Origin of the sequence: Agrobacterium rosae, assembly GCF_002915175.1 — a bacterium.
Lineage (GTDB): Bacteria > Pseudomonadota > Alphaproteobacteria > Rhizobiales > Rhizobiaceae > Agrobacterium > Agrobacterium rosae.
Window position 1 is genome coordinate 516,944 of record NZ_NXEJ01000002.1, and the last position, 56,394, is coordinate 573,337.

Annotated in this window: 54 protein-coding genes (2 of these 54 only partly in view); 28 read left to right on the forward strand and 26 right to left on the reverse strand. The window is 57.0% G+C overall.

Features of this window, described 5'->3' with window-relative positions; all coding sequences use genetic code 11:
- A protein-coding gene (locus CPJ18_RS05240; protein ID WP_103657264.1) for a choline ABC transporter substrate-binding protein crosses the window boundary here: on the reverse strand, positions 1-819 show its 5' portion. It extends 141 nt beyond the left edge of the window; only the first 819 of its 960 coding nucleotides appear in the window; it begins with the start codon at positions 817-819; its stop codon lies off the left edge, out of view.
- A gap of 231 nt (positions 820-1,050) precedes the next feature.
- Here CPJ18_RS05240 and CPJ18_RS05245 point away from each other — a divergent pair, with 231 nt between their 5' ends.
- The 3 genes from CPJ18_RS05245 to CPJ18_RS05255 all read left to right on the forward strand — a co-directional run bounded on the left by CPJ18_RS05245 (position 1,051) and on the right by CPJ18_RS05255 (position 4,234).
- Positions 1,051-1,629, forward strand: a complete 579-nt coding sequence (locus CPJ18_RS05245; RefSeq protein ID WP_103657388.1) for a thymidine kinase — start codon at positions 1,051-1,053, stop codon at positions 1,627-1,629.
- Positions 1,630-1,815: 186 nt separating this feature from the next.
- Complete coding sequence (locus tag CPJ18_RS05250) at positions 1,816-2,838, forward strand: hypothetical protein (RefSeq protein ID WP_103657265.1); 1,023 nt, start codon at positions 1,816-1,818, stop codon at positions 2,836-2,838.
- A 223-nt stretch (positions 2,839-3,061) separates the two neighbouring features.
- Positions 3,062-4,234: a DUF2333 family protein gene (locus CPJ18_RS05255; protein ID WP_103657266.1), complete on the forward strand. Its 1,173-nt coding sequence runs from the start codon at positions 3,062-3,064 to the stop codon at positions 4,232-4,234.
- A 30-nt stretch (positions 4,235-4,264) separates the two neighbouring features.
- Here CPJ18_RS05255 and CPJ18_RS05260 read toward each other — a convergent pair whose 3' ends face one another.
- Positions 4,265-4,981: a helix-turn-helix transcriptional regulator gene (locus tag CPJ18_RS05260; protein ID WP_103657267.1), complete on the reverse strand. Its 717-nt coding sequence runs from the start codon at positions 4,979-4,981 to the stop codon at positions 4,265-4,267.
- Positions 4,982-5,524: 543 nt separating this feature from the next.
- Between CPJ18_RS05260 and CPJ18_RS05265 the strand changes: the two genes are divergently transcribed.
- On the forward strand, positions 5,525-7,765 hold the full coding sequence (locus CPJ18_RS05265) for a TonB-dependent hemoglobin/transferrin/lactoferrin family receptor (RefSeq protein ID WP_103657268.1): 2,241 nt from the start codon (positions 5,525-5,527) through the stop codon (positions 7,763-7,765).
- Positions 7,766-7,822: 57 nt separating this feature from the next.
- Here CPJ18_RS05265 and CPJ18_RS05270 read toward each other — a convergent pair whose 3' ends face one another.
- A complete protein-coding gene (locus CPJ18_RS05270) occupies positions 7,823-8,683 on the reverse strand; it encodes an extensin-like domain-containing protein (protein WP_103657389.1) in 861 nt (286 codons plus the stop codon).
- Positions 8,684-8,949: 266 nt separating this feature from the next.
- Between CPJ18_RS05270 and CPJ18_RS05275 the strand changes: the two genes are divergently transcribed.
- The 6 genes from CPJ18_RS05275 (at position 8,950) to queF (ending at position 14,882) form a co-directional block, all read left to right on the forward strand.
- Positions 8,950-11,139 (forward strand): anthranilate synthase, encoded by a 2,190-nt coding sequence (locus tag CPJ18_RS05275; RefSeq protein ID WP_103657269.1) that lies wholly within the window; start codon positions 8,950-8,952, stop codon positions 11,137-11,139.
- Between the two features lie 69 nt (positions 11,140-11,208).
- Positions 11,209-11,913: a TIGR02117 family protein gene (locus CPJ18_RS05280; protein WP_245445332.1), complete on the forward strand. Its 705-nt coding sequence runs from the start codon at positions 11,209-11,211 to the stop codon at positions 11,911-11,913.
- Positions 11,914-11,986: 73 nt separating this feature from the next.
- Positions 11,987-12,625: a LysE family translocator gene (locus tag CPJ18_RS05285; protein ID WP_103657270.1), complete on the forward strand. Its 639-nt coding sequence runs from the start codon at positions 11,987-11,989 to the stop codon at positions 12,623-12,625.
- 186 nt (positions 12,626-12,811) lie between these two features.
- Positions 12,812-13,387 (forward strand): glyoxalase superfamily protein, encoded by a 576-nt coding sequence (locus tag CPJ18_RS05290; protein WP_103657271.1) that lies wholly within the window; start codon positions 12,812-12,814, stop codon positions 13,385-13,387.
- 109 nt (positions 13,388-13,496) lie between these two features.
- A complete protein-coding gene (locus CPJ18_RS05295; protein WP_103657272.1) occupies positions 13,497-14,414 on the forward strand; it encodes a cation diffusion facilitator family transporter in 918 nt (305 codons plus the stop codon).
- A 3-nt stretch (positions 14,415-14,417) separates the two neighbouring features.
- The gene (queF, locus tag CPJ18_RS05300) at positions 14,418-14,882 is read left to right on the forward strand and encodes a preQ(1) synthase (protein WP_077117729.1); all 465 of its coding nucleotides are present in this window, start codon (positions 14,418-14,420) and stop codon (positions 14,880-14,882) included.
- A 19-nt stretch (positions 14,883-14,901) separates the two neighbouring features.
- On the opposite strand, the gene CPJ18_RS05305 is transcribed toward queF, so the two are convergent.
- Both CPJ18_RS05305 and CPJ18_RS05310 read right to left on the reverse strand, forming a co-directional pair.
- Positions 14,902-15,657: a DUF2076 domain-containing protein gene (locus CPJ18_RS05305; RefSeq protein ID WP_103657273.1), complete on the reverse strand. Its 756-nt coding sequence runs from the start codon at positions 15,655-15,657 to the stop codon at positions 14,902-14,904.
- A gap of 108 nt (positions 15,658-15,765) precedes the next feature.
- Entirely contained in the window at positions 15,766-16,356 is a 591-nt protein-coding gene (locus CPJ18_RS05310; protein WP_103657274.1) for a HupE/UreJ family protein, read from the reverse strand.
- 220 nt (positions 16,357-16,576) lie between these two features.
- Between CPJ18_RS05310 and CPJ18_RS05315 the strand changes: the two genes are divergently transcribed.
- Complete coding sequence (locus CPJ18_RS05315) at positions 16,577-17,158, forward strand: ATP-dependent Clp protease proteolytic subunit (protein WP_077117723.1); 582 nt, start codon at positions 16,577-16,579, stop codon at positions 17,156-17,158.
- Positions 17,159-17,215: 57 nt separating this feature from the next.
- Here the strand turns inward: CPJ18_RS05315 and CPJ18_RS05320 are convergent, their stop codons facing one another.
- The gene (locus CPJ18_RS05320) at positions 17,216-18,775 is read right to left on the reverse strand and encodes a B12-binding domain-containing radical SAM protein (protein WP_103657275.1); all 1,560 of its coding nucleotides are present in this window, start codon (positions 18,773-18,775) and stop codon (positions 17,216-17,218) included.
- Positions 18,776-18,946: 171 nt separating this feature from the next.
- Positions 18,947-20,008 (reverse strand): SDR family oxidoreductase, encoded by a 1,062-nt coding sequence (locus CPJ18_RS05325; protein WP_103657276.1) that lies wholly within the window; start codon positions 20,006-20,008, stop codon positions 18,947-18,949.
- 98 nt (positions 20,009-20,106) lie between these two features.
- Here CPJ18_RS05325 and CPJ18_RS05330 point away from each other — a divergent pair, with 98 nt between their 5' ends.
- The gene (locus tag CPJ18_RS05330; protein WP_077106466.1) at positions 20,107-20,484 is read left to right on the forward strand and encodes a winged helix-turn-helix transcriptional regulator; all 378 of its coding nucleotides are present in this window, start codon (positions 20,107-20,109) and stop codon (positions 20,482-20,484) included.
- Here CPJ18_RS05330 and CPJ18_RS05335 read toward each other — a convergent pair.
- Positions 20,481-21,155: a spermidine synthase gene (locus CPJ18_RS05335; RefSeq protein ID WP_103657277.1), complete on the reverse strand. Its 675-nt coding sequence runs from the start codon at positions 21,153-21,155 to the stop codon at positions 20,481-20,483. The two genes, CPJ18_RS05330 and CPJ18_RS05335, sit on opposite strands and share 4 nt — an antisense overlap.
- A gap of 181 nt (positions 21,156-21,336) precedes the next feature.
- Between CPJ18_RS05335 and CPJ18_RS05340 the strand changes: the two genes are divergently transcribed.
- Complete coding sequence (locus CPJ18_RS05340; protein ID WP_103657391.1) at positions 21,337-22,524, forward strand: benzoate/H(+) symporter BenE family transporter; 1,188 nt, start codon at positions 21,337-21,339, stop codon at positions 22,522-22,524.
- A gap of 481 nt (positions 22,525-23,005) precedes the next feature.
- Positions 23,006-24,721 (forward strand): 2-isopropylmalate synthase, encoded by a 1,716-nt coding sequence (gene leuA / locus CPJ18_RS05345; RefSeq protein ID WP_103657278.1) that lies wholly within the window; start codon positions 23,006-23,008, stop codon positions 24,719-24,721.
- A 174-nt stretch (positions 24,722-24,895) separates the two neighbouring features.
- Here leuA and CPJ18_RS05350 read toward each other — a convergent pair whose 3' ends face one another.
- Positions 24,896-25,861 (reverse strand): metallophosphoesterase family protein, encoded by a 966-nt coding sequence (locus tag CPJ18_RS05350; protein ID WP_103584602.1) that lies wholly within the window; start codon positions 25,859-25,861, stop codon positions 24,896-24,898.
- A gap of 228 nt (positions 25,862-26,089) precedes the next feature.
- Here CPJ18_RS05350 and CPJ18_RS05355 point away from each other — a divergent pair, with 228 nt between their 5' ends.
- Complete coding sequence (locus CPJ18_RS05355) at positions 26,090-26,488, forward strand: NUDIX domain-containing protein (RefSeq protein ID WP_103657392.1); 399 nt, start codon at positions 26,090-26,092, stop codon at positions 26,486-26,488.
- Between the two features lie 2 nt (positions 26,489-26,490).
- Here CPJ18_RS05355 and CPJ18_RS05360 read toward each other — a convergent pair whose 3' ends face one another.
- Positions 26,491-27,483, reverse strand: a complete 993-nt coding sequence (locus CPJ18_RS05360; protein ID WP_103657279.1) for a glutathione S-transferase family protein — start codon at positions 27,481-27,483, stop codon at positions 26,491-26,493.
- 289 nt (positions 27,484-27,772) lie between these two features.
- Between CPJ18_RS05360 and CPJ18_RS05365 the strand changes: the two genes are divergently transcribed.
- On the forward strand, positions 27,773-28,336 hold the full coding sequence (locus tag CPJ18_RS05365; RefSeq protein ID WP_103657280.1) for a GNAT family N-acetyltransferase: 564 nt from the start codon (positions 27,773-27,775) through the stop codon (positions 28,334-28,336).
- A gap of 92 nt (positions 28,337-28,428) precedes the next feature.
- Here the strand turns inward: CPJ18_RS05365 and CPJ18_RS05370 are convergent, their stop codons facing one another.
- The 6 genes from CPJ18_RS05370 to CPJ18_RS05395 are packed head-to-tail and all read right to left on the reverse strand — an operon-like array spanning position 28,429 to position 36,585.
- Positions 28,429-29,286: an MBL fold metallo-hydrolase gene (locus CPJ18_RS05370; protein WP_103657281.1), complete on the reverse strand. Its 858-nt coding sequence runs from the start codon at positions 29,284-29,286 to the stop codon at positions 28,429-28,431.
- Positions 29,287-29,310: 24 nt separating this feature from the next.
- Positions 29,311-29,730 (reverse strand): GNAT family N-acetyltransferase, encoded by a 420-nt coding sequence (locus CPJ18_RS05375; RefSeq protein ID WP_103657282.1) that lies wholly within the window; start codon positions 29,728-29,730, stop codon positions 29,311-29,313.
- Positions 29,730-31,811 carry a hypothetical protein gene (locus tag CPJ18_RS05380; protein ID WP_103657283.1) on the reverse strand — a complete coding sequence of 694 codons (2,082 nt, stop codon included), beginning with the start codon at positions 31,809-31,811 and terminating at the stop codon, positions 29,730-29,732. Before CPJ18_RS05380 ends, CPJ18_RS05375 begins: the two co-directional genes overlap by 1 nt.
- A 1-nt stretch (position 31,812) precedes the next feature.
- Positions 31,813-34,626: a DUF4159 domain-containing protein gene (locus CPJ18_RS05385; RefSeq protein WP_103657284.1), complete on the reverse strand. Its 2,814-nt coding sequence runs from the start codon at positions 34,624-34,626 to the stop codon at positions 31,813-31,815.
- Positions 34,623-35,543, reverse strand: a complete 921-nt coding sequence (locus CPJ18_RS05390) for a DUF58 domain-containing protein (protein ID WP_103657285.1) — start codon at positions 35,541-35,543, stop codon at positions 34,623-34,625. The genes CPJ18_RS05385 and CPJ18_RS05390 overlap by 4 nt, the downstream gene beginning before the upstream one ends.
- Positions 35,544-35,574: 31 nt before the next feature.
- Positions 35,575-36,585: an AAA family ATPase gene (locus tag CPJ18_RS05395; RefSeq protein ID WP_077106457.1), complete on the reverse strand. Its 1,011-nt coding sequence runs from the start codon at positions 36,583-36,585 to the stop codon at positions 35,575-35,577.
- Positions 36,586-36,764: 179 nt separating this feature from the next.
- On the opposite strand from CPJ18_RS05395, the gene CPJ18_RS05400 reads away from it, so the two are divergent.
- The 3 genes from CPJ18_RS05400 to CPJ18_RS05415 all read left to right on the forward strand — a co-directional run bounded on the left by CPJ18_RS05400 (position 36,765) and on the right by CPJ18_RS05415 (position 39,451).
- Complete coding sequence (locus tag CPJ18_RS05400; protein ID WP_103657286.1) at positions 36,765-37,388, forward strand: DUF1285 domain-containing protein; 624 nt, start codon at positions 36,765-36,767, stop codon at positions 37,386-37,388.
- A 168-nt stretch (positions 37,389-37,556) separates the two neighbouring features.
- Entirely contained in the window at positions 37,557-38,192 is a 636-nt protein-coding gene (locus tag CPJ18_RS05410) for an NUDIX hydrolase (protein WP_103657288.1), read from the forward strand.
- A complete protein-coding gene (locus tag CPJ18_RS05415; protein ID WP_103657289.1) occupies positions 38,189-39,451 on the forward strand; it encodes a CCA tRNA nucleotidyltransferase in 1,263 nt (420 codons plus the stop codon). The genes CPJ18_RS05410 and CPJ18_RS05415 overlap by 4 nt, the downstream gene beginning before the upstream one ends.
- Here CPJ18_RS05415 and CPJ18_RS05420 read toward each other — a convergent pair.
- The 3 genes from CPJ18_RS05420 to hemF all read right to left on the reverse strand — a co-directional run bounded on the left by CPJ18_RS05420 (position 39,442) and on the right by hemF (position 41,026).
- Positions 39,442-39,630, reverse strand: a complete 189-nt coding sequence (locus tag CPJ18_RS05420; RefSeq protein WP_077106454.1) for a DUF1059 domain-containing protein — start codon at positions 39,628-39,630, stop codon at positions 39,442-39,444. The two genes, CPJ18_RS05415 and CPJ18_RS05420, sit on opposite strands and share 10 nt — an antisense overlap.
- Positions 39,631-39,731: 101 nt before the next feature.
- Positions 39,732-39,992 carry a hypothetical protein gene (locus CPJ18_RS05425; protein WP_077106453.1) on the reverse strand — a complete coding sequence of 87 codons (261 nt, stop codon included), beginning with the start codon at positions 39,990-39,992 and terminating at the stop codon, positions 39,732-39,734.
- A 122-nt stretch (positions 39,993-40,114) separates the two neighbouring features.
- Positions 40,115-41,026, reverse strand: coding sequence for an oxygen-dependent coproporphyrinogen oxidase (hemF, locus tag CPJ18_RS05430; protein WP_077117684.1), 912 nt, complete (start codon positions 41,024-41,026; stop codon positions 40,115-40,117).
- A 153-nt stretch (positions 41,027-41,179) separates the two neighbouring features.
- Between hemF and CPJ18_RS05435 the strand changes: the two genes are divergently transcribed.
- Both CPJ18_RS05435 and CPJ18_RS05440 read left to right on the forward strand, forming a co-directional pair.
- Positions 41,180-41,464 (forward strand): CopG family ribbon-helix-helix protein, encoded by a 285-nt coding sequence (locus CPJ18_RS05435; protein ID WP_103657290.1) that lies wholly within the window; start codon positions 41,180-41,182, stop codon positions 41,462-41,464.
- A complete protein-coding gene (locus CPJ18_RS05440; RefSeq protein WP_103657291.1) occupies positions 41,452-41,745 on the forward strand; it encodes a type II toxin-antitoxin system RelE/ParE family toxin in 294 nt (97 codons plus the stop codon). The genes CPJ18_RS05435 and CPJ18_RS05440 overlap by 13 nt, the downstream gene beginning before the upstream one ends.
- A 40-nt stretch (positions 41,746-41,785) precedes the next feature.
- Here the strand turns inward: CPJ18_RS05440 and CPJ18_RS05445 are convergent, their stop codons facing one another.
- Both CPJ18_RS05445 and CPJ18_RS05450 read right to left on the reverse strand, forming a co-directional pair.
- Positions 41,786-43,438: a Na/Pi cotransporter family protein gene (locus CPJ18_RS05445; RefSeq protein WP_103657292.1), complete on the reverse strand. Its 1,653-nt coding sequence runs from the start codon at positions 43,436-43,438 to the stop codon at positions 41,786-41,788.
- 191 nt (positions 43,439-43,629) lie between these two features.
- Complete coding sequence (locus CPJ18_RS05450; protein ID WP_103657393.1) at positions 43,630-44,091, reverse strand: tRNA (cytidine(34)-2'-O)-methyltransferase; 462 nt, start codon at positions 44,089-44,091, stop codon at positions 43,630-43,632.
- A gap of 407 nt (positions 44,092-44,498) precedes the next feature.
- On the opposite strand from CPJ18_RS05450, the gene CPJ18_RS05455 reads away from it, so the two are divergent.
- Together CPJ18_RS05455 and CPJ18_RS05460 are read left to right on the forward strand one after the other, a co-directional pair.
- On the forward strand, positions 44,499-46,355 hold the full coding sequence (locus CPJ18_RS05455; RefSeq protein WP_103657293.1) for an ABC transporter ATP-binding protein: 1,857 nt from the start codon (positions 44,499-44,501) through the stop codon (positions 46,353-46,355).
- Between the two features lie 245 nt (positions 46,356-46,600).
- On the forward strand, positions 46,601-48,472 hold the full coding sequence (locus CPJ18_RS05460; RefSeq protein ID WP_103657294.1) for an ABC transporter ATP-binding protein: 1,872 nt from the start codon (positions 46,601-46,603) through the stop codon (positions 48,470-48,472).
- Here the strand turns inward: CPJ18_RS05460 and CPJ18_RS05465 are convergent.
- Positions 48,469-49,314 (reverse strand): endonuclease/exonuclease/phosphatase family protein, encoded by an 846-nt coding sequence (locus CPJ18_RS05465; protein WP_245445334.1) that lies wholly within the window; start codon positions 49,312-49,314, stop codon positions 48,469-48,471. The two genes, CPJ18_RS05460 and CPJ18_RS05465, sit on opposite strands and share 4 nt — an antisense overlap.
- Positions 49,315-49,710: 396 nt before the next feature.
- On the opposite strand from CPJ18_RS05465, the gene petA reads away from it, so the two are divergent.
- The 5 genes from petA to CPJ18_RS05490 all read left to right on the forward strand — a co-directional run bounded on the left by petA (position 49,711) and on the right by CPJ18_RS05490 (position 54,022).
- Positions 49,711-50,289 carry a ubiquinol-cytochrome c reductase iron-sulfur subunit gene (gene petA / locus CPJ18_RS05470; RefSeq protein WP_077106287.1) on the forward strand — a complete coding sequence of 193 codons (579 nt, stop codon included), beginning with the start codon at positions 49,711-49,713 and terminating at the stop codon, positions 50,287-50,289.
- A 13-nt stretch (positions 50,290-50,302) separates the two neighbouring features.
- Complete coding sequence (locus CPJ18_RS05475) at positions 50,303-51,586, forward strand: cytochrome b (protein ID WP_077106286.1); 1,284 nt, start codon at positions 50,303-50,305, stop codon at positions 51,584-51,586.
- 20 nt (positions 51,587-51,606) lie between these two features.
- Entirely contained in the window at positions 51,607-52,494 is an 888-nt protein-coding gene (locus tag CPJ18_RS05480) for a cytochrome c1 (protein ID WP_103657296.1), read from the forward strand.
- Positions 52,495-52,665: 171 nt separating this feature from the next.
- Complete coding sequence (locus tag CPJ18_RS05485; RefSeq protein WP_077106284.1) at positions 52,666-53,208, forward strand: adenine phosphoribosyltransferase; 543 nt, start codon at positions 52,666-52,668, stop codon at positions 53,206-53,208.
- 91 nt (positions 53,209-53,299) lie between these two features.
- Complete coding sequence (locus CPJ18_RS05490; protein ID WP_103657297.1) at positions 53,300-54,022, forward strand: membrane-anchored protein; 723 nt, start codon at positions 53,300-53,302, stop codon at positions 54,020-54,022.
- A 38-nt stretch (positions 54,023-54,060) separates the two neighbouring features.
- Here the strand turns inward: CPJ18_RS05490 and CPJ18_RS05495 are convergent, their stop codons facing one another.
- The 4 genes from CPJ18_RS05495 to CPJ18_RS05510 form a co-directional block, all read right to left on the reverse strand.
- Entirely contained in the window at positions 54,061-54,528 is a 468-nt protein-coding gene (locus CPJ18_RS05495; RefSeq protein ID WP_103657298.1) for a MaoC family dehydratase, read from the reverse strand.
- Positions 54,525-54,983 carry a MaoC family dehydratase gene (locus tag CPJ18_RS05500; RefSeq protein WP_103657299.1) on the reverse strand — a complete coding sequence of 153 codons (459 nt, stop codon included), beginning with the start codon at positions 54,981-54,983 and terminating at the stop codon, positions 54,525-54,527. The genes CPJ18_RS05495 and CPJ18_RS05500 overlap by 4 nt, the downstream gene beginning before the upstream one ends.
- A 153-nt stretch (positions 54,984-55,136) precedes the next feature.
- Positions 55,137-56,240 carry a redox-regulated ATPase YchF gene (gene ychF, locus CPJ18_RS05505; protein WP_077117668.1) on the reverse strand — a complete coding sequence of 368 codons (1,104 nt, stop codon included), beginning with the start codon at positions 56,238-56,240 and terminating at the stop codon, positions 55,137-55,139.
- A gap of 115 nt (positions 56,241-56,355) precedes the next feature.
- Positions 56,356-56,394 carry the 3' end of an exopolysaccharide biosynthesis protein gene (locus CPJ18_RS05510; RefSeq protein WP_103584430.1) on the reverse strand. It continues 588 nt past the right edge of the window, so 39 of the gene's 627 nt are visible here — the last part of the coding sequence; its start codon lies off the right edge, out of view; the stop codon is at positions 56,356-56,358.

The following is a 56,394-nucleotide window of genomic DNA, read 5'->3' on the forward strand; positions in this document are numbered from 1 at the left end:
ATTGAGGATTTTGCCCATGATCTCATTTTCCATAGGCAGCGTGAATTGCAGGTTTTTGAGGAGGGTGCCGACATTCGGGCATTCCTGCAAATAGCCTGCGCGGACGTTGGTGTAGATCGTTGCACCGCCGAGATTCGGGCCGAAGACGTCATCACCACCGGTTAGATAGGTCAGTTTGAAATTGGAGTTCATCGGGTGGGGTTCCCAGCCGAGGAAGACGATGGGATCGCCGGATTTTTCAGCGCGCGCAACCTGTGCCAGCATGCCCTGTTCGGAGGATTCCACGACCTGGAAGTCTTTCAGGCCGAATGTGCCTTTTTCGACCATTCCCAGAATCAGGCGGTTGCCGTCATTGCCCGGCTCGATACCGTAAATCTTGCCGCTCAGTTTGTCGCTTTGGGCCGCAATATCCTTGAAATCCTTGATGCCCAGTTCGGCACCCTTGGCGTTGGTCGCCAGTGTATATTTCGCGCCAGTCAGGTTTTCGCGCACCGTTTCCACGGATTTGTCGTCGCGGTAGGCTTTGATATCGCCTTCCATTGTCGGCATCCAATTGCCGAGGAAAACGTCGATATCCTTGTTTTTCAGGGAGGTGTAAGTGACGGGAACCGACAGGATTTTCACATCCGTCTGGTAGCCCAGGCTTTTCAAAATGACGGAAGCGGTGGCCGTGGTGGCCGTAATATCGGTCCAGCCGACATCGGAGAAGCGGACCGTTCCGCAACTGGCTGGTTCTGCGGCAGCGGCGGCATTGGTGAAGAGGGCCATTGCAGAAACTGCTGCGGCAAGGGCCAGACAGCGGTGATTTTTTGCAAGCATTGCTTACTCCCTGTTTTTTTAAGTTCCCTAACCATTATCAATATCTTCGACGCACAATCAACTCATGCGCATTTGCGTGGATTGTGGTGCGGTTTGCGACACGGATCATAAAGTTTGTGCAGTGCACTACGAATGCGCGAATTGCGAAAGCTGTGTTTTTCGTCGTTCCGCTCTTGCCCTCGGCACCGCCCACCCTGCAAAAGGCCTGCAACACGCGACCCGGAGGGCATGATGGCCAAGCTCTATTTCAATTATGCGGCAATGAATGCCGGCAAATCCACCATGCTGTTGCAGGCGTCCTATAATTACCACGAGCGCGGCATGCGCACACTCATCTTTACCGCCGCCTTCGATAGTCGCGCCGGTGTCGGCAAGGTTGCGTCCCGCATAGGCCTGTCGTCGGATGCGCTGGTGTTCGATGACACGACGGATATCTTCTCGGAAGTTCAGCGCCTGCACGCCGAAGAGCCGGTCGCCTGCGTTTTCATTGATGAAGCCAATTTCCTGTCGGAGCATCACGTCTGGCAACTGGCCAGTATTGCCGATAACCTGGGTATTCCGGTCATGGCCTATGGTTTGCGCACGGATTTTCAGGGCAAGCTTTTCCCCGCATCCAAGGAACTGCTGGCCATTGCCGATGAGCTGCGCGAAATCCGCACCATTTGCCACTGCGGACGCAAGGCCTCCATGGTCGCCCGTTTCGATTCAGAGGGTAAAGTCGTCAAGGAAGGTGCGCAGATCGATGTCGGTGGCAATGAAAAATATGTGTCCTTCTGCCGCCGCCATTGGGTTGAGGCTGTGAACGGCTGAAGCAAATCGACCGTTTTGCTTTGAATAGGGGCAAGTCATCGAAAAAGGCGCGCGAGAGACGGGGCGCAGAAATCAGCCAAACCAGACTTTGAATGCCACTGCATTACATCTCTCGCATTGAGAAAAGGTCGCGCATATTTATATGGGTGGCCTTTTGCCATAAATCGATTCGGGAGACGATGTTTCATGGCGAGATTGCCGTCTTTTGACAGTGAAATAGAGCAGGCAAGAGCCGACGCGATTGCTGTGCAGGATTTGTCATCGCTGATGGCTCAGACCCTGGTGGCGATACCAGAAAGTAGCTCGGAAGAAGTCTTCGCACCGCAAACCGCTCAATTTGCCGAATTGCAGATGCTGGAAGTAAAATTCCAGGATCGTATCCTGGCATTCGTCAACGGTCTTGGTGCGAGAACCGACGCTGCCTATGCCGCCTTCGACAGGGTCGATGACGTCACTCGTTCCGAGAAATTCTTCTCATTTTTCAAGCGACGGGCGGCCGTTTCCTTCAAAGTCGTGCGCGCGCGAAAGCTGGTCATTGCCGATACCTTGAAAGCAATTCTTCTGGAGGCTGCTGTCGTTCACGGCCTGCTTCAGGCCCGGAAAGAGCAGGCAACAGCGTTGCGCTCCACAGTAGAGCCAAACCTTGTTGCCAGCATGGAAACGCGCCGTGGTATTGTTTCGGACATGGATGAGGCGAGACAAAAGGACAAGGTGCTTGCCGCTTCGCTGGCCACGCTTCAGCGCAAGATCAGTGATGCGCGGGACGAGACTCGTCTGGATCAATGGAAAGCCGAGGAAGCGGAAGCCGCAACACAGCGTGAGACGGTGTTGTCGGAACGCAAGAGGCTGAACGCCCGGCACAAGGTGTTGAACCATCAGGCTATCTTGCTGGGCAATGTGATCGATTTGCTGAATGACGAAATTTCCATGCACGCGTTGCTGCTCAATAAACTCAACATCGAGGCTGAGCGGTGCATCCATCTTTATGACGCAGCGTTCGGTTCGCTGGAGCCGCTTTTGGCGGATGCGCAACCCCAGTCCTCCACCGCGCAACGGGCCGAAGCGGCCATGCCTCTTGGCATTTTCGATGAGCTTTTGACCCTGCATGGGCAGGGGATCGTTACCTTGCAGGATATCCAGACACGAAAACACCGGGCAGATGAAGCGCTTCTTCGTCGTCGTGAGCTCACCTCCGATGCGGCTGGCTGAACAAGCATTGCGGGAAATCTCGCCCTCATCCGTTGTATCGGGGACAGTGGCACCATATGTGAAAGGCAGCCTGTCCGCAGTGTGGGTCAGGCGGTCTTGTCGCGCTGGGGTGTCATACGCTGTTTACACGCGTAAGGGACGCTCCCGTCAGTGAAGTCAGGCATGGGCTCTTTTGACAATCAATCGAGATTGCGGGGGTCTATGCGCTAAGGAGAGTTGAACGATGCTCGATCCGGTTATCGCGTTTTTCAAGCGCATTTTCGCAGCGCTTGGAAGAGGTGCCTCTCTCGTGATCGCTTGGCTGTTCTGGCCTTTCCGTACCGGACATGGCTGGTACAAGAACCGCGACGGTTTCATCAAGGTTCCCATTGCCGCAGTGCTGGTGCTGTACGTTGGCCTTTATGGCTATTTCTTCTGGCAAACGCAGGTTTGGACGAACTTCAATCCAGACTATGTCAATGATTACAAATTCTCTGAACGCACATTGGGCGCAGGTCAGGAACTGCCAGCTCCGGCCCCGACCGCGGTCGCCCCTTCGGCATCCTCCACTGAACCGGCTCCCGCTGCTGCTGCTGCCGCCAAAAGCTGCCAAAGCTCTGCGATCGTCGATGTGTCTGCGGGCCTCATCGATTATAACGTCGATCAGAACGCATGGATTTCATCGATGCTGCTGTACCGGCTAGGTCTGTTCGGCATGGATTGGGATAGCACGCCGTTTCTGGATAACAAGGCGTCGTTCCAGCGGGGTGTCAACCAGGCTGTGCGCCGCACATCGGTGGAACTTGTCGACTCGCTCGGTCGCGTTCGTGGTACCTCTGGTGTCGATGGCAATCTGCAGAGCGCACGCGGCAATCTTCAGTTCGATGAATATTCCTGGTATTTCGGTCTCAACCCGTTTGGCCCGAAGACGCCGAGCCCGAGCTATTATCGTTCGGCGGCTGAAAGCCTTCGCAAATTCAACGCCAGTCTCTCGCAGTGCAATTCCGTCTTCGATGGTCGCGCAGACAACCTTATCCAGTTCATCGACCGTATCGCCAACGACATCGGCGGAACCTCAGCCATCCTGCGCGAACGTTCCGAAAACTACAATGGCGGCTGGTTCGACACCCGGGCGGATGACCGCTTCTGGTTCGCCTATGGTCAGCTTTACGGTTACTACGGTATTCTCGCTGCTGCCGGTGCCGATTTCTCGCAGGTTATCCGCGAACGCAATCTGACCAGCCTGTGGAACGACACGCTGTCGCAGACACGCGCGGCTCTGCGCATTCAGCCGATGATTATTTCCAACGGTGATGAAGGCGGATGGATCATGCCTTCGCACCTGGCGACCATGGGCTTTTATGTTCTGAGAGTGCGTTCGAACCTTGTCGAACTGAGGTCCGTGCTGGACCGCTGATTAGACCGGCTGGCACGTCGTGAGGCGGTGTCAGCCGATCAGCTTCAAGCGGATAGACTTGGCCACGAGTTGCGTGCGGTTTACGCAATCGAGTTTGCGGATCGCGTTGTTCAGATAGGCATTGATCGTGTGGTCGGAGAGCGACAGAATCTTGCCGATCTCTGCCGATGTCTTGCCTTGCGAGGTCCAGTGAATGACCTCGAGTTCCCGCTTCGTCAGCATACGCGGCGCGACCATTTCCGACCGGCGCATCTGCTCGTAAGCGTCGAAAGCATGAAGAGCGATCATACCGATTTCATTCAGCGCAACCTGAGACGGAAGGTCACATTTGCCGTCGAAACGCATCAGATGACGGTCGCCGTTCAACGAATTCGTTGGAATGATAAGGCCATTGGCAATGCCAAACTGGTTCAGCAGTTCAACGATTGGCAAAACTTCCGGCTGTCCCGTATCGAGGTCACTCAAGGACCAGGACTGCGGCATAACGGAATGCTTTATCTTCGGCAGCACCGGGCACAAACCAAGCAAACGCATCTCATCGAACTCGCGAACGAAGCGGATCGGCAGCGTTGTTTCAACGAGAGCGGTGGCAAGGAGTTGTTCTTCCGGACGCGGAACCCGCATCAAACTTGCATAGGAGTATCCGAACTCTTTTGCCACGCCCTGAACAACCTGCAGCCACCGAGGGCGGCTGTCGGCAGCCGATATCTCCTGACTCAGTATCGATTGCCGTTCGAGCGTAATCATCAGTTGTTTCGTTCATGAGGAAACTAATATGTTAACGGTGAGAAATATACCAATTCCCTGGAAATTCCACCCTTTATTTTGAGTGTGGTTCCCCATTGATGACTTTAGTTGTAGGGGTTTTGATTCAAATTGAGGTGGCGAGAATGGCGATTTCTGCTCGTTTCGCGGTTTCGATAACGGGAACCAGCGAGTTTTCTAAAATAATCGCTCAAAGTTCCGGAGAATATGGTCTTGTCGGGCCTTTTTGTTCGAAATTCATGATTAATCGAAGAATATTCAAATCTCCCATTTTTTGATCGCAACCTGTGATGCGTAGAGAGACCGTCTGCGTTCTAGGCTGTGTTTGTCACATTTCTGCAACGCAACATAAGCGCGCTAAAGGTGATATAAAAAATCATGTTTTATTAATTGACTCCAATACTCATGTTTTATAGTTCTCTGCCCACGGCGGGGCCGTAAAAATTAAGGGTATTTATCAAGCCACATTGCGACGGCACCTCGTGTTGCCGCGTGCTTTCGTGCGCTTGCATTCAGGGGGTTACGATGACGATCCGGGGTTCTCAATCCGCGTTGCTGGTCTGCACAGCCATGGCACTTGTTTCCGGCCATTCCACAGGTCATGCACAGGATGCTGACGCACAGAACGGTCCGACGGTTCTTGAGCGTATTACGATCAAGGGCAAGCGGGTGAAGGCGGGAGATGCAGCCGCCGATACACCACTCGCAAGTTCAACGAGCGCCGAAGAGATTCGCACGAAGGAAATCAGTAGCCTTAAGGATTTGGGCAAAACGACAGAACCGGGGGTTGATTTCGTCAACTCCAAACCCGGAAAACCGGGTGGCCTGTTCATTCGTGGACTTGGTGGGGCGCGTGTAACAACGCTGATCGATGGTATTCCCGTCCCGTTTTTCGAGAATTTTGCCCGTCAGGGACAGGCAACAACAACCATCAGCAACACAAATTCAAGTTTCGATTTTTCCTCCCTGTCCTCCGTCGATGTGGTGCGTGGTGCCGATTCCAGCCGAGTGGGTTCAGGTGCTCTGGGTGGCGCGCTGGTTCTGCGCACTCTGGAAGCCGATGATCTCATCAGTGATGGTAAGGATTGGGGTGGTGTTGCCAAGACCACCTACGACAGCGAGGACAGAAGCTTTGGCGGCTCGGTTGCTGTTGCAAAGAAGATCGAGAACACTTCAGTTCTATTTCAGGGTTCCTACAAGCGTGGGAACGAGGTGGATAATAAGGGTGGTGCAGATATCTATGGCACACGCCGTACCGCGCCCAATCCTGCGGACACCTACGAGAGCAACCTCATGTTCAAGATCAGGCAGGACCTTGAAGGCGGTCACCGTATCGGTTTGACGGCTGAGCGATTTTCACTGAGGACTAGAACTGACCTGAAAACGTTGCAAGGTTCCAGTGTTTCTGGCTCCACGTATCGGATTGATGATTACAATGGTTATGAAGATACCGAGCGCGATCGTGTATCTCTTGATTACCAGTATGAGGCACCGTCAAAAGACAGCTTGATCGACGCTGCTGACCTATCCTTATATTGGACTCGGCTGGATAAGGTTTCTGGTGCTGGCGATCGGTTGACCAATAACTCGCTCTATATTCGCGAAGATAGTATGAGAGACAGCCGCTTCGGCCTTGTTGGGGGCCTCGAATCCGGATTTGAACTTGGTAGCATTGACCATACGGTACGGTTTGGTGGCAACGCGTGGATTTCTGATTTTACAGATTCCGTTTATATCAACACGGGTGGATCGTCTGCGGCCTCCCAGTCTGACATGCCAGACGTTACGGGAAAAAGCCTCGGCTTTTATCTGGAAGACGAACTTGCTTTCGGCAGCAGTGGTTTCAAGCTGACCCCTGGTCTGCGGTTCGATGCCTATGATTATGATCCCGACGGCTCTGTCTCGACCAATAGCGCCTACAATACTTTTGGTCTGCCCACTGGGAACAGTGGTTCACGCTTTTCTCCGAAGCTGCTCGCGACTTACGATCTAACCCCAGAGGTTCAGCTTTTTGCCCAGTGGGCAATGGCTTATCGCGCGCCGACGGTCAACGAACTCTATCTGAACTTCTCCAACATCAGCACCGGCTATGCGGTCGTCGGCAACTCCTCCTTGAAACCTGAAACCAGCAGTGGTTTCGAAATCGGTGCCAAATATGACGCTGGCGACTTTTCGGGCAGCCTGACGTTGTTTCATAACAAGTATAAAAACTTCATTGAGCAAACCACGACAACGACCACTCTTTTCCCAGGTTTTGGCGGCATTGGTAACGGATCGCTCTTTACCTATCAAAATCGTCCAAATGTCGAAATTTCTGGAGTGGAAGCAAAGGTACGAAAAGACTTGGCGAATGGCTTCTTCACTCATGCTTCTCTCGCTTATGCGTACGGCAAGGATACTGACACCAACGAGTTTATCCGTACCGTTGCGCCGTTCAAATCAGTTGTTGGCGTTGGTTATGCACAGGAGACTTGGGGGACAGAATTCACTGGCGTGTTCTCTTCGCACATGCGTGCAGACATATCTGCGAACACATTCGACGCATCTGGTTACGGCATTTTCAACCTGACCGGTTGGTGGGAGCCTGAACAGGCCAAGGGTCTACGCATTCAAGCGGGTGTCTATAATCTCTTCGATCGCAAATATTGGAATGCTGTCGGTGTGAGAGACATTAACCCGAACTCGGTATCGACGGTCAATCAGCCCATTGACTTTTACTCCGAGCCGGGGCGGTCCTTCAAAATTTCTCTCACGCAGAAATTCTGATTAGAAATCGCCTCACGTAAAAAAAAGGCGGAGCCTCAAGCTCCGCCTTTTTGCCTTTCACCGGCAGTACAAATACCCGCCCTTGCGCTCCAGCACATCTAGATGCAGGTGGTCCTGGTGGGTGGCGTCGCTGCCGGGGGAGAGGACGGTGCGGAAGAAGAGGCAGGCGGCGGTGGTGATGGTGCGCTGGAATGCGCCTTCCATGGTGCCGTCTTCGCCGCGTGGCTTCATCACCAACGGTCCACCCTTGTCGAAGGTCATGGTCGCGATATCCACTGCGCTGCCTTTGGCATGTTCGGAAATCTTGCCGGTCTCTGCGCTGTTGCGGTTGCGGCAGACATAGGTCGAGGCATTGCCGAAGGCGGTCACGTTTTTGCCTGGAAGCGCAATTTTTGCCGTCGGCACCGCGACGTTTTTGGCCCAGCGCGAGAGCGCAAGGGCTGCCTCACACCGCATCGTACCTTCCGGTTCCAGCTTTATGCCGGGGATCACCGTCGATAATTCCAAGGGCGAAGCGATGCCGCAGCCTTCCTCTTCGCCGGGTATGGGTGGAAGCTCCTTGAACTCGGCACCCAGTTCTTTCAGTTCGCTAAGGCAGGCCTTCAGCTCTTCTGGGTTTTCTGCCTTTACGGGCTCCCTTGGTGGCTCCTCCGGCTTTTTCTCTTCTTCTTTTTTGGGTTCATCCGGTTTTGCCGCAGGTGCGGGTTTTTCTTCTGGCTTCGGCACGGTGTTCTCGGCGGGCGGTTGAGTAGGCTGCTGCTCGTCCTTTTTCGTTTCCGCAGGTCCAGGTGCAGGTGTTGGCGTTGGCATCGTGTCCTGCTGTTCCGGTTTGGGTTGGGGCACCGGCACATCCTGTGGCGGTTGCGAGGCGGCGATCAGCAGCGCGCTGGCTGCGACTATCATGAGACGATGAAGCATGTGACCGTTCGTTCCCCCGTTGCGGCAGACCCACAACGTTTCAATAGTCTTTCGGTTCAAATCCGCTTGCCATCGCCTGCGCTTGCGGCTAACAATTTGCGCCATGAACACACAGTCGAAGAACATTGCAATCTGGTGGTGGGGCAGCTTTACGCGGCCTTGAGCACCCATGTCCTTTGACTAAGTCCAAGCCGCCCGAATTTTCAGGCGGCTTTTTTGTTATTATGCCGCCTGTCATCGGGCTTTAGAAACGGGAAGCGGAATAGATGGTAACGATTATTCAGGATGACGGGTCGGAAACTTACGAGACCAGAGGCGGCGTCAAAGTCACGCGCCAGCGCCGTGCTGCCGACTATGCAACGGCCATCGACAGCTATGTAACCGGCCTTGATGAACGTCGTGGTGCGGTATTCTCATCCAACTACGAATATCCCGGTCGCTACACGCGTTGGGACACGGCCATCATCGATCCGCCGCTCGGCATTTCCTGTTTCGGCCGCACCATGTGGATCGAAGCCTATAATGGTCGCGGCGAAGCGCTACTGACGTTCATCACGGAAAAGCTGAAAACGACGCCGGATCTGACGCTTGGCACCTCCACCGCTCGCCGTCTGGACCTAGTCGTGAACGAGCCAGACCGCGTTTTCACCGAGGAAGAACGCTCGAAGATACCAACCGTCTTCACGGCGCTGCGTGCCATCGTTGATCTGTTCTATTCCAGCGCCGATGCGGCCATCGGTCTGTTCGGCGCGTTTGGTTATGATCTGGCCTTCCAGTTCGATGCCATCAAGCTTTCGCTGGAACGGCCGGAAGATCAGCGTGACATGGTGCTGTTCCTGCCGGATGAAATTCTCGTCGTCGATCACCACTCCGCAAAGGCCTGGATCGACCGCTACGACTTCGAGAAGGACGGCGTAACCACGCATGGCAAGGCGCAGGACATCGCGCCAGAGCCCTTCGTCAAGACGGACACCATTCCGCCGCGCGGCGATCATCACCCCGGCGAGTATTCGGAACTGGTGACGAAAGCCAAGGAAAGCTTCCGTCGCGGCGACCTGTTCGAGGTCGTACCCGGACAGAAATTCATGGAACGTTGTGACAGCAATCCCTCGGCCATCTCACGCCGTTTGAAAGCCATTAATCCGTCGCCCTATTCCTTCTTCATCAATCTTGGTCATCAGGAATATCTGGTGGGCGCATCGCCGGAAATGTTCGTGCGCGTCTCCGGTCGGCGCATCGAGACATGCCCGATTTCCGGCACCATCAAGCGTGGTGAAGACCCGATTGCCGATAGCGAGCAGATCCTCAAGCTGCTGAATTCCAAGAAGGACGAGTCCGAACTCACCATGTGTTCGGATGTAGACCGCAACGACAAAAGCCGCGTGTGCGAGCCGGGCTCGGTCAAGGTCATCGGTCGCCGCCAGATCGAGATGTATTCACGCCTCATCCACACCGTTGATCATATCGAAGGCCGCTTGCGAGATGACATGGACGCGTTCGACGGGTTCCTGTCCCACGCATGGGCGGTGACCGTAACAGGTGCGCCAAAATTATGGGCCATGCGCTTCATCGAGGCCCATGAAAAGAGCTCGCGTGTCTGGTATGGCGGCGCCATCGGCATGGTCGGTTTCAACGGCGATATGAACACCGGCATGACCTTGCGCACTATCCGCATCAAGGACGGTATCGCAGAAGTGCGGGCAGGGGCAACGTTGCTCAACGATTCCAACCCGCAGGAAGAAGAAGCCGAAACCGAATTGAAGGCGTCCGCCATGATTTCAGCGATTCGTGATGCGAAGGGCCAGAACTCTGCGGCAACGCAGCGGGATTCGGCCAAGGTTGGAACCGGCGTCAAAATTCTGCTGGTGGACCACGAAGACAGCTTCGTGCATACGCTTGCCAACTACTTCCGCCAGACGGGCGCAACCGTTTCGACGGTACGTTCGCCGGTGGCGGCGGAGGTGTTCGATCGCTTCCAGCCGGATCTGGTGGTTCTGTCTCCCGGACCCGGTAACCCCAGCGATTTCGATTGCAAGGCGACGATCAAGGCGGCGCGTTCCCGCGATCTGCCGATCTTCGGTGTCTGCCTTGGGCTGCAAGCGCTGGCGGAAGCCTATGGCGGTGAGCTTCGCCATCTGGCAATCCCCATGCACGGTAAGCCATCGCGTATCCGCGTGCTGGAACCCGGTCTGGTCTTCTCCGGCCTCGGCAAGGAAGTCACGGTTGGCCGTTACCACTCGATCTTTGCTGACCCCACGACGCTTCACCGCGACTTCATCATCACTGCGGAAAGCGAAGACGGAACGATCATGGGCATCGAACATTCCAAGGAACCGGTTGCCGCAGTGCAGTTCCACCCGGAATCGATCATGACGCTGGGCGGCGATGCCGGCATGCGGATGATCGAAAACGTGGTCACGCATCTGGTGCGCAAGGCGAAGACCAAAGCCGCCTGAGCGGCGCGACAACGACCGGCGGCGTTATGAAACGCCGCCGTTTTCCATAAGCCGAGCAGGTGATGCAGAGTGAAGATCTTCAAATATCTATGCATCGCCGTGGCCTTGATTGTCACGAGCCTTGGCGCTGGCACTTTGCTGCCAAAGCCGTTCACCCGCAATCATTCGACGGTCGTGAATGACACGTCTCGCCGCGTCCTGGTTCTCAGCAATCCCATCCACACCGATATCGCCCTTCCTGTCGATGCCGAGTTGCTGGTGCAATTCGCGTTTCTGCGCGATGGAAATCTCGAGATCGATAATCCCGGTGTTCGCTACCTCGTTTTCGGCTGGGGTGGGCGGGCCTTTTACACGCAGACACCGACATGGGCTGATCTCAAGCCGCTTCCCCTGCTTAAAGGTCTGACGCTCGACAATTCGGTCATGCATGTCGCGCTTGCTGGAGATATCCCCATTACGGATGCGAGTGTCACGTCACTTGATCTGTCGGGCGACGAGTATCGAAAGCTGGTCGACTTCATCGTCGGCAGCTTTGCCTATTCGCAGGAAAAGCCCATCCCGCTTCTGGGGCAATCATACGGCCGCGACGACGCTTTTTTCGAAGCAGAAGGGTATTTCAACGCATTGGTCGGCTGCAACACGTGGACGGCGGCGGCCCTGCGGTATGCGGGCTTGCAAACCGGATGGTGGACACCGTTGCCGCCGCTTCTCACGGCCTCGCTGCGGATGCATAATGATGCCAGTACATTTTCCGCTACCGTTCCGATGCCTTGAGATGTGGGAATTGACAAAATCAATCCAACTGCCTTAATCGGCTGATTAATTTGGCTTTTTTGTTTGCGGGGCAGTGATGATCGATTTCCATCAGCTTCTACTGGTTTACATCGCTTATATCATCGCCGTGGCCAGTCCAGGCCCCAGCAACATGACCATCATGGGCATTGCCATGAGCCGAGGGCGCGCACCGGCCATCGTTTTGGCAATCGGCGTCATCACGGGTTCGCTGTTCTGGGCAACACTGACTGCCACCGGCCTATCCGCTGTTCTGGCGACCTACGCCAATGCGCTGTTCTTCATTAAGATCGCCGGTGGCTTTTATCTGCTTTATCTGGCCTACAAATCGGCCCGCTCGGCCTTTTCACCTGCCGTGCCTCAAACGGTCTTGCAGGAGGCTCCGGTTGGCCGCGCCGAATATCTGCAACTCTATCGTCGCGGATTGCTGCTGCATTTGACCAACCCCAAGGCCATTCTCGGCTGGATAGCCATCATGTCCCTCGGTCTGAAGCCAGGCGCTGGAGCATCGACCCTCGCGGCCATCATTGGCGGCTGTGGGCTGTTGGGCATCACCATTTTCTGTGGCTATGCCCTCGTGTTTTCCACAGCGCCCGCAATCCGCATCTATCAACGCGCCAAGCGATATATCGAAACCGTGCTGGCCCTGTTTTTCGGTTTTGCGGGTATCAAGTTGCTGCTGACGCGGGTGTAATGCGACTTTCCCTCACCATGAAAGTACGGTAAAATATCGAATGGCCGAATACAGCCTGCCGCTCGCGCCGTTACAAGTAAGGTGAATGTATTCCGTAACACGCTTTCAAACGTCCACCGTTGATGAGCGAATGTGTCGGCAAGGCGAGCACTGACGATCCGATCGCTCACAGGAAGGACGTATGATATGCGTGATTTTCTCGACGCAAAGGCGATGGCGCGTGCGCTCAAAGCCGCCTTGATTGAAGACGAGATCGACATTTCCCACTCCCGTTCGCTGGAAATCGTTGCTCGACAATTTGGCTTCGACAACTGGAATGTTCTGGCCGCGAAAATTGCTGCACGTGATGAAGAGCCAATCCGGTTTACGCGGGTCTGCCCCATCATCCGGATATTTGATGAGGCCAAGGCGCGTGAATTTTACGTCGGCTTTCTCGGTTTTTCGGTGGATTGGGAACATCGCTTCGGTGACAATTTTCCGCTGTATATGCAGGTTTCCAGAGCAGGCCTTTCTCTTCACCTCAGCGGACATCACGGCGATGCGACGCCGGGCTCGAATGTCTTCGTCAACATATCAGGTGTTGAAGCATATCAGCGTGAGTTAACGGTCAAGGACTACACCTTCATGAAGCCGGGCGTGGAGAAACTGCCATGGGGTTTGCAGATGCAGGTCACCGATCCCTTCAGCAATCGCATCCGGTTCTGCGAGCAAAGCGAGCACCTTAAGTTTCTTCCTGACCTCTTGACCTCGCCACCACTTTAAATCATAGAGGCCGCACATATGAACCGCCTGCTTGGAGCCTCCAAGCGGGCGGTTCATGCGTTTTAGGGTCCAGTTCTGCAATTCATTCGCAACCGCATGGAGACAGGTCATGAACGAACAGGGTAACGCGCTCGTCAGGAAGCTTGCTTTCTGGGGAATCCCGTTTTCCATTACGGTGCTTTGCCTGAAGCTGTTGGCATGGTGGGTCACCGGTTCGGTTGCGCTACTGTCGGATGGTCTGGAATCCACGGTCAATGTGGTCGCGGCTTTCATCGCCTATTTTGTCATTCGCTACGCGCAAAAGCCTGCCGATGACGACCACCAGTTCGGCCACCACAAGGCGGAATATCTTTCTGCGGTCGTCGAGGGCGTGCTTATCGTCGTTGCGGCGCTTCTGATCGTGAAGGAGGCATGGAGCGGCCTTATGGCTCCGCGCTTGCCGGATGCGCCAGCGCTGGGTCTTGCCATCAATGCCTTTGCCGGCATCCTCAACGGCATCTGGGCAACGGTGCTGATCCGGGTTGGAAAGAAGCACTCTTCGCCAGCACTTCTGGCCGATGGCCATCACATCATGTCCGATGTCGTGACATCCGGTGGCGTTCTGATAGGCCTTGTTCTGGCGATTTTGACCGGCTATGCCGTTCTCGATCCGGTGCTGGCGATCGTCGTTGCCATCAATATTCTGTTTCAGGGCTCGAAGGTCATAATGCATTCGCTGGGTGGCTTGATGGACCGTGCGGTGGAGCCGGAGGAGGATGAGGCGATCAAGAAGGCGATTGCGGAAAATTCCGCTGGCCTGCTGGGTGTGCACGACCTGAAGACCCGAAGGGCAGGGGCCGTCGCCTTTATCGATTTCCATGTTGTCGTTCCCTCGGCCATGTCGGTCAGGGCGGCACATGATATTTGCGACCGGCTGGAAGATGCCATAAGAGATGCCGTGCCCGGTGCCGTGCTTGCCATTCACGTGGAGCCTGAAAGCGAACAGGCACATGGCGTTCGGGTTGAGTTTCAAGAAACAGGAGTTTGAACCATGTCAGTCACGGATGTTTCCGGCCTGTCGCAACTGGGCGCGCAAGTCGCTGCCCCCGAAAGCCCGGAAAAGGCCGTTCTGGAAAAAGTACCGAACGGCAATGCCGGCACGGATTATGTCGTGCGCTTCACCGCGCCGGAATTCACGTCGTTGTGCCCGATGACCGGCCAGCCGGATTTCGCCCATATCGTCATTGATTATATTCCGGGTGATTTCCTGGTGGAATCCAAGTCGCTGAAGCTGTTCCTACATGCCTTCCGCAACCACGGTGCGTTCCACGAGGATTGCTCTGTCTATATCGCCAAGCGGCTGGTGGATTTGCTTGCGCCAAAATGGTTGCGCATTGGGGCTTATTGGTATCCGCGCGGTGGCATTCCCATCGATGTCTTCTGGCAGACGGGTGCGCCACCGGAAGGCGTCTGGCTGCCGGACCAGGGCGTCGCGACCTATCGTGGCCGCGGCTGACCCCAATCACATAGAGAGTTCAGGCGATAGAGTCTCCGTCGCCTGAATCGAAGTCGGAATCATCACTGCTGTCGTCATAATCTGCCCGTTGCAGGTTGTCGTTGTTGCCAGCGTCCTGTTGTGGCTTGTCGTCATCACCGTAGTAGTTGTTGATGACGGTTTCTTCCACCGGTGCCGCACCACTTCCCGCGCCGCCGAGGGCAGAACCCCAGCCCGACGAGGCAACGTGGTTCGAGAAGATGCCGCTTAGCGAATTGGCCAGCAACATGCCGCCCGCTACGCCCGCAGCTGCACCCAGCGCACCTTGCAGAAAACCGCCGCTGCCACTGGGCCGTGCGAATGCGGATGGCTGCTGGTTGGTCCATGGCCCACTGGGTTGCTGCGGAGCATCGTTTGTGCGGCCCCACGGTCCCGGTGCCTGACCGGATGTATCATTTCGGTAAGTCTGCGCTGGGGCAGGCGTCGGTGCTGGCGCTTGCTGCTGACTACCGCCGAAAATCGAGCTTAGGAAGCCACCCTGTTGGGCTTGTTGAGGCGCGCCGTTGCCGCTTTCAAGCTGATGGATACGCTCCTCCAGCTGGCTGATATGCGCCGCTGCGGCTTCAAGCCCCTTTTCCTGAACGATCACGGCCTGTGCTAGGTAATAGGGAGAGGCAGGCTGGTCTCGGACCGCCTGATTGATCAGCGCTTCCGCTTCCGCATCGCGCGGTGTGGAGGATGCGGATTTGACCCTGTCGAACAGGGATTTCAGCAATTGGGTTTCTTCTGGTGACATCGGTAGCCTCCTTGGCGTGTAGAGAAACGCACACCAAGGAAGTAGGGTTCAATTCCGGCTTTTAAAAGCCGGAATTTTCTTACATTTTTGTAAGGTTAAAAGCCTTGGTTATCCGCCAAAAACCAGCGAAAGACCGGCCAGTGCCGTCATGCCACCAACGATGCGCGCCGCAACTGTGCCAAGCTTTGCAATACCGAGTCCTAGCGCAATGCCCGCAACATGCAGCAGCGCGGTTGCGATGACGAAACCAACACCGAACTGAAGCGCGCCCGCACTGCCGAGTTCGCCGCCATGCGCATGGCCGTGAAACAAAGCGAAGATGCCGACGATAGCCGCAGCGGCGCTGACAGGAACGCGTGTGGCCATGGCAACCAGCAGACCCAGCGCGATGACGGAGGCGAGGATGGCCGGCTCGACGAATGGCAATTCAATGCCACCGAGCGCAAGCAGAAATCCGATTGCCATGGTGCCGACGAACGCAGCAGGAACGATGAGGAGCGCGTTTTTCTTATCCGTAGAGGCGGAGATCTGTGCGGCCCAGATGCCCACGGCAATCATCACCAGAATATGGTCGGCACCGAACAGCGGGTGCGAAAACCCGGCCATGAACGAGCCGTGCTCTTCCGGGTTGAGGTGCGCAAATGCGGGCAGGGTGGTTGCGCCAAGTGCGACAGCGGCGAGTGAAAGTTTTTTGAACATCGGTCCCTCTTGTTTTTTTGCAGGCAGGGCGAGAGGCTCTTGGGGTGCCGCTCCAACCTTGCATCATTAACGATATCGCAAGCGCAAACACGCTGTCCATGCGTCATTTGTCGGTGGTCTGTTTATTAAGCAGTTCCGCGCCTTGCCTTTTTCGCTCATTGTTTTACGAAACAAATCACACTATGTCCGGTAGGTAATGAAATACGTTGGAGACCGTCACATGAACGAAGAAGAAGACGACAAGAGCAAGGAACTGCCGATCGGCAAGGAAACGGAAGCGAATCTTTTCAAGTCGCGTTCGATCTTCATCTATGGCGGAATCACGCAGGAACTGGCGCAGAAGGTTTGCACGCAGCTTGTTGCGTTGTCTGCTGCCAGCGATGAAGACATCCGCGTCTACGTCAATTCGCCCGGCGGCCACGTCGAATCTGGCGACAGCATTCATGACATGATCAAGTTCATCAAGCCGAAGGTATGGATCATCGGCACGGGCTGGGTCGCATCCGCTGGCGCGCTGATCTACGTATCGGTGCCGAGGGAACGTCGTATCTGCTTGCCGAACACCCGCTTCCTGCTTCACCAACCATCCGGTGGCACACGCGGCATGGCATCCGACATCGAAATCCAGGCACGCGAAATCATCAAGATGAACAAGCGCCTGATCAAGATCTTCTCCGTGGCCACAGGTCAGACAGAAGAAAAAATCGCCAAGGATATCGATCGCGATTACTGGCTGGGTGCCGAAGAAGCCGTGGCCTACGGCCTCGCTTCGCGCGTCGTGACCTCGCAGGGCGAGATCTAAGCTAAGACTGTCCATTAAAAAAACCGCGCTGACGAAGGTCAGCGCGGTTTTTTGATTCTACGATGTGCCGATTTGCTTCATCTTTTCTGCTGCCGCTTCAACAACAGGGCCGCCGCCATGCGTGTCATTCGCGCCGGTTCCATGCTTTGGTGAAACCGGTGCTTTTCCAAACCACTCGGCGAGCGACATCCGGCCCCTCTTGGGTGGCGGCTGGCGGATGAATTCCGCGATCTCAGCCCGCCACACCCGGAAGCTGAACCGGAAGCTCCAGCGCATGTGTTTGCGAAGCTCCCGATCCGGGTGGAAGAGGATACGCAACAGAGCGCGTGGCCGACAGTGGACGGCAATTTCAAGCAACTTGACCATGGCGAAGATCATGCCCGGTGACAGGTGGCGCGATGACAACAATTGGTGTCGGTAATCCCATTTGCTGCGGTCCGTCTCGATCACGCGACGCTCACCATTTTCTGCCGTCCAATCGGACCAGCTGTGCGGCGTCAGGTACATGGCGTTCAGCAAATCCGGGTCGTAAAGGCTGATCTGACGCAACGCCCGCAGGTAATCTGAAAACCTCTCCTCTTCGAAGCCGACGATATGGCCCAGCATGGACAGGATGCCGTGCTGGCGCAGCAGCGCGACTGCTTGCTGGTCCTCACGGGTGGTCGATCCCTTGCGGATGGCCGCAAGCGTGGTCGGGTCCGTGGTTTCGATGCCCATCAGCACGCAGATCATGCCGGCTTTCTTCATAAGGGGCAGCAGATCGGCATCACGCACGATGTCTGTCGCGCGGATCGTCGCAAACAGCCGCACCGGTACGTTTTCCTCGACCAGCGCTTCGAGAAACTCCCGCCACAGACGCTTGGAGGAGGTCGGGTTTTCATCGGCCAGATCAACGAAGCAAACGCCGTGGGTGCGGTGCAGCCAGGCAATTTCGGCAGCGACCGCCTTGGGTGAGCGATACCGCCAACGGCTCCAGAACTGATATTGGCCGCAATAATTGCACCGGTGGGGACAGCCCCGCGAGAACTGAACGATGGCTGCGCGACCAAGACCGAAGCATTGATACAGATCCCAGTCTTCGATCAGCTCCCAACCTATCCGCCATTCGTTTAGGTCCTTGATCGTGGCGGCGGGTCTGGTTTCGACCGCGTCGCCATCATTGCGGTAGACAATGCCCGGAACGGTGCTGAGTGACTGGTCCTCCACTAGGGCATGCGCCAACGCCAAAGCGGTAGCTTCGCCTTCACCCTTGATGATGATGTCCACCGATGGTTCATCCGCCATGATAGCGGCGGCATGGTACGTGGGGTAAACGCCGCCATAGACCGTGATCGCCTGCGGGCAGGCGCGTTTGGCCGCGTTGAGAACCAGAATGCAGGCGGGGTGGGCAGGGGTCGATCCGGCATGGCCTGTCATCACCATATCGGGTTTGAAGACAGCGATGGCTGCCTCGATCTCATCCGCCTTCATGTGGTGGCGTTCCGCATCAATCAGGCGGCACTCATGACCGGCATCGATCAACGGACCCGCGACGCAGAGAAGACCGAAGGGGATTTGGTGGCCAACGCCACGTGATGTGAGGGAGATATAGGGTGGATTGACCAAGAGTATACGCATGAAGTCTCCTTTTCAGCATCTTCCAAACAGGGAGACGCCGCGATGGCTTCTGCAACCAAATTCATTTTTTTCTATCTGGCGTTTATGTCTTGGGGATATTCGAGCGTCAAATGAAAAACCGCACTGGCGAGACCAATGCGGTTTTGATGATGAAAGCTTGGCTAATTCGCCTTAGGGAATGAGACGGTTCTTCCGCAGCGTCTCGAACAGCGCAAAGAACGCGTCATCCGTAGGTTGGTATTCCCTAAAACCCAGACGGCGGCTTTTGCCCATGTCGGTGACGACTTCGATGGGGCGGCCGAGATCGGCGTCGGTGTGCCATGGGGAAGCGAGGCGAGTGAGGTCTGGCTCGGCCAGATTTTCGCGCGCCGCAATCTTGCTCCAGACTTCAGCGTCATCTTTCATCTGCTGTTCGAGCGGAATCACCGTGCCATCGAAGGGTGCAGCCTCGACGCCGAACCAGTCCGCAATGCGGCCCCACATCCAGCTCCAGCGGAAGACGTCCCCGTTCACTACATTGAACGCTTCGTTCTTTGCTTCGGGCGTTTCTGTGGCCCATAGGAGTTGCTTTGCCAATAGGTTTGCATCCGTCATGTCGGTGAGGCCGTTCCACTGCGCGGCGGAACCGGGAAAGCGGAAAGGGCGGCCTGTTTCGCGGCAGATGCTTGCGTAGACTGCAAGGGTTGAGCCCATATTCATGGCATTGCCGACCGCCTGGCCGATCACGGTATGGGGGCGATGCACACTCCACGAGAAGCCATCGCGCTTCGCGGCAGCAAAAACTTCGTCTTCCTGCGCGTAGTAGAAATTCTCGACATCGAGACGGCCTTGCTCTTCGCGAAACGGTGTTTGCGGCAAGGTGCCTTTGCCATAGGCCTCGAAGGGTCCGAGATAGTGCTTCAAGCCTGTCACCAGCGCCACATGGCGGGTGGATTTGCCAAGGCTCAGGCCATCCAGCAGGTTACGAACCATGGCGGAATTGACGCGTATGTTTTCCGCTTCGCTATCCTGACGCGCCCATGTGGAAATGAATACGGCGTCAGGCCGTACGTCTTCCAAAGCCTTCGCCGTTTCAATCGCATTCTGCAGATTGGCGGCAACCGGAATGATCCCTTTCTGTTCGGTTGGCCGGCGTGAAAGGCCGTAGACTGTCCAGCCTTCCTCCAGCAAAAGATTTGCCGTGGCGCTACCCACGATACCGCTTGCACCCACGACCAATGCCGTTTTCACCATGATCTTGCTCCTTTTTTTGTTGAGACATAACTAGGCATTCCGCGCCCTGACGTGTAGACGGCACGGATTGGGGACATGGATACCAAAGGGTGACCACGATGAAGCCGGGAAGCCACGAAGCAGAATGGCGCGAAGATTGTGCGCCTCGACGCGTGTTGGAACTGTTCTCGACCAAATGGACGAGCATGATCTTGCATACGTTACACACCCTGCATGCGGGCACGGCCCGCACGGGCGTGCTGGAACGCAGCCTGCCGGGCATTTCCAAGAAAATGCTGACGCAGACGCTGAAGGAAATGGAGCGCACTGGCCTTGTCACGCGCCATGTGCATGCAACCAGACCGCCTGCCGTTGAATATCAACTCACCGCGCTTGGAAACCGGTTCATCGAGCCGGTCGAGATGCTTTATGCCTGGGGCCGGGACAATGCCGATGCGCTGGACGCATTGGGAGAGCGGTCCACCTCACGGCGTTAAGCCTTGGCCGCCAGCCACAGCGTGTGGCGCGCACCGCCGCGTTTGCCGTTGGCGCGGACGCTGACCTCATCAGTGGCGAACCCGGCCTGCCGCAGGCGGCGGGTGAAAGCGGCATCCGGGCCGGATGACCAGACCGCCAGCACACCCTTCGGGCGCAACGCGGTTCTGGCGGCCTGAAGGCCATCGGGGTCATAGAGGCTGTCGTTTGAGGGACGCGACAAGCCATCGGGGCCATTGTCGACATCCAGCAGAATAGCGTCATAGGCGGCTTTTTTCGATTTGATCAGCGTTCCGACATCGCCGACATGAATATCGACACGCGCATCATCGAGCGTGCCCTTGTGCAGCTCTGCCATTGGGCCGCGCGCCCATTCTACAACGGCGGGTACCAGTTCGGCAACGGTCACGCGGGCATCGGATGGCAACACACCGAGTGCCGCGCGAAGTGTAAAACCCATCCCAAGCCCGCCGATCAGCATGCTCTGGTTTGCTCTGCCCGCAATGCGTTCGCAAGACAGTGTCGCCAAAGCCTCTTCCGAGCCACTCAACCGACTGTTCATCAGCTCGTTTGAACCAAGCATAATGGAGAATTCCTGGCCGCGCTGCTTCAGACGCAGTTCGGTGCCATCACCGGGAATGGCTGCTCGGTCCAGTTCTATCCAAGGAAGCATCTGATATCTCGCTGTTTGATGGCGTGGGTTTACACAACTGGGATGATGAGAACAACAGGGCGGGGCGGAGACCTTGTACAAGTCAGGCGCGAGTACCTTCGTCGGTCAAAGCAACCTTGCCAGCGAGAGTGTTTTTTGATCTGGAATGGTGATTGCCATTTCTCTTTTTCAGAGCCCAGCCATGCTAAAAGAATTCTCCCTCCAAAGCCTGTTCATGGGCCTGCTGACGGCCTTCGTCGGCTTTGCCAGTTCCTTTGCCGTGGTGCTGCAAGGGTTGAAGGGTGTCGGCGCTACGGATTTCGAGGCTGCATCCGGACTGATGGCACTGTCGGTTTCTGTTGGCCTCTGCGCCATCCTTCTCTCCGCCATGACGCGGCTCCCCATTAGCATTGCATGGTCTACGCCGGGTGGCGCGCTTTTGGCGGCGACGGGGGTGATCGAGGGTGGTTTTCCAGCAGCGGTGGGTGCATTCATCATCTGCGCGGTGCTGATCATCATCGCAGGTCTGTTCAGGCCGCTCGGGCGGGCAGTCGCCTCCATTCCCACGCCGCTGGCCAATGCCATGCTGTCCGGCGTCATCATCGGTCTCTGCTTTGCGCCCATCAAGGCCATCGGCTTCAACCCGGCCTTGGGCCTGCCGATCATTCTGGCGTGGATCGTCGTCGGTGCTTTCAAGCGCCTGTTTGCCGTTCCCGCAGCCCTTGCCGCCTTCGTGCTGGTGATGATTTTTTGCGTCGATATTCCGGCAGGCGCACTGGATAGCGTTGCGCAATCGCTGGCACCACCGATGGAATTCGTCATGCCGGTGTTCAGCCTGCAAGCCTTGATCTCCATTGCGCTGCCGCTGTTCATCGTCACCATGGCCTCGCAGAACATTCCCGGCATTGCCGTGTTGAAAGTCAACAATTACGATCCGCAGCCGGGACAGTTGTTCGCCACGACGGGCATATTCTCGCTGCTTGCCGCACCCTTCGGCGGCCACGCCGTCAACCTCGCCGCCATCACCGCCGCCATGTGCGCTGGTGAGGATGCTCACCCGGACCCCAAACGTCGCTATTGGGCGGTGATGGTCAGCGGTGTTGGCTACGTGATTTTCGGCCTTCTGGCAGGCGTGGTCACCGCCTTTGTGGCGCTGGCCCCACCCATTCTCATTCAGGCGGTTGCCGGCCTTGCTCTGGTCGGTGCCTTCTCCGGCTCGGCGGTCGCCGCCTTCAAGGACCCCGAAACCCGCGAACCTGCCGCCATAACCTTCCTCATCACCGCGTCGGGTCTGTCGTTTGGCGGTATCTCCGGGGCGTTCTGGGGGCTCGTTGGCGGAGGGCTGATGATGGCTTTGCAGCGTGTGGTCGCCAGCCGTAGAGGATCATGATTGGATGGAGGAGAAACAATGGTAGTGAAATCTCCCAACAACGACGACAAAGCATCTAGTGATGTGCCATCTCTTATTAGAGGCGCAGAATGGATCGACGTCTTGAAGGCTTTCTGGACTATAATGGTTTCGACTTTTAGGAATAATGGCAAGAACAAGAAAATTGACAACGAGTGAACGTCTTGGCTTGCAACGAAAAATTTCGCCGCTTATAAGATTCGGTATGACCATTCGCACCGCAACCATTTTTGGCATGACCGCGCAGATTTCTGCGAAGGCTTGCCCATGCGGTGCACTCTCGCTTCTTAGCCTCGACCTTACACGCGGTTGCCGGGTCCAGTGAGGAGCGCCCGGCGGCCGAAAGCCCGCTGGTGCCAATGCTCCTCAACTCGAAATCTCACTTTATACTGGATTTAAGGCCCGTTTGGGCGCGCATTAGCACAGGGCTTTTTCAGCCGCGATGCGTGTAAGGAGCAAGATTATGGACGCCAAGACCTCTCAGATTTCCAAGGGCATGCCGGACGCGAACGTGAAGTATCGCCCATACCCGGTCATCGACATCAAGGACCGCACCTGGCCATCGAAAACCATCGACAAGGCACCGATCTGGTGTTCGGTCGATCTGCGTGATGGCAACCAGTCGCTGGTCAATCCCATGGGGCATGACCGCAAGGCGCGCATGTTCAAGCTGCTGCTGGAAATGGGCTTCAAGGAAATCGAGATCGGTTTCCCTTCGGCCTCGCAGACGGATTTCGACTTTGCGCGCTGGTGCGTGGAGCAGGGCGGCGTGCCTGAGGATGTTTCCTTGCAGGTGCTGGTGCAGTGCCGTCCGGAACTGATTACGCGCACCTTCGAATCGCTGGAAGGTGCCAAGAACCCGATCATCCATTTCTACAATTCCACGTCCGAATTGCAGCGCCGCGTCGTGTTTGCCAAGGATGTGCCTGGCATAAAGCAGATCGCCGTCGATGCGGCCAAGATGATTACCGACATGGCCGCCAAGGCCGGTGGCGGTTACCGCTTCGAATATTCGCCGGAAAGCTTTACCGGCACAGAGCTGGAAGTGGCGCTGGAAATCTGCAATGCTGTGGTCGAAGTAGTTAAACCAACGGCAGATAACAAACTGATCCTCAACCTGCCATCCACCGTTGAGATGGCAACGCCGAACATCTATGCCGACCAGATCGAATGGATGTGCCGCAACATCGACAACCGCGAAAACGTCATCATTTCGCTTCATCCGCACAATGACCGCGGCACGGGCATCGCCGCCACCGAACTGGGCCTGATGGCGGGCGCAGACCGCGTGGAAGGCACGTTGTTTGGCAATGGCGAACGCACCGGCAATGTCGATGTCGTGACGCTGGCCTTGAATATGTACACGCAAGGCGTTGATCCTGAACTCAACTGCCGCGATATCGAACACATCAAATCCGTGTATGAATATTCCAACGAGATGACGATCCCCGAACGCCACCCTTACGTGGGTGAACTGGTCTACACGGCCTTTTCCGGCTCGCATCAGGACGCAATCAACAAGGGTATGAAGGCGATCAAGATTGCCAACCATCCCGTCTGGGAAGTGCCTTACCTGCCGATTGACCCCAAGGATGTCGGCCGTTCCTATGAGGCGATCATCCGCATCAATTCGCAGTCCGGCAAGGGCGGAATCGCCTATATCCTGCAACAGGATTACGGCATCAACCTGCCGCGCAACCTGCAAGTCGAATTCCGTGAAGAAATTCAGCGCATTACCGATGAAGAAGGGGTGGAGCTGCCCGCCAAGCGCATCCACGAACGCTTCATCGAACAATATGTGACACAGCCAAATGCGCGCATCAAATTCGTCGATCACCACACCTATCCCGCTGGCGACTATAAGGGTGTCCGCGTGGTGGCCGCCGAAATCACCGACAATGGCGAGATCAAGCGTATCGAGGGCAAGGGTACCGGCCCAATCGATGGCTTTATCAACGCGCTGTCGACCTATCTGGGCATCGATCTGTCGGTGAATGACTACTCCGAACACTCGCTGCAACACGGCTCCAACGCCTCGGCCATCGCCTATGTCGAGATGGAGCATCCGGGTGGGAAGCTGTTTGGTGCGGGTATTAACACGAATATCGTGGGTGCTTCGCTGGAAGCGATCGTGTCGGCGGCCAACCGCGTGCTGGAGCAGCGGGCGGCGAAGCCCTGACACTTGCATCCTGCATTTGGCAGACAATCTTACGTTATGCTCGGGCTTGTCCCGAGCATCTCACCACGTTCAATGTTGTGGTTCGTTAGACCCTCGGCACAATGCCGAAGATGAGGTAAAAAGTGAGATGTTGCACTTTTTCGGAAGTGAAAGAATGGAGTTGAGGTGCCCCCCTCACTCCTCCTCGCCTTGCTCCACCGGATTGCTGAAGCCGAGGGGTTTGCCGTTGGTGTAGAATACCCGCACGTCCTCCAACTCCACACCAGTACCTTTTTCATTCAGACCGAAGCGTTCGCAGGTCACGTTCCATGTGCCGGGGCCGCCGTCTATGTGAAACAGATTGTATCCGGCGCGCGGTTTCTTGCCGCCGGGGCCTTGGCTGGTAGAGGCGATGCAGACGACCGGCGTGTGGTCGCGCCCGCGATGGGTGTTCAGCCAGTAGACAGTGTTGAGGTGGGTGTGGCCGTGAAGCACGAGTTCCGCACCACCGGTGCCGATGGCTGCGGCGAAGCGGCGGATGCCGATCATGCGCTTGTGGGTGGCAGCGGCTCCCCGGATGGGCGGATGATGGATCATGACCACGCGGAACAGGCCTTGCTCACCGGCTTTCTTCAGCAACTCCGCCGTGGCGCGCGCTTGTCTGCGCCCGAAATAACCAGTGGCTGAAAAGGGTGGCGTGGCGATGGATGTGGAGCAGCCGATCATCGCGACCGGGCCTCTCACGCGCATATAGGGGAAAATCTTGCGGTCTTCGTCCCAATTTTCCGGGTCGCCATCACCGCGCACAAAGGGGTACCAAGCGGCCATGGCCTTGTCATGCGCGCCGGGGACATAGGCGTCGTGGTTGCCAGGGACGACAGAGACCTTCAAAGGATCGCCAATTTCCTCCAGCCAGTCGGCTGCGGCGCGGATTTCGATGCCGGTCGCCAGATTGACCAGATCGCCGGTGATGGCAATGTGGTCCGGGGCCTTGCTTTCCATATCGTCCACCACCTTTTCCAGCGTATCGCTGAAAAGGTGCTTGCGGCGGTTGAGACGCCAGTTCACAAAGCCAAGAATGCGTTTGGATGCAAGCTCGCGGAATGTGAGCTTTGGCAGCGGGCCGAGATGGATATCGGAGATGTGGGCAAGTTTGAACATGCGTTCAGACATAATCTATCCATGTTGGAGCGTACAATGCGAAACCTCGATTTTTCAAAGGGATAAGCGCTGAACGTCGAAGTGTGAAGCAGTATCTGGTTTATCTGACACCAGTTGACGGAGAGTTGAGACGTGAGTGAAAACATTGCGCGAGGCGAAGGGTTCCGGCGCGTGCTTGGGAATATTGCCAAACGTTTGCTGCACACGTTTTTCTTCCTGAGCCGCGGCATGACGATGGGCGTTCGCGCTGCCTGTTTCGACGTCCAAGGCCGGGTGTTTCTGGTTCGCCACACCTATGTCCCGGGCTGGCACATGCCGGGTGGCGGGGTAGAGCGCGGCGAGACCGGGCTTCAGGCACTGCACAAGGAAATCCGGGAGGAAGGCAACCTTGCCGCCACATCCACACCGCAGCTTTTCCATGTCTATTTCAACAACCGCACCAGTGACCGTGATCATGTGCTGTTCTACTGCCTCGACGTGACGCAGACAGAAACGAAGGTGCCGGATCGCGAGATCAGCGACAGCGGTTTTTTCCCGCTCGACGCATTACCCGAGGCAACGACGCCAGCCACCCGCAGACGCCTTGCGGAATTGGTCGGTGATGTGCAGCCGGATGATTACTGGTAGCTTCAGCTCAACCGCTCACGATCATGAGCTCTGTCGAGATCCAGCTCTGGGCCAACAGGCACGATGCCCGTCGGATTGATGGTCTTGTGGCTGCGGTAATAATGTTCCTTGATGTGGCGCATATTGACCGTCTCCGGTACGCCTGATGTCTGGTAAAGATCGCGAAGATAGCCGGTCAAGTTGGGGTAGTCGTAGATGCGGCGAATGTTGCACTTGAAGTGGCCGACATAGACAGGATCAAAACGCACCAGCGTGGTGAACAGCCGCCAGTCCGCTTCCGTCTGCTGCGAACCCAGCAGGAACCGCTTATTTTCCAAACGTTCTTCCAAGACGTCCAGCGTCTCGAAAATTTTTGTGGCGCTTTCCTCATATGCTTCCTGCGTGGTCGCGAAGCCAGCCTTGTAGACGCCGTTGTTGACGGTGTCGTAAATCAGGTCGTTGAGGGGATCGATTTCGGCGCGCAGGGCTTCAGGGTAATAATCGCTCGTCGATCCCGTCAGAGCGTTGAAGGCGCTGTTGAACATGCGGATGATATCAGCTGACTCGTTTGAGACAATTGTGTTCTGCTGCTTGTCCCACAGCACAGGCACCGTAACGCGGCCGGAATAGTGTGGGTCTGCCTTGGCGTAGACCTGCCACATGGCGGAGAAACCGAAGAGATGGTCTGACGTGGCACCCGGCGTGCGTGCGTCATCCACTTTGAACTCCCAGCCATTTTCCAGCATCAGCGGATCGACCACCGAGACGGAAATAAGGTCTTGAAGCTTTTTCAGTTTGCGGAAGATCAGCGTGCGGTGCGCCCAGGGGCAAGCGAGCGATACATACAGGTGGTAGCGATCTTTCTCAGCCTTGAATCCGCCCGTGCCGGAAGGGCCAGGCTCGCCGTCTGATGTCACCCAGTTGCGGAATTGCGAGGCGCTGCGCTTGAAATGCCCCTTGGTTTCCTTGGTGTCGTACCAAACGTCTTTCCAGACCCCCTCAACCAGCATACCCATCCGCTTGTCTCCTTATGTTGAGTTGCACTGTAGGCCATGGACACGCGCGAGCGAACCCAAAATGCAGTGAACAGTGCGTTTCATTTCACGCTCACATCACTGAATGGGCTGAGCGGCGGATTTGTTCTGGACGGGTCGGAATTTTACTGATATCCGCGTTTATCACAATTCTGAGGGAATTCTGCTTTATGACCGCAATACGGATGCTCCGACGACGCTGACGCTCATCACGCCTTCACTGGCGCAGCCGTCACATTGTCACGTCCGTATTTAACGTTCCGGTCCCCTTATGTCCAAGCACGAACTGGTCTACCTCACCGAAGACGCGTCTCACGACGCCATCATCGAACTCATCAATGAAGAAGCTTTCGGCCCCGGCCGGCACACTCGGGCCGCCGCCCGCATTCGCGAGCAAGGACCGCACGACCGGTCGATTTCCTACATTTGCGCAGATGATGGCGAGACGATTGCGTCGGTTCGCATGACCCCGGTTCTCGCCGGTGGTGTCAATGGCCACATGCTCGGGCCACTCGCCGTCCGGCCCTCCCATAAGAACCTTGGCATCGGGCGAGAATTGGTCCGCATCGCGATCGCTGCTGCCAAGCGCAAAGGTTCGGAAGCCGTCATCCTCATCGGTGATCCACCTTATTACATGCCGCTCGGCTTCGAGAAGGTGGCCTACGCGGCGCTGGATTTCCCCGGTCCTGTGGATATGAACCGGGTGCTGGTGGTGCCGTTAGCTGCTGATACGCATGAGCGGCTGAAGGGCACGATTGCCTGGCGGGACTGTAAAGAACCCATGTCATTTCTTGACGAAGAAACTACCCTAGAGCCTCTTCGTGCCACTGCCTAATAGCCGGAAACTCAGCGCTTTTCCGCCAATACTGGCTCTTTTCAAGCCGGTTTAGATGTGGCGACGCTTTCATGCGTCGCCACGGTTCATCGTTATTTATTATAAGCGTCGAAGCGATATTGCTCGCCGTTGCGGCTGATATTGCCAACACCCGGGAAGGGCAGGTGTGCTGCCGCGATAAGGTAGCCTTCCTCGGCGGCCTGTTCGAAAGCAGCAGCGCGCGTGGTTGCGGCTGTTGGCTGATCGTAATCGAAATCGATCGTCACTGCCGTATTGTCAAACTGCACGCGGTTGCCGTGGACGATATCGCCGACGAAAACGATCGTCTCACCGTTGTTCTCAAACCGGACGGCAAGGTGGCCCGGCGTGTGGCCAGGGCGCAAAGTTGCGCTAAAACCTGGCAAAATATCGTCATTGTCCTCGAACAGCTTGACGCAATTTTCTGCTTCGTATGGATCAATCGTGTCGTGCGCGCGTGCAATCTGGCCCTTGACCTTGTCCGTAGCATGAGGAGCGTCAGCAGCTCCATCCGCAAGCCAGAAGACGGCTTCCGTCTTGCCAATATGCAGCGTGGCATTCTTGAAAACGGCCTTGCCGTCCGCAATCAAGCCGCCGGTGTGATCGGCATGAATATGGGTGAGAATAACGTCATCGATGTCATCTGGTGATACGCCGAAGGTGTCCAGAGCCGATCTCAGTTTCCCAAGTGCTGGCCCATAGAGCGCACCGGAACCGGTATCGATCATGATTTTCTTGTCGTCTGTTTCCACCAGAAACGCATTCACGGACAGCTCAGCCGGAGCTTCTGGAAATTTTTCAGGTGTGGGCTGGTCGGAGCCCAGGCGGTAGAGGTTACCAATGGGTGCCGTGAGAATACCGTCGGACAATGCCGTGATGCGCGCCGTGCCCAGCGAAAACGTGAAAGGTTCAAAAGAACTGCTATCGGCCATGGAGAGCTTTCCGTAAGCTATTATTTATGAGAGTGATTTTTTGAGATAGGTCAGAGTATTCGCGTTGCCGAAATCTTCGATCTGGCCAAAAATCGTATAGCCGCATTTCTGATAAAGGCGCAAAGCGTCGGTACTCATCGTATCGATATAGGCGCCTCGGCAACCTCTTTTAAGGGCTTCTTTTTCAGCAAGATCGAGAAGTTTTGGTCCGAGACCTTTGCCCCTGATCTCTTCCGGAATGAAGAGGAGCGAGGTGTAAAGCCAACCGCGCGCTGTGTGGCCGCTCAGCCCGCCAATGATCTTATCATCGTCGTCGCGCAAGGATATGACAAGTCCCCGCCAATCGCTTGGACCGAACCGTTCCGTATTATAGGCTTTCAGCCCAGCGAGAATGGCCGCTTCGCTTTCCTTGTCGGAATCACTGATGACAATACGCGGTTCCATTACCGACCTTCACGCCACCAGAGCGCAGAAAATGCCATCAGCAGGGCGGCAAGACCTGCGAAACCTGCAAAGAGCGGCAAGGTATTTACGCCCTTCAGCACCGTTTCATCCGTCAGGCGAATGAGCATACGGTCATTGTCGGCTACGCGCACATCGCCGCGCACGGGCAGGATATCCGGCAGTACGACGCGGCCATCATCATTGACGACGCGGTGGATGCTGCCCTTCGTGGCATCGACTACCGGCTTTAACGGCTCCGTGGTCGAGATCATCGCCTTGAATTCCGGCGCGTCGACGGCACCGACATGGACCAGCGTGGTGAAATCACCATTGGTGATTTCGTAGAGGCCGGTTTCGTCCATGCGGCGTTCGATCTTGTAAAGACCGGGTTCTGTCTGCGTGAACGCCATCGTCTCGGTCTTGCCGGTTGGGAATTTCACCGTGGCATCGCCGGGATTGTCGCCGATGGTCTGGCGGGTGATTTCCAGGGTGCGGCCGTTGGCGCGGGCCGTCAGCGCTTCTTCCTCAAGCTCCGGTTCCTTCATCAGCCAATGGGCGATGCGGCGGTAGAGGCCCACATGCGGGCCGCCGCCTTCGAAGCCGCGCGCCCAGAGCCAGCCTTGGTCCGACAGCAGCATGGCAACACGGCCTTCGCCCTGACGGTTCAGCACCAGCAGCGGGTCCTGTCCGTCGCCCAGCATCACGGTCTGGCCTTGTGGCTGCTCGACGCCCACGGTGCGGAACCAGCGGCCCCATTGCGGCGGCTCTTCGCCGGAACCTTCCAGACCGCGTGTGACCGGGTGCTTCTTGCCCGCTTCAGACAGGCGCGGATAAAAGGCCGACTGATGCATTTCGCCGGTCGGCTGCGCAGGCAGCACGGAGGCCAGCGGTGTCATGGCGATGGAATCCTGCCCTGCATGTTCAGGACCGGCGGCAATCAGCAGCGCGCCGCCCTTTTCGACATATTGGGCGATGTAATCATAATAGAGGATCGGCAACACGCCGCGATGCTGGTAGCGGTCGAAGATGATGAGGTCGAAGTCCTCGATCTTGTCCACGAAGAGTTCACGCGTCGGGAAAGCGATCAGCGATAACTCGTTGATGGGCGTGCCATCCTGCTTTTCCGGCGGACGCAGAATGGTGAAGTGCACCAAGTCGACGGATGTGTCGGATTTCAGCAGGTTGCGCCATGCGCGCTCACCGGCATGCGGTTCGCCGGAAACCAGGAGAACGCGCAGGTTCTGGCGAATGCCTTCGATGACGTGAACGGCGCGGTTGTTGCTGGTGGTGACTTCGCCCGGAAGCTCTGCCACGGAAAATTCCATGACGTTGTTGCCGCCGCGCGGAACCTTGAAGCTGAAGGGCAGGGGCTGGCCGGGCGTAGCCTCAAGCGTGGCGATCTCCTCACCATTCATCTTTACCGTGACTTCCGCTTGGCCACCTTGCGCACGCCCGTCATCGAAGACGCGCAACGTCAGTTCCTGTTGCTCGTTGACGATGCCGAAGCGCGGTGCGCGCACCACTTCGATGCGCCGGTCGAACTCCTCCGCCCGACCGGTAATCAGGCCATGGATCGGGGCCTTGAAACCGAGTGTTTGCTCGATATTGGGTGTAACGTTCGGAATGTCGTGGATCTGGCCGTCGCTGAGGAAAATCGCACCACCGACGCGGGATGGCGAGACGTCGGATACTGCGGCGGCTAGCGCCGAGAACAGGTTGGTTGCAGGAGCATCGCTGTTGGGATCGTTTTCGACATCCACGATGCGCGGCTCGATGCGCGGGAAACGGGCGAGGCGCTCTTTGAGAGTGGCAAGCGCCTGATCCGTCTGTTCCGGCCGCTGTTGCACATCCTGGCTCTGTGAGCGGTCGACGATAACAGGGACGATGGTGGAGAGCGGGTCACGCTCCTCATTGGTCAGAAGCGGATTGGAAATCGCGAGCAGAAGCGCTGCGAGCGCCAGACCACGCAGCCATGCGCCACGCACGCCGCGCCACAGGCCTATGATGGCAAGGACGAAGGCGGCGACGGCCATGATGGCGATGACCATCCATGGCAGGAAGGGAGCAAAGGTCAGTGTCATGTCATTGCCCCAACCGCTGGAGGATATCGGGCACATGCACCTGATCGGCCTTGTAGTTGCCAGTCAGCATATACATCATGATGTTGACGCCGGTTCGGAAGGCGTGTTCGCGCTGCACCTCATCCGGCGGTACGGTGGGCAGCACCGGTGCGCCATTGGCATCGATGGCCCATGCGCCTGCAAAATCATTGCCGGTGATGATGATGGGCGACACACCATCGCCAGACGATGAGATGCCGGAGGTGGTCTTGGCCGCATCCTGCCGTGACTCCACCCAGAGCGGGCTGCCCGCATAGCGGCCCGGAAAATTATTCAGCAGATAGAAGGACCGTGTCAGGACATGGTCCTTCGGCACGGGTTCCAGCGGCGGAATATCGACATTGGCGAGAATTTCCTGAAGACGCTGACCGTTGGCGCTGTTGCCGCCCAGGTTTTCGACCGAGGAAAACTGGTCGCGCGTATCGAACAGCACCGTCCCGCCCGCGCGCATGTAGGCGTCGATGCGGGAGATGGCAGCGGTGGACGGCATGGGTGCCGTTGCCGAAATCGGCCAGTAGATGATGGGATAGAAGGATAGCTCATCCTTTGAGATATCCAGCCCCACCGGCTGGCCCGGCTCCAGCGTCGTGCGCCATGTCATGAATTCCGTCAGGCCCTGCAAACCTTGCTCCGAGATGCGGTCCACATCGTCTTCGCCGGTGCGCACATACGCCAGATGGGTCGTATCCAGTCGCTCGAAAATGGCCTCGTCACCCGGTTTCGGGTCGTCGGCGCGTGCTGTATTCGGCGAGAAGACCATAAGGCCTGCCGCAAAGGTCAGTATGATCGCAGCAGCAGATGAACGACCGCGAGGCATACGCGAAAAGACGCCATTCATGAAGAGAACGATGAGCGTATCGGCAAAGAGCATCAGGAGGGCCGCAATGAAGAGGGCAGGGCGTAGCGATTTCGCGGCTTCACCGACAAGGCCTTCCCGGGTGGTGGCGGTTCCTGCAAGCGCAGTGTCAATCGGACGCAGCGTCGCGCCGGGCGGCAGAAGGTTGAGCGCGACGAAACCGGATTCCGTGCCGTAGAGGCCGGGCGGGTTATCGAAGCTCGCGCGGGGCGACTGACCCGGCTTTGCCTCCAGCGGACGGGCGGTGCCGATTTCCGGAGACAGTGAACCTGTTGCGGTCAGCAGGCGGTAAGGTGGCAGGGCCGCAGCAGGTGCATTGGCAGAGGTGGATGAGCCCCCGACCTGCGAGAGTTGGACGATCCGGCGCAGCATTTCCACGAAATGGCCGGAGATCGGCAGATCCGACCAACTGGCTTCGGCGCTGACATGGAACAGCACGATGCGGCCTGCATCGACATTGCGGGTAGTGACCAGCGGCGTGCCATCGGCAAGGCTTGCCCATGTACGCTCAGCCAAATCAGGTGTCGGTTCGGCCAGAACCTGGCGCTTGATGTGAATGCCATCTGCCTTCGGCATGCCAGCAAAGGGGCCGAAATTTGGGAAATCCGCCAGTGGCTGAGGCTCAGCCCATGACAGGGCACCGCCCAGCGCGCGCTCGCCCTGGCGCAAGGTTACCGGCACCAGAGGATCATCAGCCGGGGCGGCGGCAAGGCGCGGGCCCGCGAAGCGGATGAGCGTGCCGCCGCGCGACAACCAGCGCTCGATAGGCGCATAGGTCTCCTGCGGCAGGCGACCGATATCGGCCATGACGATGACGGATGGATTGGATTGCAGCAGTTCCGGAATGGCGACCGCCAGATCGGCCTGCCGTTGTGGCACCAGATCGACATAGGGCTGAAGCGCACGGCTGATGTAGAACAGCGGCTGGAGTAAGGGCTGGAAATCATTGCCGGTTTCGCCTGCCAGCAGCGCCACGCGACGACGGCGGAAACCATCATCCAGCAGATGAGTCGAGCCTGCGGTGGACAGCCGGTCGATGGACAGGCGGGCGAAATCATTGCGCAGCTCAAAGGGCGCACTCAGCACGGCGGTGGTTTCTGCGGTGCCGGGTGCGAAGGTGGCGTTATCGCTGGCGAGAATGCGGCCCTGGCTGTCCTGCGCATTGATGGTGAGGTTGGCGGGGCCGCTGGTTTCGAGGCGGGACAGCGAAACGGTCATGGTTTCCGCACCGTTTTCAGCACCTGTTATCGCAGTAATCGCCTGCCCGTCGCCTTGGACCACGCGAAATTCCGAGGCTTTCATATTGGCGAGGCTGCTCAGTGCGGCCTGGTCGCTGGGGGTTGCCACGCCATCGGTGATATAGGCCAAGGTGCCCGGAGCTGCGCCGTTCATGGCTTCACTCACGGCTTGCGCGGCGCGGACGCGGTCCGGCACCAGAGGCTGTGGCTTGGCTGCGGCCAGCTTTTCCAGTGCGGCGGCTGTCGTGCCGGGCTCGGCATCGTGGTCGCGGTCTGCGGTGAAGGTAATGGAAACGGGGCGTTCTGCTCGTTCTGCATCCCCGATCAGAGCTTCGACCGTGCGCACGCGACGGTCCCACTCCGGCGCTGCCGCCCAGCCATTGTCCACGATCAGGACCAGCGGGCCGCTACCCGCCAGCGTGTTGTTGCGAGGGTTGATGACGGGATCTGCCAGCGCGAAAATGACGGCGGCCGCAAGGAGCATTCGCAGCAACGTGAGCCACCACGGGCTCTTGGAGGGCGTTTCTTCGCGCTTCAATACCGTTGCGAGAATGCGCAGCGGCGGAAAGACTTCCGCCTTCGGGCGCGGCGGTGTCAACCGCAGCAGCCACCAGATGGCGGGCAGCGCCAGCAGGCCGAGCAGAATAAAGGGGCTGGTGAAAACGAAGGGCAGGGCGCTCATGTCCGGCCTCCGTTCTTGCCGGCCACCGGTGCGCCGGAGAGATACATGTGCATGGCAACCAGCGCTTCGGATGCCAGATGGTCGGTGCGGTGGAACACGAAGTTCCAGCCCATACGACGAAGCGACGAGGACATGGCGTCCCGACGTGCCAGATAGGCGCGGGTGTAATCGTCGCGAATGGTTTCGGCGCGGCCGGAGGTCAGCTTCTCGCCGGTTTCCGGGTCGGAAAACTCTGTGCGACCGCTATAGGGAAAGACCTCTTCGGCAGGGTCCGCAATTTCCACCACATGGCCGCGCAGACCACGGCGGGCAAGCGGTGAGATGCGCTCCATGACGACAGTCGCGTCATCGAGAAAATCGCCGATCAGGACGATGTCGCTGGAGCCACGGATCATCGACGTATCCGGCAGGCCGGTGGTGGCGGGCGCGTGCATGATGGCGGTTGCCAGGCGCTCGGCGGCGTTGCGGGCGGAAACGGGCTCCATGATGCCGGGGCAACCGATACGCTCGCCGGAGCGAGCCAGAATTTCCGCCAGCGCCAGCATCAACACCAGCGCGCGGCTTTCCTTGGAGACGGAACCGAGTGTGGATTTGAACATCATCGATGGTGACAGATCGGCCCAGAGCCAGATGGTGTGGGCGGCTTCCCATTCCCGGTCGCGGACATAGGTATGGTCATCGCGGGCAGAGCGGCGCCAGTCGATGCGCGACAGGCTTTCGCCATCCGCATAGGGCCGGAACTGCCAGAAATTTTCGCCGATGCCGCGTTTGCGGCGGCCATGCCAGCCTGCTGTCACGGTATTGGCAATGCGTTTTGCCTCGACCATGCAATCCGGCACCAGGGCGGCACGCTGTCGGGCACGGGCAAGCACGTCACTGCCGGGCGTTTGCTCTACGATCTGGCCGATGGATGCCACATGCACTCCTTAAAATCCGACCCCTGAATGGTCAGTTCTTGGCCTGCTCCACGAGGCCCGCAATAACGTCGCGAACCGACATGCCTTCCGCGCGGGCTGCAAATGTCAGCGCCATGCGGTGTTCCAGAACAGGCTCTGCCAGCGCATAGATATCATCCAGCGATGGCGCGAGACGGCCTTCGTAAAGGGCACGGGCGCGGGCTGTCAGCATCAGTGACTGACCGGCACGCGGTCCCGGTCCCCATGCAACGTTCTTGTCGGTCAATTTGTTGCCATGGCCGGGGCGGGCGGAACGCACCAGCGCCAGGATGGCATCCACGACCTTGTCGCTAACAGGCATCTGGCGAATGAGCGTCTGGATTTCAACAAGGCGATCGCCTTCGATCATGCGGCGGGCTTCACCTGACGCTGTGCCTGTCGTGTCGAGCAGAATCTGACGTTCGGCGGCAAGATCGGGGTAATCGACATCGACCTGAAGCAGGAAGCGGTCGAGCTGTGCTTCCGGCAACGGATAGGTACCTTCCTGCTCCAACGGGTTCTGGGTGGCCAGAACGTGGAAGGGCTTAGGCAAGTCGAAACGCTGGCCGGCAACGGTAATGTGATATTCCTGCATGGCCTGCAGCAGAGCAGACTGGGTGCGCGGGCTGGCACGGTTGATTTCATCCGCCATCAAAAGCTGCCCGAAGATCGGTCCCTTGATGAAGCGGAACGAGCGGCGACCGCTTTCATCCTGATCCATGACTTCGGAGCCGAGAATATCCGACGGCATGAGGTCGGGCGTGAACTGGATGCGGTTGGCATCGAGCCCAAGAACTGTGCCGAGTGTGGTGACGAGCTTCGTTTTAGCGAGGCCGGGAACGCCGATCAGCAGCGCATGGCCGCCGGACAGAATGGCGAGAAGCGTGTTCTGCACCACCTTTTCCTGACCGAAGATGACTTTGGAAACTTCCGCCCGGATGGCGGCGATATCCGACAGCGCCTTTTCGGCGGCGGCAATAATCGCCTTTTCGTCGAGGGTTTCGCTGGTATTCATAATGCCCATATCGCTCTCCTCAAACTAAGCCGCTGCTCTCGTCTCGTGACCGGTCAACAATCGCATACAGGACGCATTTGGCGCTGCCTATAGCTTATTGTCATCCAGCCCGCTGACAAGCATCCTTCGAATGACTATCTCGTTACCTATGTCAGGGACTTCAATAGGTGACAAAGCAGGGCTCGAATATGGCGGTTGAGACGATAAATTCGGCGAAAGACGCAGCAGGGCTTGCCGCGATGATTTCCCATGCAGCCGAACAGACGGGCGATAAAAGCCGAGGAGCTGCCCCTGTCGAGCGCTGGAACCCGCCCTTTTGCGGCGATCTGGACATGGAAATCCGCGCCGATGGCACATGGTTCTACATGGGCACGCCCATTGGCCGCGCCCCGCTGGTGCGGCTGTTTTCCACCGTTTTGCGCAAAGATGAGGACGGCAAGACCTACCTCGTAACACCTGTGGAAAAAGTCGGCATCCGCGTCGTGGACGCGCCTTTCATTGCTGTCGAGATGAATGTGGGTGAAAAAGACGGCGCACCGCTTCTGACCTTCCGCACGAATGTCGGCGATGTGGTGGAAGTTGGTGCCGAACACCTGCTGCGTTTCGAGATCAGTGGTGAAAACAAGGAGTTGAAGCCCTATCTTCTCGTTCGTGGACGGCTGGAGGCGCTTGTCTCGCGTGCGGTGATGTATGATCTGGTGGAACTGGGTGAAGTGATTGAGATCGATGGGAAAGAGATGTTTGCCGTGCGCTCTGGCGGGCAGGTGTTTGCCATCATGCCAGCAGCTGAATTAAGTGAATTGTCGAAATGATATTATCCGCCTTGCAGACCCTCCAATTCTCCTCATTCCTGTGCTTGTCACAGGAATCCAGTTGCTGCGCGTCTGCGCAGCGTGACGAGTCTTTCAGCCCAGGACTGGGCTGGCTAGATTCCTGTGACAAGCACAGGAATGAGGAAACTTTTGGTGGCGTTGTCAGCCATGCATGATCTTTTAGCTTTTTCCGCCGCCGATTTCCGGCGTCGCGTGCTTTCGGATGGTGAAGGCGTGGCCGAGCGCGAGGACGCGGATCACGGCGATCATGTTCTTAATCCCGGTGTGCGACTAACGGGAGAAGGCATTCGCCTGAAAGATGCCGCCGTACTTGTGCCGGTGGTGGATTACGGCGATGAGGCGCGGGTGATTTTTACGCAGCGCACGGCGACGCTTCGAAAACATTCCGGCCAGATTTCCTTTCCCGGGGGTGGAATCGACAAGGAAGATCGCTCGCCTGAGGATGCCGCCCTTCGTGAGACGGAAGAGGAAATCGGTCTATCCCGTTCTTATGTCGAAACGGTAGGGAGATTGCCGGATTATATTTCCGGCACGGGTTTCCGTATCAAACCGGTGCTTTCAGTCGTCAAGCCCGGCTTCGACCTCACGCTCAACCCGACCGAGGTGGACGAAGTCTTCGAGGTGCCTTTGTCGTTTTTGATGAACCCTGATAACCACCAGCGCGGCAGCCGTATCTTTCAGGGGAGGGAGCGGTTTTTCTACGAAATGCCCTATGGCGAGCGCTACATTTGGGGCATTACGGCGGGCATTATGCGCAGCATTTACGAGAGGTTCTATTCATGAGCAACATTGCCGATCAGGACTGGTTTTCCAAACCAAATCTCCAGCGGATTTTGGCGCTTTTGAATGCCGATGGCGGTGAAGCGCGCATCGTCGGCGGTGCCGTGCGCAATGCGCTGATGGGCATGCCCGTGGGCGATATCGACATGGCAACGACACTGCCGCCGCAGGATGTGGTCGAGCGAGCGAAAGAAGCAGGCATCAAGGCGGTGCCGACCGGCATCGAACACGGCACGGTGACATTGATTCTCGATGGCGAGGGTTTCGAAGTCACCACCTTGCGCCGTGACGTGGAGACCGACGGTCGCCACGCACAAGTGGCCTTCGGCACCGATTGGACCGAAGACGCCGAGCGACGGGACCTCACCATCAATGCGCTTTATGCCGACGCCTCTGGCGAAGTGATCGACCTGATCGGCGGTTTGGCGGATATCGAGAAGCGCAATGTCCGTTTCATCGGCGACGCTGATCGGCGCATTGCTGAGGACTATCTTCGTATTTTGCGGTTCTTCCGCTTCTTCGCGCATTACGGCTCCGGACGTCCGGATGCGGACGGCCTGCGGGCGAGTGCGCGCGCCAAGGACAAGATTTCGACGCTGTCTGCCGAGCGCGTCTGGAGCGAGATGAAGAAGCTGCTGGCCGCAGATGATCCATCGCGCGCGCTGTTGTGGATGCGCCAGTCCGGCGTTTTGACCCAAGTTCTGCCGGAAACGGAAAAGTGGGGCATTGACGCCATTCACGGACTGGTCGCAGCCGAGCAGGCGCTTAGCTGGAAGCCGGACGCGCTGATGAGGCTTGCCGCCATTGTTCCATCGGATGTAGAGCGGATAAGTGCGATGACGTCGCGGCTGCGTATGTCGAAAGCAGAGGCCAAGCGTCTGATACAGTGGGCATCCGCTCCGACAATCGATCCCGCTATCACCGACGCTGCATTTGATCGCCTGCTTTACCGGCAAGGCGTGGACGGTGTGATCATGCGGCTGAGATTGGCCTTGGCGGCGGCACGTGCCGATGTCTCGGCAGGCGAGGCTGCAATGCAGAAAATCGCCCGGCTTTCCGCCATCCTGTCGCGCGCAGAGAAATTTGAAAAACCGCATTTCCCTCTAACCGGTGCTGATATTGTTGCAGCCGGGGTATCTCCCGGTCCGCGCGTGGGAGAGATTTTGGGCGCACTTGAAGAAAAATGGATTGAGTTCAACTTCTCATTGGACCGGGCAGCGCTGGCCGCCCGGCTTGAGGCTCTGTTGGAAAATCAGGCCTGAAGTTTGTTTTCGTCGTGAATACGTCGCTTGATGTTTTCGACCATGTTTTCACGAATTGCGGTTTCACCATGCGCCTGGCGCATATGGTCCACGGTTCGGCGCACGACTTCGGCATCCTCGTCTGCGCGTGTGTGCCACTCGCAACCCGGCACCAGGGTTCCACATTCGAACAGTCTCATATTGGCCTCCCATTATGAAAATTCAAAGCAGAGCCCCATTTTTGAAGCTCTGCTTTGATAACTAATAAACGGGAAATAAGGACTTATGTTCCGGGTAACCCTTATTCGGGGTGTGCCCAGCAATGGAAGACCGATGATGTCGCCGCTGCCGGTACCCGGCTTGTTTCGACCTTGTCATCGTTCGCAGCAGCTTCGTTGGCAAGCTTACGCTTGACCTGCTCCACGTAAAAGGAATGCGGCAATTCGCGATCTCCGGTGGCGCGCATTTCTGCTGCCAGACGATCGATCAATTCGGATGTTGGTATGGCCCGTGATTGGTCGCGACCAATCGTGGAAATAGGCATGCTGTTCAGTGTCGTCATGACGATAGCTCCTCCACTCCATCAACGGCTTGGAGACTATCACCGGCTTTGTTTTTTAATAAGAGCTAATTTTCCAAAATGAGGGCTCACACAGTCATAAAAAGCCAAACTTTTCGTGAGCGTCAGGGCCAGCGGACCACAGGCGGAAGAGATGACAGAATGGAATCGACATTGCCGCCGGTCTTGAGGCCAAAAATCGTGCCGCGATCGTAGAGCAGATTGAATTCGACGTAGCGACCACGGCGAATCAACTGCTCATCCCGGTCCTCTTCCGTCCATGGCTGGTTGAAATTGCCACGCACGATTTTGGGGTAGGCCAGATTGAAAGCGCGGCCCACATCCTGCACAAAGGCAAAGTTGGCGTCCCAGCCGCCCTTTTCCTCATCCGGGTGCAGCCAGTCGAAGAAGATGCCGCCGATGCCGCGCGCTTCGTTGCGGTGCTTCAAAAAGAAATACTCGTCGCACCACTGCTTATAGCGTGGATAATCGGCCACCGCATGGCGATTGCAGGTGATTTCGAAGACGCGGTGGAAGATTTGCGTGTCTGTGTCTTCCTGTGTGCGACGTCGGTTGAGAACCGGAGTCAAATCCGCACCGCCGCCAAACCAGTGGCTGGAGGTGACGACCATGCGTGTGTTCATATGCACGGCGGGAACGTTGGGATTGACCGGGTGGGCTATCAGAGAAATGCCGGAGGCCCAGAAACGTGGGTCTTCCTCCGCGCCCGGTATCTGGCCGCGAAACTCCGGCGAGAACTCGCCATGGACGGTGGAAGTATGGACGCCGACCTTCTCGAAGACCCGGCCCTCCATCATCGACATGATGCCACCACCGCCTTCGCCGTCATCACGCTGCCATTCCTTGCGCACGAAACGCCCCGGCTCCTGATCGGCCAGCGGACCCTGCAATTCGTCCTCGATGGTTTCGAAGGAGGCAATAATCGTGTCGCGAAGGCTCTCGAACCAGGCTTTGGCCAGCGCCTTCTTGTCTTCGATGTCGTCGGGCAAGCCCTTCGGCAAATCTGGCCGTTCCATATCCGATGTCCTTCCGGTCGAATCGCTGCGTTTCTTCCGGTTTAACAGCCCTGCGGCACAGACACAAAACTGAATTGTGGAAGAGTGCGATGTTGACACAACGGCTTGGTGGTTCAATAGTGGGTATTACCTTTGTATACCCGAGGATTTTTCATGCCCGGACCCCATCCCGTTGCGGTCAAGCTCGATCCTGATGTCCACGCCCGAATGCGCAAGCTGGCCGAGACGCAGCATCGTTCCACCCACTATCTGATGCGGGAGGCCATCGCTCAATATGTCGAGCGGGAAGAAAAGCGTGAGACGTTTCGGCAAGAGGCCTTGGTTGCATGGTCCGCTTATCAGGAAAATGGCCTTCATCTAAAACAGGATGAGGCGGATGACTGGCTTGCCAAGCTTGAAGCCGGGCAAGACGTGGAACCGCCTGAATGCCACAACTGATCTGGACGCCCGAGGCGCTGGCTGCCGTTCAGCGCTGCTATCGTTTTCTCGCGCACAAGAACCCAGATGCGGCATCACGCGCCGTAAAAGCGATTCGTGACCAAATGCGTATTGTTGAGGCCCACCCAGCTATCGGACGGCCCGCCGATAAAATGGCATCCGAGTTTCGGGAACTTTTGATTCCGTTCGGTGAGAGTGGCTACGTCGCCCTCTACAGACAGGATGGTGATCTGGTGGTCGTATTGGCCATCCGGCACCAAAGCGAGGCAGGGTATTTTTGAACGTGAGTTGAGCAAGCATCTCAATGGAATGCTGTAGCACTCAATTCCTACTATCTGCCGCCCGCAGCCGGCTGTCACCAAGGACGCCACCTTCATCCAGGATAGGATGCGCCACGGAGACGATGTGTGCGTTGATGCGCTTGAGGTCACGCAGCATGTCCAGATGCAGCGAACTGGTTTGCAGGCTCTGGGTCAATCCGTCGCGCAGGCGCTCCAGATGACGACCGGATGATCGCTTTTCCAGTCGCCTGATATCGTCCTTGATCTCCATCAGGTGGCGGGCGAGATCGAAATCACCGGTCACGAAAATGCTCTGGGCAGCGCGCAGGTTCTCGATGGTCATGTCGAACAGGGTTTTCAGTTCGTCATAGCCTTCGTCGGAAAACTTGAAGCCATTGACGATCTTCTTGCGGATCTGTTCGCAGAGACCTTTTTCGATGATATCGCCGATATGCTCGAGGTTGATGGCATAGTCTATGATGGTGATCGACCGGCGCGCATCGTCCTCTTGCAGCCCTTTGCGGCCGAGTTGGGAGAGATAAATCTTCACGTCCTGCTGCAGCCTATCGACCTTCTGTTCCAGCACGATAATTTCGGCAAGGGGGGAAAGATCGTTGTGCTTGAAGGCGTTTTCGGCCCTGATCAGCATGCGCTCGATCGTGTCTCCGACGACGAGAACTTCACGCGTGGCGTTGGCAAGCGCCACAACCGGCGTGTCCAGTGCGGACGCGTCGAGAAAACGCGGGCTTTCGTCGGTGCCCGGATCGTCCGGAACCATCTTGGCCATCATGTTCGACACGAGTCCGGAGAACGGCCACGCGATTGCTGCGAGCGCCAGGTTGAAGATCAGATGTGCATCCACCGGCAGCATGGCTTTGGCAAGCGGAAGCTGCTGCAGCAACATGGCACCATAACCTGCCAAAGGCAGGGCAATCGCACAGCCTGCGGCCCGCACGAGAAGATTGCCGATGGTGATCCGGCGGGACGATGCCGGGCCTGACAGGGTCGCGATGACAGGCGGGATCGCGCCACCCAGATTTGCGCCAAGAATGAGAACGATGATCAGCCCGGTGGACAGAATGTCAGCCGAGGCCAGCGACAAGATGAGGACAACCACCGCAAGGCTGGAAGAGGAGACGAATGCGAGCGCTGCCGAAAGCAAGAGAGCGACGGGCCATGCATCATCCAGCAGGCCTATGAATGCACCCAGAGCCGGTGAATCGCGCATCGGTTCGGTCGCATTGCTGAGCAGATGCAGGGAAAGCAGCATCAGGCCCACACCCACCAGTGCCGTGCCGCCGCCTTGACGGGCCGTGGAAGAGCCCTTGCGAACAATAATGCCGGTGATGATCAGCAGCGGCGACAACCACGCAACGCCGGTTGCGAAAATCCATGCGGTCACGGCGGTACCGATATTGGCGCCCAGCAGAACGATTTGCGCCATGCGCGGGCGAATGAGATCACGCTCTGCGAAGGAAGCGACGGTCAGGGCGGTGGCTGTGGAACTTTGCAAGGCGATGGTGGCGAGAAAACCGGATAGAAAAGACCGGGGGCCGCTTTTTGTACCGGTTGCCAGGACGATGCGGAGCTTGACGCCGAAAGCGCGGGTTACGCCATCCTTGACTTGAGCGAGGCCGAAAAGCAGCAGCGCGACAGCGCCCAAGAGATTGACGATGGTGATGGTGGATTGCATGCTGGTCGCCCTCCGTCCGTCAGTATTCTGAGTTTGAACGCCGTTCCTTGCCCGAAACCTTTCGCTTTCGGACGACATGCTCGTGGAAAGGCTCGGAGGTAAGAATCTTTAGTTGGCTAATCAATATAAGCCTGAAATACCCAGTCGTACAGAGTTGTTTGCGACATTTTAAATCGTGAAGACGATGGCGTTTATTGCCACGCCGTCTGGCGTAAAGCCTCTCCTGATATCATCGCGGCCGACATGGCGACATTGATGGAGCGTTGCCCCTCCATCATGGGAATGATCAGCCGTTCATCGGCTTTTTCGTGGACATGATCCGGCACGCCAGCACTCTCGCGGCCGAACAGCAGAATGTCGTCAGGGCGGTAGGTCACATCGACATAGGGCAGGGCTGCCTTGGTGGAGGCGAGAACCAGCCTGCGACCGGTGGAGGCACGCCATTCCTCGAAGCGTTCCCAATTGATGTGGCGGGTCAGCGATGCCGTGGTGAGGTAGTCCATGCCCGCGCGCTTCAGATTGCGGTCGGAAATATCGAACCCGGCTGGTTCGATGATGTCGACGCCGATGCCAAGGCATGCTGCCAGCCGCAGGATTGTGCCGGTGTTGCCGGGAATGTCCGGTTGATAGAGGGCGATCCTGATATCGGGCATGGTGATGTCTTTCTGGTCGGTATCGTCGGGCTTTATCACGGCAAGCAATATTGAAACAAGCAACGCGATACAAACCGAGGGCTGTTGTCGCGTCGACACACTCGCGTGTTAGGGAGCGTTTTGCGATACTTACGGTGGTTTGGTGCTGGTCAATGCTTATTTTTTAAGCTACAACGGCGCATCTTCAACACCAGCCACGGAGGTTCAGATGAATAAGCTCGTTTTATATCGCCTCCCGGCCATTGTAGTGGCCCTGCAGGCGTAGGTGTTTCTGGCGGTTCATCCGCTTTTTCATTTTAATTCGTCATGTGGCTGTTGCGGCCATATCCATGTTATTCCCGTGATGGCCATGGACGTTTTTTGTCCCCGTGCTGCTCTTTCGGGATCATTATGTCCGGAGCTTGGCCATGTTCGGCTGGTTTGAAAAACGTCTCGATCCATTTCCCGCATCCACGCCTGTCGTGCCGCCCAACAAGCTTTTGCCGTTCATGTGGCACTATGTCAAACCGGCGGCACCATGGTTGCTGCTGCTGGGCCTGATGTCCATGGGCATCGCGGTTGCCGAAGTGATGCTCTATCAGTTCCTTGGCAATATCGTGGACTGGCTGTCATCTGCAAACCGCGAGACGTTCCTTCAGGATGAAGGCTGGCATCTCGTCGTCATGGCGGCCATCGTGCTGGTGGCTCTGCCGTTGATGGGCTCCATCCACACCATGACGATGCACCAGACGCTGGCTGGAAACTTCGGCATGATTGCCCGCTGGCACATGCACCGCTTTCTGCTGCGCCATTCCATGACCTTTTTCGCCAACGAGTTTGCGGGCCGCGTTTCCACGAAGGTCATGCAGACTGCGCTGTCCATTCGCGAAGTGGCGCTGAAGATCATCGATGTGTTCGTTTATGCCATCAGCTTCGTTTTCTCGATGCTGTTCATGGTTGCGGCGGCGGATTGGCGACTGGTTATTCCGCTGGTGGTCTGGCTGTCCATTTATATCGCGATTCTGACCTATTTCGTCCCGAAACTCGGTCGCCTCGCCAGCGAGCAGGCGGATGCGCGTTCGTTGATGACAGGTCGTATCGTGGACAGTTACACCAACATCGCCACGATCAAGCTGTTTTCCCATGCGGGCCGTGAAGAGGTCTATGCACGTGAAGGCATGAATGTGTTTCTGAACACCGTTCACCGGCAGATGCGCAAGATTTCCGCCTTCAACATCGCCATTGATATCAACAATGCGCTGGTCATGTTCTCGACGACATCGCTTGGCCTTTATTTCTGGCTGACAGGGTCGGTTACGGTCGGTGCTCTGGCTGTGGCCATCGGCCTGTCCATGCGTGTCAACGGCATGTCGCAGTGGATCATGTGGGAAGTCACTTCGCTGTTTGAAAACATCGGCACGGTCTATGACGGCATGAGCATGATGACCAAACCACATGACATCGTCGATGAGGTTGACGCACCGGCTCTCTCTGCACCCAAGGGTGAAATCCACTTCGATGACATCCGCTTCCACTATGGAAAAAACAAGGGTGTTATCGAGGGACTGTCTCTCGATATCAAACCCGGTGAGAAGGTCGGTCTCGTCGGCCGTTCCGGTGCGGGCAAGACGACGCTGATGAACCTGCTCTTGCGGTTCTACGACCTGGAATCGGGCAAAATCCGCATCGACGGTCAGGATATTTCCACCGTTTCGCAGGATAGTCTGCGCTCGCTGATCGGCGTGGTGACACAGGATACGTCGCTGCTCCATCGTACCATCCGCGATAACATCGCCTACGGTCATCCGGGCGCGACGGACGAGGAGATCATCGCCGCGGCAAAGCGTGCCAATGCCTGGGACTTCATCGAAACGCTCGTGGACATGCATGGCCGCAAGGGGCTGGATGCTCAGGTCGGTGAGCGCGGCGTGAAGCTGTCCGGCGGCCAGCGCCAACGCATTTCCATCGCTCGCGTGTTCCTGAAAAACGCACCGATCCTCATTCTCGATGAGGCAACGTCTGCGCTGGACTCCGAGGTTGAGGCCGCCATTCAGGAAAACCTGTTTGCGCTGATGGAAGGCAAAACCGTCATCGCAATCGCCCACCGTCTTTCAACACTGACCGAGATGGATCGCCTGATCGTTCTCGACATGGGCAAGATCGTCGAGGCCGGGACACACACTGAACTGGTGGAACAGGGCGGTATCTATGCCGATCTGTGGCTACGCCAGTCCGGCGGGTTTATTGCGGATGAAGAACCCGAGATGAAGGCGGCAGGGGAGTAGGTTTCAGTCGCTCGTATTCCGTCACCCCGCACTTGATGCGGGGTCCAGTTCGATCAAGTCCTTGATCGATAAAGACTCTTTCGGGCCGCAGACGCGACGCTGCTGGGACCCGGCTCAAGGCCGGGGTGACGGAGGCTGTGGTCTTTGTCAGCGAGAGCATTTCTGGACGTTTCGCCTGCGACTATTACCAAAATATAATCTCACCGCCGCTTTGCCCGTCTCCTGATTCCGCTTATACCGAAATCATGGTCATCACCCGTATTTTTCGTTTTTTTGAGAACTGGATCAAGCCCTTCGACCGCAAGGACGATTTGAGGCCGCCGCAGGATACTTTCGCGTTTATCTGGTTCTACCTTTCGCAGGCAAAGACGCCTTTCTTCGCCATGCTTGTTCTGGGTGGCATGACGGCGGCTATCGAGGCGGCGTTGTTCTGGTTCGTCGGGCGGCTGGTGGATATTCTTGCTACTGTCAAGCCGGGTGAGGGCTGGGCGGGGCTGATTGCTGGCCACGGCTACGAACTATTGGGCATGCTGGTTCTGATCGCCGTCGTGCGGTTCCTCATCACCATGATAACGGCGCTGGTGGATCAGCAGGTCATTACGCCCGGTTTTTACAATCTCGTGCGCTGGCAGTCCTACATGCACGTGGCGCGGCAATCGCTGACCTTTTTCCAGAACGACTTTTCCGGACGTATCGTCACCAAGGTCTGGTCTGGCGGGCAGGCGGCGGGTGATCTTGTTACGTCGCTGATGGAAAGTGTGTGGTTCGTCGGCATTTATTCCGTATCGATGCTGTTTCTGATCGGTGGGCTGGACTGGCGTCTGGCCGTGGTGGTTCTGGTCTGGGTCGGCGTATTCTCACTGCTCGCGCGCTATTTCGTGCCGCGCATCAGGAAACATTCCCGTGAGACGGCAGAGGCCGCCTCCATGCTGTCTGGCCGCATGGTCGATGCCTATAGCAATATTCAGACGCTGCGGCTGTTCGGGCGTGACGATGCCAATGATCGTTATATGCGGCAGGGTTTCGATACGTTCCAGAGCACGACCATGATGTTCACGCGCTTCATAACAGGCGTGCGGGCATCGATGGCGCTGCTATCAGGCATCATGATCACATCCATGGCCGCTCTCTGCATCGATCTGTGGCTTTCCGGCAAGATCAGTTCCGGCGCGGTCGCCTTTACGCTGGCGCTGGTTCTGCGGCTGAATTTTCTGCTGGGCCGCCTGATGACACAGTTCAACGGCATCATGCGCAACTTCGGCACCGTGCAGAACGCTGCCGAGCTGATTTCGCAGCCGATCAATCTTGTGGACGTACCCGGCGCACCGGCGCTGGTCGTCTCCAAGCCCGGCATCCGCTACGAGGATGTCAGTTTTCATTATGGACGTGCCGAGGGTGTGATCGATCATCTGAGCCTCGATATTCAGCCTGGTGAAAAGGTTGGTATCGTCGGGCGTTCTGGCGCTGGTAAATCCACGCTCGTCAATCTGCTGTTGCGATTCTACGATGTCGAGAAGGGCCGTATTCTCATAGACGGTCAGGATATCGCCAAGGTCAGCCAGGAAACGTTGCGCGCGCACATCGGCATGGTCACGCAGGATACCTCGCTGCTGCATCGTTCCATCCGCGATAACATCATGTTCGGGCGTGTGGATGCCAATGAAGAGCAATTGCTCGCGGCTATCAAACGCGCCAAAGCCGATGACTTTATCGAGCGGCTCGAGGACCAGCGTGGACGACGAGGGTTGGATGCGCATGTGGGCGAGCGTGGGGTGAAACTGTCCGGCGGCCAACGCCAGCGCATCGCCATTGCCCGCGTAATGCTGAAAGACGCGCCTATCCTGGTTCTGGACGAGGCGACATCGGCGCTGGATTCTGAAGTCGAAGCTGCCATTCAGAGCAATCTGGATGAATTGATGCGCGGCAAGACGGTTCTGGCCATCGCGCACCGGTTATCCACGATCGCAGCGCTCGACCGCCTGATTATCATGGATGCCGGGCGGATCGTGGAGCAGGGTACGCATGGGCAGCTTATTGCCAGTGGCGGGCTCTATTCCGAGCTATGGACGCGGCAATCCGGCGGGTTTCTGTCCGCGGATGACGTCGCGCCGGTTTAAGGTGCCGCGATCACGAAATCGGCGACCAGCCCGTAATGGTTGGAACCGAGACTATCAGGCAGGCGCTCCAGCTTCATCAATACAGCCGGTTTTCTGGCAAAGATGTGGTCGATGGCAATGCCGAGTTGTTCCGCCTCAATGGGCCATGTGGCCGGTTCCCATGGTGCCTTCTTCAGGTCGGTCGCCAGCAGGAAGTCCTGCATATCAGGCGCAATGCTGGCAGAGTTGAAATCTCCGCCCAGGATGAGAGGCCCTGTAACAGATGAGAACGCTGACCGAATACGACCTAGCTCATTGCGGTGATATTCATCGAAATAGGGCTTTGCCAGATGTGCTGCTGCCAATGTCAGCGTCACGCCGTCAACGTCAATAGTTGCCATGGCAAACCGTTCGCGGCTGACGTAGCTCAGGCTGCCGATGCGCGCAGCTTCAAGCGGTCGTTTCGACAGGATCAGCAAATCGCAGGATTGTGTACCCTGGCCGCAACCGATTCTGTAGGGGTAGGTCTGGCTCAGACGGGGTAAGACGCTCGTCAGCGCGGCTGCCTCCATGACGTAAACTGCGTCTGCGTTCGAAGCCAGGAGCGTGTCGGCTATTGATTCGGCATTCCGCGAATTTTCCATCAGCACGTTGAAAGAGAGCAGACGGAAAGGTTTGGACCCTGTTGGCGCAAATGCGTCCGTTACGAACTCCCGGTGCATATAAAGAGCATGTGCGCACAGCATCATTGCCCACACCAGTAGCACGATAAAGATGCGCGAGCGCAGGACGATGAGGCACAATAATGCGACGAAGGCGGCCAGAACGGCAATGTGGAGCTGGAAGCTGTTGACGAATGCCAAGAGCCAAAAATCCGCTACATATCGGATACTTATAACGAAAAGCGCAAGAAAAAGTGCAGTCGCTGCGACGCAGGCGAGCCTAGCTTTCAAAATCAAAACCTCGTGTATCAGCTCTCCCTTCCTTTGATTATCACGCGCCAATCGGCTTCACAATGTTGCAGGATGGACAGCTCGGTTGGAAAAGGCAGAGAAAAATGGCCTGCAAGGCAGAATTACGGCAGCTTTGTGTGCTTTCCTCTTGCCAAGGTCCGGCATATTTTGCGATCAAGCAGAATAGGCGCGATTTATTGTCGCGCACTGACCCGGGACATGGGGGATTGAGTTTGTCCTGGATCAAAACAGAGCTGGAGGACTCATGCGACTTTCAACGAAATCAGCGCAGAGGATGGTGTAGCGGTGAGCGAGCACGTTAATGATCATGACGCTACGGGTGAGCCAACCCGTCGCGATTTTCTTTATCTGGTGACCGGTATGGCAGGTGTCGTCGGCGCAGGTGCCGCCGTCTGGCCTTTCATCGACCAGATGCGTCCCGACGCGTCCACGCTGGCGCTTGCCTCTATTGAGGTAAACGTGGCGAGTGTCGAGCCAGGCATGTCGCTTACCGTGAAGTGGCGCGGCAAGCCCATCTTCATCCGCAACCGCACACAAAAAGAAATCGATGAAGCAAACGCCGTTCAACTGACGGATCTGAAAGATCCGGTTGCGCGCAACGCCAACCTCGATGCCACAGCGCAGGCAACCGATGTTGACCGTTCTGCGGGTGCCGGCAAGGAAAACTGGATCGTCATGATCGGTTCCTGCACGCATCTGGGTTGTGTTCCGCTGGGTCAAGCCGGCGATTTCGGCGGGTGGTTCTGTCCCTGCCATGGCTCGCACTACGATACGGCGGGTCGCGTTCGCAAAGGTCCGGCGCCGGAAAACCTGCATATTCCGACCTTCGCATTCACATCCGATACCGTGATCAGAATCGGATAAGGGGACATTTGAAATGAGTGGTCATTCCAGTTACCAGCCCTCGACCGGTATCGAAAGATGGGTCGATTCTCGCCTGCCGCTGCCGCGCATGATTCATGACAGCTTCATATCCTATCCGGTACCGCGCAATCTGAACTACGCTTACACGTTCGGTGCGATGCTCGCCGTCATGCTGATCGTGCAGATTCTGACCGGTGTCGTGCTGGCCATGCACTATGCCGCTGAAACGACGGTTGCCTTCAACTCCGTCGAAAAGATCATGCGTGACGTCAACCACGGTTGGCTGTTGCGCTATATGCACGCCAACGGCGCATCGTTCTTCTTCATTGCCGTTTATCTCCACATTGCCCGTGGCCTCTACTACGGTTCCTACAAGGCACCGCGCGAAATCCTCTGGATTCTCGGCTGCGTCATCTTCCTTCTGATGATGGCAACCGGCTTCATGGGTTACGTTCTGCCCTGGGGCCAGATGTCGTTCTGGGGTGCTACGGTTATCACCGGCTTCTTCACGGCCTTTCCAGGCATCGGTGAGTGGATCCAGCAGTTCCTGCTCGGTGGCTTTGCCGTTGACCAGCCAACTCTGAACCGCTTCTTTGCGCTTCACTATCTTCTGCCCTTCATGATCGTGGGTGTCGTTATCCTCCACATCTGGGCGCTGCATGTCACAGGCCAGACGAACCCGACTGGCGTCGAAGTGAAGACCAAGACGGACACCGTTCCGTTCACGCCTTACGCAACGTTGAAGGATGCGCTTGGCGTTTCCGTCTTCCTGCTGTTCTACGCATATTTCGTATTCTACATGCCGAACTTCCTCGGTCACCCCGATAACTACATCATGGCCGACGCGTTGAAGACGCCTGCACACATCGTGCCGGAATGGTACTTCCTGCCGTTCTACGCCATGCTGCGCGCCATTACCTTCAATGTCGGCCCGATCGACTCGAAGCTTGGTGGCGTTCTGGTGATGTTCGGTGCCATCGTGGTGCTGTTTTTCCTGCCTTGGCTGGACACGTCGAAGGTTCGCTCCGCTGTCTACCGTCCATGGTACAAGATGTTCTTCGCGATCTTCGTGGTGAACTCCATCATGCTCGGCTGGCTGGGTTCGCGCCCTGCGGAAGGCCTCTACGTTGCCCTGTCGCAGCTCGGAACGGTCTACTACTTCGGCTTCTTCCTGATCATCATGCCGCTTCTCGGTCTGTTTGAAACGCCAAGGCGTATTCCAAATTCCATCACCGAGGCTGTTCTGGAAAAGAACGGCAAGGCCGCTGCAGCCCCTGCGGCTGCGGTGAAGATATGAGCGCGAGAGGGACGATTACAATGAAAAAGCTTGTAACGAGCATCGCGCTTATCGCTGTCATGGGTGGTTTCGGTTCTGCGGTTTCGGCGGCAGAGGAAGCCCATGATCTCAAGGCACAAACCGAACACGCAATTGCGGGCGGGCACTTCCCCATCCTCAAACCGCAAGAAGAAAAATGGTCTTTCGCAGGACCTTTCGGCAAATACGACAAGGGTCAGCTTCAGCGTGGATTGAAGATCTACAAGGAAGTCTGTTCCGCCTGCCATTCGATGAACCTGGTTTCCTTCCGTACGCTGGAAGGTCTGGGTTACTCGGAAGATCAGGTGAAGGCCTTTGCCGCCGAATATGAAGTGCAGGATGGCCCGAACGCCGACGGCGAGATGTTCACGCGCAAGGCTGTTCCGTCCGATCATTTCCCGTCGCCTTACCCCAATAAGGAAGCGGCTGCGGCATCCAATGGCGGCGCTGCTCCACCGGATATGTCGCTTCTGGCCAAAGCCCGCGGCGTCGAACGTGGTTTTCCGCAGTTCGTGTTCGACATGATCCCGTTTGTCGGCGGTTATCAGGAAGGTGGACCTGACTATATCCACGCCCTGCTGACCGGCTATCAGGATGCACCTGCTGGTATCGAAGTTGCCGAAGGTACGCACTTCAATCCACATTTCGGCAGCGCGATAGCACTCAAGATGGCGCCGCCGATCAGCAAGGATCAGGTGACCTACGATGATGGTACCCCGCAGACGCTGGACCAGTATTCGCAGGACGTCTCGGCGTTCCTGATGTGGGCCGCAGAGCCGCACCTGGAAGAACGCAAGCGTACCGGTTTCATGGTCATGGTGTTTCTTTTGATCTTCACCGGGCTGATCTACCTGACGAAAAAGTCCGTATATTCCAGAAAAGAACACTGATTGGTTCTATCAAAAGCCTGATACCAGCCCTCACGGTTCATCCGTGGGGGCTTTTTGTTGTTTGGAAGCAGGCTCCCGCCTTGCATGGATGGGCATTTTCTATTGGTGCGCCTCGTGTGAGTTGATAAGGTCGCCCGACGTTCAATTCATTCAGAAACCATCGGACATTCCATGACTGTTATTGCTTCGGAGCTTGCTGCTGCCATTCGCTCCATTCCCGATTATCCCAAGCCGGGGATCATCTTTCGCGACATCACCACGCTTCTCGGCAACCCACGGGCCTTTCGCCGTGCGGTGGACGAGTTGGTCCAGCCCTATGCGGGAACGAAGATCGACAAGATTGCGGGCATGGAAGCGCGCGGCTTTATCCTGGGCGGCGCTGTCGCACACCAACTTTCCGCCGGTTTCGTGCCAATCCGCAAGAAGGGCAAGCTACCGCACACCACCGTTCGCGTGGCTTACAGCCTTGAATATGGCGTGGACGAGATGGAGATGCATGTGGATGCCGTGCAGCCCGGTGAAAAAGTTATTCTGGTCGATGATCTGATCGCAACCGGCGGCACCGCAGAAGGTGCCGTGAAGTTGCTGCGCCAGATGGGTGCCGATATCGTTTCCGCCTGCTTCGTCATCGATCTGCCGGATCTGGGCGGTCGTAAGAAGCTGGAAGATCTCGGTGTGGAAGTGCGCACGCTGGTAGAATTTTCCGGGCACTGACCCAAAGGCCGACCGGTCACCCAAACTCAATGTATTGAGCCTATTGTGATGTCTTGCGAAGGCTCTTTAATCAACAGACGTCGGAGCCTTTATGAGCAATTTAAAAGATATCAGATCGAAAATTTTCCGATCGCTGTGGTATTTTTTAACCAGGCCAAAGCCGTGGGTAGAACCTTCGCTGCAAGGCCGTAAGGTTGTGGTGGTGGGTTCGGCTCCGCAGTCATCCATGCCTCTCGGCTTCGACCCGTCATATAGGACGATATCGGTCAACGGCTCGCAGATTGTCGCGAAAAAATGGGGTGTGGAAAAACCGGATATAACGTTGATGACGTTCAACCAGATTGAAGGCACCAACACCAACGCGAAAGAAGTTCGCCGAGTACTGGATGGCGAAAGCACCGGAAAGCTTTATCTACTGCTGTGGCAGCATAGCAAAAAGCGGCTTATGGCCGGCCTTACTCGCTTCAACTACAGATGTGACGACCTTTACATCGCTGGCCGCAATCGTCGCATTGCACTTGTCCATGCTATCACCGGCAAGGTTAATTTGGAGATCGAGCGTCAGGCAAAGTTTTCGAACGGCGTTATCGGTGTCATGCTGGCACTCCAGAGCGGAGCGGAGGCTGTGGTGATCGCCGGAATAAATCCAGCTTCGACGGGGCATATCTATAATGTCGAAAACCTGGTCAGAGGTCATAGCGGACCTGACCTCGCTGCATTGACGGACATGCGCAAAAAAGGCCTGCCGGTTTATACCGCTGATCCCGAAGTTGCCGAAGCGACCGGTCTGCCATTGTGGACTGGCAGCCGCTAAGCGGATTTTGGAAGTGCGATATACCGGCCAGTGTAGGCTTATTCGAATTCCAAAACACTGCTCTCGAAGGACACGACTGTTTCACCATTTTGATTGACCCCCTCATTGAGCGTCGTGTTCAAAAAGGTGCCTGGACGGGAGGCGAGGGGGCGGGAGGCGATCATGGTGGCAAAATATGTGATGTCATCGCCGGCATAGACCGGACGGTGCCATTTCATATTGCGGAAGCCGGGCGAAGGGCCGAGCTTTGGTGGTTGGACGCCTTCGGATATCAGGCGTTTAACTTCTCGCTCCCAATAGGCAAGAAAGCATTTCATCCATGAGGCGCTGGTCTGCCATCCAGAGGCGCAAAGCCCCTCGAAAACCGAATTTCGAGCCGCTTCCGCATCGAGATGAAAGGGTTGCGGATCAAATTTCTCCGCGTATCGAATGATGGATTCCGCCGAGAAATGGACGGTGCCGAGTTCGAGTTTCACGTCATCAGGATAAAGGTCGATGAACTTCATGATGCCGCACCATTTGTCGCTGTTGCCAGCATGGCGTTCAGTTCAGCCACGCAGACGGTTTCGCCGCGCTGGTTTTGCAGTTCGTGGCGCAGCTTGATCACACCCAATCCGGGCCTTGATTTCGACACGCGTTGCTCCACCACCGTCGATGTGCCGCTCAGTGTGTCGCCAGCAAGAACGGGTCTTTTCCATTCGACGTAATCGACCCCCAGTCCTGCTTGAGAAGGAGAATGGCTGATATAGCTGTCCACCGTCATGCGCATCAACATGCCACATGTGTGCCAGCCGGATGCGGCAAGACCACCCAGAATGCTGGCTTTTCCCGCCTCTTCGGACAGATGCATCGGCTGCGGATCGAATTCAGCTGCAAACTCGATGATCTCATCGGCCGTCACGGTCTTTGGTCCAAGCGGAAAGCTTCGACCGGGCGTGAAATCGTCAAAACTATATCTCACCGGCGAACTCCTCTTTCGCTGACATCTTCCAAAGCGTAACGCAACTCTACCTTTTACGTAAAGGTAATTTATTGGCGGCGTGACGAATGTTCGGGAGCTGAAATAAAAAGGCCCGCAACGAAGCGCGGGCCATTTCTTCTGATTGTCGTTGGTTCAGGTGTTGAAGCGGAAGTGGATGACGTCGCCATCATGGACGACATATTCCTTGCCTTCGTCACGGCCCTTGCCAGCTTCCTTCGCGCCAACTTCGCCCTTGAAAGCGACGTAGTCGTCATAGGCAATGGTGAAGGCGCGGATGAAGCCGCGTTCGAAATCGGTATGGATGACGCCAGCAGCACCCGGTGCCTTGGTACCGCGCACGATCGTCCAGGCGCGCGTTTCCTTAGGACCGACGGTGAAATAGGTGATGAGGTCGAGCAATTGGTAGCCTGCGCGGATCAGACGGTCGAGACCGGCTTCCTCGAGGCCGAGCGCCGAGAGGAATTCTTTCGATTCGTCTTCAGGCAGTTGCGCCACTTCGGACTCGATGGCTGCGGAGATGATCACGCATTCCGCACCTTGCGCCTTTGCCATTTCGGCCACGGCCTTGGTGTGCTCGTTGCCATCGACAGCATCGGCTTCAGCGACGTTGCAGACGTAAAGCACAGGATGTGAGGTCAGAAGGTTCAACCCCTTCAGCACTTCGATCTCGTCTTCTGCCAGTGTCTTCAACAGCAGACGGGCAGGCTTGCCGTCGTTCAAAAGCTTGATGACCGCTTCCATGACCGGCAATTGCGCCAGCGAATCCTTGTCCTTGGAAGACGCGCGCTTGCGGGTCTGCTCCACGCGGCGCTCAAGGCTTTCAAGGTCGGCCAGCATCAGTTCGGTTTCAATCGTATCAGCGTCGCCAACCGGATTGATGCGACCTTCGACGTGGGTGATGTCATCGTCCTCGAAGCAGCGCAGGACGTGAACGACGGCATCGACTTCGCGGATGTTGGCGAGGAACTTGTTGCCAAGGCCTTCACCCTTGGAAGCACCGCGCACCAGACCGGCAATATCCACGAAGGAGATGCGGGTGGGGATGATTTCCTTGGAGCCTGCAATATCGGCCAGCACCTTCATGCGTGGGTCCGGCACGGCCACTTCGCCCGTATTGGGTTCGATGGTGCAGAAAGGATAGTTTGCCGCCTGCGCAGCCGCTGTCTTGGTCAGCGCGTTGAAAAGTGTGGACTTGCCGACGTTCGGCAGACCAACGATACCACATTTGAAGCCCATGGCTTAAACCTGCCTCTGTCTAAAGAATTCCGTTAGCGAGCCTTTTGCGGAAAGGGCAGGGCAAGGTCAAGCCTTGATGCCGCAAACCATAAGGATTCCCTGTAAATGGAGCGGTTTATACTGTCGTCTGACCCACGCCGAACCAAGCCGAAAT

Excerpts from the sequence above, each read along its gene's own strand:
- CPJ18_RS05245 (WP_103657388.1), top strand. The coding sequence starts at position 1,051 with ATGGCCAAGCTCTATTTCAATTATGCGGCAATGAATGCCGGCAAATCC.
- CPJ18_RS05250 (WP_103657265.1), top strand. The coding sequence starts at position 1,816 with ATGGCGAGATTGCCGTCTTTTGACAGTGAAATAGAGCAGGCAAGAGCC.
- CPJ18_RS05255 (WP_103657266.1), top strand. The coding sequence starts at position 3,062 with ATGCTCGATCCGGTTATCGCGTTTTTCAAGCGCATTTTCGCAGCGCTT.
- CPJ18_RS05260 (WP_103657267.1), bottom strand. The coding sequence starts at position 4,981 with ATGATTACGCTCGAACGGCAATCGATACTGAGTCAGGAGATATCGGCT.
- CPJ18_RS05265 (WP_103657268.1), top strand. The coding sequence starts at position 5,525 with ATGACGATCCGGGGTTCTCAATCCGCGTTGCTGGTCTGCACAGCCATG.
- CPJ18_RS05270 (WP_103657389.1), bottom strand. The coding sequence starts at position 8,683 with ATGCTTCATCGTCTCATGATAGTCGCAGCCAGCGCGCTGCTGATCGCC.
- CPJ18_RS05275 (WP_103657269.1), top strand. The coding sequence starts at position 8,950 with ATGGTAACGATTATTCAGGATGACGGGTCGGAAACTTACGAGACCAGA.
- CPJ18_RS05290 (WP_103657271.1), top strand. The coding sequence starts at position 12,812 with ATGCGTGATTTTCTCGACGCAAAGGCGATGGCGCGTGCGCTCAAAGCC.
- CPJ18_RS05295 (WP_103657272.1), top strand. The coding sequence starts at position 13,497 with ATGAACGAACAGGGTAACGCGCTCGTCAGGAAGCTTGCTTTCTGGGGA.
- queF (WP_077117729.1), top strand. The coding sequence starts at position 14,418 with ATGTCAGTCACGGATGTTTCCGGCCTGTCGCAACTGGGCGCGCAAGTC.
- CPJ18_RS05305 (WP_103657273.1), bottom strand. The coding sequence starts at position 15,657 with ATGTCACCAGAAGAAACCCAATTGCTGAAATCCCTGTTCGACAGGGTC.
- CPJ18_RS05310 (WP_103657274.1), bottom strand. The coding sequence starts at position 16,356 with ATGTTCAAAAAACTTTCACTCGCCGCTGTCGCACTTGGCGCAACCACC.
- CPJ18_RS05315 (WP_077117723.1), top strand. The coding sequence starts at position 16,577 with ATGAACGAAGAAGAAGACGACAAGAGCAAGGAACTGCCGATCGGCAAG.
- CPJ18_RS05320 (WP_103657275.1), bottom strand. The coding sequence starts at position 18,775 with ATGCGTATACTCTTGGTCAATCCACCCTATATCTCCCTCACATCACGT.
- CPJ18_RS05325 (WP_103657276.1), bottom strand. The coding sequence starts at position 20,008 with ATGGTGAAAACGGCATTGGTCGTGGGTGCAAGCGGTATCGTGGGTAGC.
- CPJ18_RS05330 (WP_077106466.1), top strand. The coding sequence starts at position 20,107 with ATGAAGCCGGGAAGCCACGAAGCAGAATGGCGCGAAGATTGTGCGCCT.
- CPJ18_RS05335 (WP_103657277.1), bottom strand. The coding sequence starts at position 21,155 with ATGCTTCCTTGGATAGAACTGGACCGAGCAGCCATTCCCGGTGATGGC.
- CPJ18_RS05340 (WP_103657391.1), top strand. The coding sequence starts at position 21,337 with ATGCTAAAAGAATTCTCCCTCCAAAGCCTGTTCATGGGCCTGCTGACG.
- leuA (WP_103657278.1), top strand. The coding sequence starts at position 23,006 with ATGGACGCCAAGACCTCTCAGATTTCCAAGGGCATGCCGGACGCGAAC.
- CPJ18_RS05350 (WP_103584602.1), bottom strand. The coding sequence starts at position 25,861 with ATGTTCAAACTTGCCCACATCTCCGATATCCATCTCGGCCCGCTGCCA.
- CPJ18_RS05355 (WP_103657392.1), top strand. The coding sequence starts at position 26,090 with ATGACGATGGGCGTTCGCGCTGCCTGTTTCGACGTCCAAGGCCGGGTG.
- CPJ18_RS05360 (WP_103657279.1), bottom strand. The coding sequence starts at position 27,483 with ATGGGTATGCTGGTTGAGGGGGTCTGGAAAGACGTTTGGTACGACACC.
- CPJ18_RS05365 (WP_103657280.1), top strand. The coding sequence starts at position 27,773 with ATGTCCAAGCACGAACTGGTCTACCTCACCGAAGACGCGTCTCACGAC.
- CPJ18_RS05370 (WP_103657281.1), bottom strand. The coding sequence starts at position 29,286 with ATGGCCGATAGCAGTTCTTTTGAACCTTTCACGTTTTCGCTGGGCACG.
- CPJ18_RS05375 (WP_103657282.1), bottom strand. The coding sequence starts at position 29,730 with ATGGAACCGCGTATTGTCATCAGTGATTCCGACAAGGAAAGCGAAGCG.
- CPJ18_RS05380 (WP_103657283.1), bottom strand. The coding sequence starts at position 31,811 with ATGACACTGACCTTTGCTCCCTTCCTGCCATGGATGGTCATCGCCATC.
- CPJ18_RS05385 (WP_103657284.1), bottom strand. The coding sequence starts at position 34,626 with ATGAGCGCCCTGCCCTTCGTTTTCACCAGCCCCTTTATTCTGCTCGGC.
- CPJ18_RS05395 (WP_077106457.1), bottom strand. The coding sequence starts at position 36,585 with ATGGGCATTATGAATACCAGCGAAACCCTCGACGAAAAGGCGATTATT.
- CPJ18_RS05400 (WP_103657286.1), top strand. The coding sequence starts at position 36,765 with ATGGCGGTTGAGACGATAAATTCGGCGAAAGACGCAGCAGGGCTTGCC.
- CPJ18_RS05410 (WP_103657288.1), top strand. The coding sequence starts at position 37,557 with ATGCATGATCTTTTAGCTTTTTCCGCCGCCGATTTCCGGCGTCGCGTG.
- CPJ18_RS05415 (WP_103657289.1), top strand. The coding sequence starts at position 38,189 with ATGAGCAACATTGCCGATCAGGACTGGTTTTCCAAACCAAATCTCCAG.
- CPJ18_RS05420 (WP_077106454.1), bottom strand. The coding sequence starts at position 39,630 with ATGAGACTGTTCGAATGTGGAACCCTGGTGCCGGGTTGCGAGTGGCAC.
- CPJ18_RS05425 (WP_077106453.1), bottom strand. The coding sequence starts at position 39,992 with ATGACGACACTGAACAGCATGCCTATTTCCACGATTGGTCGCGACCAA.
- hemF (WP_077117684.1), bottom strand. The coding sequence starts at position 41,026 with ATGGAACGGCCAGATTTGCCGAAGGGCTTGCCCGACGACATCGAAGAC.
- CPJ18_RS05435 (WP_103657290.1), top strand. The coding sequence starts at position 41,180 with ATGCCCGGACCCCATCCCGTTGCGGTCAAGCTCGATCCTGATGTCCAC.
- CPJ18_RS05440 (WP_103657291.1), top strand. The coding sequence starts at position 41,452 with ATGCCACAACTGATCTGGACGCCCGAGGCGCTGGCTGCCGTTCAGCGC.
- CPJ18_RS05445 (WP_103657292.1), bottom strand. The coding sequence starts at position 43,438 with ATGCAATCCACCATCACCATCGTCAATCTCTTGGGCGCTGTCGCGCTG.
- CPJ18_RS05450 (WP_103657393.1), bottom strand. The coding sequence starts at position 44,091 with ATGCCCGATATCAGGATCGCCCTCTATCAACCGGACATTCCCGGCAAC.
- CPJ18_RS05455 (WP_103657293.1), top strand. The coding sequence starts at position 44,499 with ATGTTCGGCTGGTTTGAAAAACGTCTCGATCCATTTCCCGCATCCACG.
- CPJ18_RS05460 (WP_103657294.1), top strand. The coding sequence starts at position 46,601 with ATGGTCATCACCCGTATTTTTCGTTTTTTTGAGAACTGGATCAAGCCC.
- CPJ18_RS05475 (WP_077106286.1), top strand. The coding sequence starts at position 50,303 with ATGAGTGGTCATTCCAGTTACCAGCCCTCGACCGGTATCGAAAGATGG.
- CPJ18_RS05480 (WP_103657296.1), top strand. The coding sequence starts at position 51,607 with ATGAAAAAGCTTGTAACGAGCATCGCGCTTATCGCTGTCATGGGTGGT.
- CPJ18_RS05485 (WP_077106284.1), top strand. The coding sequence starts at position 52,666 with ATGACTGTTATTGCTTCGGAGCTTGCTGCTGCCATTCGCTCCATTCCC.
- CPJ18_RS05490 (WP_103657297.1), top strand. The coding sequence starts at position 53,300 with ATGAGCAATTTAAAAGATATCAGATCGAAAATTTTCCGATCGCTGTGG.
- CPJ18_RS05495 (WP_103657298.1), bottom strand. The coding sequence starts at position 54,528 with ATGAAGTTCATCGACCTTTATCCTGATGACGTGAAACTCGAACTCGGC.
- ychF (WP_077117668.1), bottom strand. The coding sequence starts at position 56,240 with ATGGGCTTCAAATGTGGTATCGTTGGTCTGCCGAACGTCGGCAAGTCC.